This window comes from Faecalibacter rhinopitheci (assembly GCF_015234135.1).
GTDB lineage: Bacteria > Bacteroidota > Bacteroidia > Flavobacteriales > Weeksellaceae > Empedobacter > Empedobacter rhinopitheci.
Map to the genome: position 1 here is coordinate 57,672 of NZ_JADGIK010000002.1, position 57,671 is coordinate 115,342.

Sequence of the window (57,671 nt, forward strand, 5' to 3'; positions counted from 1 at the left end):
TCAAAAATGTGTTGAAAAGCTTCTGGTTGTTCCGAAAGAAAAGTGCAATATAAATTTCGCCAACCTTGTTTTGATAATTTTTCTTTCAATTTTATCTTTACTCGGTTTGCTTTTTCTTCATCCGTAATAACATCATGTGTTTCATCAAACATCGTCGGCATAAAATCACGCTCAGACCAAACTTTAATTGAATTTGGTTTCCTGTTATAAAAATCAAAAACTAGTGTGAATAGACCGTCTAAACTTCCATCAAAAACATAATTCTCCATTATACGAATAATTGAAGTTGATTAGGATTATTTTTTAAATATTTACTTTGCGAATTACTCAATATTTTATTTTTAATCTGAGTAGGCATTAACTCAAAACGTTGGTATTGATCATCTTCACAGCGCATAAAATAACGTGCACGATTATATGCAATTCCTAAACTTTTTAGTTGGTATGTTCTGATTTTACCAAATCGTCTTGCCGCAATTATTTTCTTAGCTGACTTTACTCCTATACCTGGAATACGAAGAATTTGATGATAATCTGCTGTATTAATATCAATAGGAAATTGGTCTAAATTGCGTAAAGCAAAGCTTAGTTTAGGATCAATATCTGTATCTAAATGAGGATTTGATTCATTTAAAATTTCGTGTACATCAAATTGGTAAAATCGCATTAACCAATCGGTTTGATACAGACGATTTTCTCGTAGTAATGGTGGCTGAGTTCCTATGGATGGTAGCAATTGATCATTATGATTGATGGGAATAAAACCAGAATAATATACTCGTTTTAGACTATAATCTTTGTAATATTGATTTGCAGTTGTCATAATCTGGAAATCATTTTCTGGCGTGGCACCAATTACCATTTGAGTGGATTGACCTGCGGGAACAAATTTTGGAACTGATTTAATTAATTTTTTTTCGTCTTTAAATTGAATCATTTTATGATTCACGAAATCCAATGGTTTTTTAACATCTTCATGTGATTTATCTGGAGCAACGAGCTTTAACCCTTCTTCTGTTGGCATTTCAAGGTTAATAGACATACGATCGGCATATAAACCAGCTTCTGTTAAGAGTTCCTCAGATGCCCCTGGAATAGTTTTAAGATGGATATAACCATTAAAATTATGTTCTAAACGTAATTTTTTAGCAATTCGAACCAAACGTTCCATTGTAAAATCCGCATTTTTAAAAATACCTGAGCTTAGAAAAAGACCTTCGATATAATTCCTACGGTAAAAATTTATTGTTAAATCTACAACTTCTTCTACCGTAAATGCAGCACGTTGCACATCATTACTCTTACGAGAAACACAAAATGCACAATCATATATACAATGATTAGTTAATAGAATTTTTAAAAGAGAGACACATCTACCATCTTCTGTATAGGTATGGCAAATCCCTGATGCTTTAGAATCACCTAAACCTTTGTTGGTATTTTTACGATTTCCTCCACTCGAAGAACATGAAACATCATACTTTGCAGCATCTGCTAGAATGTTCAACTTTTCACTTACTCGGTCAAAATTCATCTCTTAAAATTTTTGCATAGCAAAAATAAAAAGTCGATTGGCCAAGATGTGTCGCTTTAAATGTTAAGAAATATGATTATTTATTTAAAATTTTTTGATTGATGTTCTTCTTCCATGGTAAAATAAGACAGTCCAACTTTCATCGACCATTTGTTTATGCCAAATGCGTCTAGACTCTTGACCTGCTTTACCATCTACATCATTCTTGAAAGCCATATCGTATTTAAGATAGCTTAATTGAGGTAAATTATCTGCACCATAAAAAATAATATCTTCTTCATCCGCAATCCAGAAAACAATTTGATGAGGGACATGGCCCCCTACTTTTTCAAACTGAACTCCAGGTATAATTTCACCTTTTGTTTCTCGCAAATAGTTGACTTGTGGATGATATTGTAACCCTTTTACAATATCATTTTTGTAAGAAGCATTTTCTTGTTGAGCCATTGCATATATCATTTCATCTTCATGAATATAGATTTTTGCATTCGGAAAATAAACCTCAACCTTTCCATTAATTATTTTTCCAATTCCACCGATATGATCTTTGTGTAAATGCGAAATTAAAATTTTAGTAATTGCAGTAGCATAGAATCCTATTTCTTCTATTCGTTGAACTAAAGCTGACTTCCCTTCTACATGATAACCAAAGCCTGCATCAATCAATATTAGTTCATCATTTAGGTGAATTAAAAAAGGACGAACAGTTAAAACATACCCATTCGCTTCATCAACTAAATCTAAATCATTAACAACATTAAAATCTTTAGATTTGTTAACTTGGTATTGTATTTCTCTTAATGGATAAATCTTAATCATTCTTACTTTTTTACGACAAAATGCGCGCAAAAATACGTCCGATATTTATAATATCTTAAAATAATTATTGATATATTTTATACAATAATGAAATATTAAGATAATGTGATGTTATTATTTTGGTTTAACCACTATGTTACATTCCGTGAAGTTTATAATTTTTCTTTAAATAGATTACCCATAATGAAATACTAAAGCACATACTAATAAGTGTGACCCATCCTAATCCTTGTACATAATTTGCCCATCCTAATGTACCTATCATCATTCCTAAAGCTCCTAAAGCCGTACCAGAAAAATTGATAATAGATGCTGCACCACCCGAATTCATATTTTTTTGGCCTAATAATATATTAGATGAAAATGCTCTAAGAAAACCATTACTAAATGTAACAGGAGCAAAAGCTATTAAAAACAAATAGGGAGAAATTTTACCAATTGTTAAAATCAATATTCCTGAAATTACAATTAATGAAAAGGAAATTTGAATAATTTGGTTAGGTAATAATTTCTTTCTGACGGCTAAATAAACATTAGGACCTACCAATAATAGTAATGAATTAACAGCAAAAAATAAACTATACTCCGTTTCGGAAAGATTAAACCATTCAATATAAATATATGAACTGATGGCTAAGAATGACATATAAATAATAGATGTTCCTGCCATAGATAGCATAAAAGTCATAAATGGTTTATTAACCACAATTTCTTTTAAAGAAAAAATACTTTGAAAAACATTCCCTTTTAATCTATCTCCTTTACTTAATGTTTCTGTCACAAATAGACTAATTATAAATGAAAAACATGCGACAATTGCCAATACATCAAATGTAACATGCCAAGAATAATGCTTAATAATTTGAGCGCCTATAAGTGGTGCTATAGTTGGCGCAAATGCACCTAGCATTTGTAAAAGTGCAATTATCCCGGGTCTATCTTCGTCCGAGAAACTATCTTTTACCATTGCCATAGATACAGAAATCATTCCTCCTGCTCCTATTGCTTGCGTTATTCTAAAAAATATCAACATATCTATTGATGTAGCAAAAGAACACAAAAGTGAGGAAAGCCCATAAATAAATATACCTGATAGTAAAATTGGTTTTCTTCCTATCTTATCACTTAAAGGCCCTATGAATAACATACCTATCGCAAAACTGATAAAGAATCCGACTAAAGTATAATTTAAAATACTAGACGTAGTATTAAAATCTTTTAATAGTGTAGGAAATGCAGACAAATATAAATCAGTAGACATTGGTCCAGTCATGTTCAACATAAAAATCAAAAAGATTAAACCTTTTCGACCTAATTTATATTGTGGTGTAATTAATTCTTTTGGCATTGTATAAAAGTAATATTTAAATTTTATAGCAATAAAAAAAACCTCAACTTTCGATGAGGTTTTTTTTATTATAATTAAGAGTAAAAAGAATTATGCTTCTTCTTCCTCCTCGTCTTCTTGCATTGTGTGGTAAACGTGGTTAACATCCTCGTCTTCATCAAATTTTTCTAGTAATTTTTCAATGTCAGCTTTTTGCTCTGGTGTTAACTCTTTAGTTGTTTGAGGAATACGCTCAAATTCAGAAGAAATCATTTCATAACCGTTTTCTTCTAAAGATTTAAAAATAGTTCCATAATTTTCAAACGGAGCAATTAAAACAATTCCATCTTCATCTTCGAAAACTTCTTCTACTCCAAAATCAATCATTTCAAACTCTAACTCCTCCATATCAAAAGAAGCTGGTTTTTGAATTTTGAAATTACAAATATGGTCAAACATAAACTCTACAGATCCTTGCGTACCCAATTGTCCATTACATTTACTAAAGTATGAACGTACGTTAGCTACTGTACGGTTATTATTATTTGTTGAAGTTTCTACCAACATTGCAATTCCATGAGGTCCGTAACCTTCAAAAATAATTTCTTTATAGTTTTCCGTATTTTTATCAGAGGCTTTCTTTATTGCACGCTCTACATTATCCTTAGGCATATTTGCCGCTTTCGCATTTTGGATAACTGCACGTAACTGAGAATTTGCATGTGGATCAGGACCGCCAGCTTTTACAGCCATAACAATATCTTTCCCGATTCTAGTAAACGCTTTAGACATTGCAGCCCAACGTTTCATTTTACGTCCTTTTCTAAACTCAAAAGCTCTTCCCATTGATTTATATTTTATTGTTGCAAATTTATTGTTTTAACAAAAAAAATCCAAGAACTAATCCTTGGATTTTAATAGTTTATTTTAAACCATGATATTTTAACATAGGTTCAACAGAAGCTTCCTTTCCACGGAATTTTTTGTACATCTCTGTATAATCTTCTGAATTCCCTCTAGAGAATACTTTATCACGTAGAATTTGTCCGTTTTCTCGCGTTAATCCTCCATTTTCTTGTAACCATTGGAAGGCATCATGATCTAACATTTCTGCCCATAGATATGCATAATATCCTGCTGCATAACCTCCTCCAAATACATGACTAAAAAATGTTGAACGGTAACGTGGAGGTACAGCTTTTAAAGCTGTATTATTTTTAACTAATGCTTCTTGTTCAAATTTTTCTGCATCTGTTAATTTTTGATCTGCCCCAATTGTATGCCATGACATATCTAATGCTGATGCAGATAAAATCTCTGTTAAAGCATATCCTTTATTAAAGTTTTTTGCTTTCTCCATTTTATCAATTAATGCATCGGGCATTACATCTCCGGTTTTATAATGCTTTGCATAATTCTTTAAAACTTCTGGATAAGTTGCAAAATGCTCATGGAATTGTGAAGGAAATTCGACAAAATCACGTGCTACATTTGTTCCAGATAATGAAGGATATTTTTGTGTTGCAAATAATCCGTGTAAGGCGTGTCCAAATTCGTGGAACATTGTAATTGCATCATCAAAAGTAATTAAAGTAGGTTGACCTTCTGGAGCTTTCGTATAGTTACAAACATTGTAAATAACTGGTTTTTGATTTAATAAAGTAGATTGTTCTACAATATTACTCATCCACGCTCCACCTTGTTTAGAATCACGTTTAAAGAAATCCACATAGAATAATCCAATTGGTGTTTTATCTTCGTTAAACAATTCATATACGCGCACTTCTTTGTTCCAAGTTGGGATATCTTTACGCTCTACGTATGTCATACCATATAATTTGTTTGCCATAAAGAAAACACCGTTTTCTAAAATTGACCAAACTTCTAAATATGGTTTAATTTCATTTTCGTCTAAGTCGTATTTTGATTTTCTTATTTTCTCAGCATAATAATTCCAATCTGCTGCTGATAATTCAAAAGGAACCTCTTCTTGGTTAATTAAATTTTGAATTTCTTCTGCTTCTTTTTCAGCCATTTTTGTTGAAACGGAAATCATATCGCCCAAAAATGTATTTACTGCTTCCGGCGTTTTAGCCATTTGAGATTGTAATGACCATTGTGCAAAATTCTCATAACCTAATAATTTTGCTTTCTCAGCGCGCTTATTTGCAATATCTAAAATTGTTTGTCGCGTATCGTTTGTATCTCCCTTAGAAGTACGATTCCAAGCCGCATCATACAATTTCTGACGTGTTTCTTTCTTGTTTAGAGTTTGTAATTCTGGTTGCTGTGTCGTATTTAATAAAGATACTTTATATGTTCCATCTTCTTGTTTTAAAGCATCTAAATCTTGCTGAGATAAACCTTCTAGTTCTTCTTTAGAAAAGACAACACCACCAGATTTAGTCGCATTCATTAATTGGTTTCCAAACTTTGTATTTAAAGATGCAATTTCTTCATTTACTTTTTTCAGTTTTTCTTTTTCAGCATCAGGTAAATCAGCACCTGCTAAAACAAATTTTTGATGATATTCTTCTAATAAACGATTAGATTCTGTATCTAGATTTAGTTGTTCTTTTTGGGTGTATAAAGTTTTTACTCTATTATATAATTGAGTATTCAGATATATAGCATCATTATGTGCTGCAAATTTAGGAGACAACTCTTCTTCTACTGCTTGTAATTCGTCATTAGTTTCTGTTCCTGTTAAAACATTAAAACTAGATGAAACTCTGCCTAATAATTGACCCGATTTTTCTAATTCTACTAATGTATTCTCAAAAGTTGGTGCTTCTGTATTGGTAGCAATTATTTTTATTTCTTCTAACTGCTGACGCATACCTTCTAGTAAGGCTGGTTTAAAGTCGGAAGTTTTAAGTTTACTAAAATCTGTTGTACCATATGGTAGTGAACTTTCTGCATAAAAATAATTTGTTTCATCCCAAGATCCTCCTTCAGATTTTGAACATGAATTCATTAGAAGTGTTGAGCCTACTAACATTCCAAAAAATAATTTCTTTTTTAACATTTATACTTTCTTTGCCCTAAAATTAGCCTTTTATATTGAACTTCGATTTATCTCTAAATAAATATTAATATTAGAGATAAAAACTATTCTCATATTTATAGTTGTTAAACTAGTTAATTCTGCGTAAATTAATGGCAATTAACACACTAATAATTAAATATTTTGAATAATAAATTTATCACGACTTTATTATTTTTTTTCCTTTCAATCTCTTGTTTTTCTTTTTCTAAGTTTGAAACTGAAAAAAGATTCTATAACCAAGAATTTGAAACAATCTATATAGATATCGTTAAAAAAGTTGATCATATTATCCTTTCTGATGAAGTATTGGATGAAATTAATGCTGCCATTCTTGTAACAAAAAACAACGATTATTATCAAAATAAGCTATCTCAAACTTTATTGCGGTATTATTTTTTAAAAAATGATCTTAAGTCTTACTTAGCGCTTTATAGAAATCTTATAAATAAAACTGAAATAGAGAGTCATCTTTCATACATTGAGGTATTGAATTATTTACATTCTTTTTTCAACCAGTTTGCATTATATGAGGAAAGTGAAAAGATAATGTCTAAAATACAAGCGTATAATAAAAAGCTACCTTATAATGAGAAGATATACATAGAGTCTATTATTTCTTTAAATAACAACATTCGAATAAAAGGTAATTCTATTGATGTTCAGCGGAATAAAATCTTAGAAAGCATTAATTATTTAGAGAAAATTCAAGAAGTTTTTTCTCCTACAAAATATAATTTACTATTAGCGGATCGGTACAATTTATTGGCCATAACTTATATAGAAGAAAATAATAATTCAATTAATTTAGACCATTGCATTTCTACCTTTAAGAAAGCCATTAGATATAATAATCATATCAATTATTATATGAGTGCATTAATTTATTCAAACTTAGCATATGTCTATAATTTAAAAAAAGAATATAATACTGCTATTTATTATGGTCTAAAAGCCATGGATTTGACTAAAAACATGCCATCAGAAACGACTCTAAATAGACGAATACATTGTAACTTAGCAGATAGCTACAATTTATTAAATAAGACAAATGAATTTAAGAAATCTTATCAACTTTGCGATTCTTATCTAAAGAATTATGAAAAAAGTAGAGCAGGTATCCTTATTTTACTTCCAAAAGAAAAAAATAAAAGTATCGAAGAAACTCCAACATCATCTAATAATAAATTGATTTATATAATTTCTGGCGTTATAATTTTGCTCTTAAGTTTTATCATTATAAAACGTATAAAAATTCAAAATTTTAAAAAAGAGTAATTTTAAACAACACAAACAAACTTATATAGTTAAAAAAATACTTTTTACACAGTAGTTCAACTAGATTATATATTAACTTTTAAAATGAAATGAGTTAAATTAATTACCTTTGAATCTTTATTTGAATAAAAATTTACTTTTGAATTTAGAAGAACTTAAATATATATTATCCGAATCGGTAGAAGCTTTACCAGGTTGGGATTCTCATGAGAAATTATCACCTCCATACCGTGAGAATTATGATCTAGAAATGATCAAAAGAACTAATCCGCGTGTAGCATCAGTAATGATACTTTTATATGAAAATGAAAACGGTGATATTGAATTTCCTGTAACTATGCGACTTGCATATGAAGGAGCACATTCTAGTCAGTTTTCTTTACCCGGAGGTCAATATGAAGAGTTAGATATAACGCTAGACCAAACGGCTATACGAGAAACTGTTGAAGAATTGGGTGTATTTGAAGATGATATAGAAGTTGTAAAACAATTGTCTGAAATTTATATTCCACCAAGTAACTTTTTAGTCTATCCATTTATTGGCGTTTTTAACGGACAACCACATTTTGTACCTCAAGAAGATGAAGTACAATATATTATTCCTTTAGATTTAGAAGCTTTTTTAGAAGCTGAACCTGAAACATTTGTGAAAGAATTTTCTGGACATAGTATTGATGTTCCTGGATATAATATTGGCGATGAAGAATATCTATGGGGAGCAACTGCTATGATCTTAGAAGAATTTAAAGATGTAATTAAATTACATTTAAATCTGTAATCCTAAAATAAAAAAAATTGACTCAAAAAGCATCTAAAAAAACAATATTTAGAGACGTTTTTGGACATTTATATTTCCTGAAGCGTTCCTTAATTTTCTTACTAGGTTCCTTTACCTATAACAGATACAATGGTTTTAATAAACTAAAAGTTACAGGGACTAAAAATTTGGTAGACTTACCTTCTCAGAACGTGTTATTTGTATCTAATCATCAAACTTATTTTGCAGATGTATTTGCAATGTATCACGTTTTTTGTAGTGTAAAAAATGGTTTTATCGATACCATTAAAAATCCGGTTTACTTATTAAATCCTAAAATTGATTTTTACTATGTAGCGGCAGAAGAAACTATGAAAGACAATGTGCTTACAAAACTTTTTGCTTATACAGGTGCGGTTACTGTAAAAAGAACATGGCGTGCAAAAGGAGAAGATGTTAATAGAAAAGTAGATTTAACTGAAGTTTCTAATATTGATAAAGCCTTAAATAATGGTTGGGTTGTTACTTTTCCACAAGGTACTACCAAAGCATTTGCACCAGGACGCCGTGGTACTGCACATTTAATTCGTAAAAATAAACCTATTGTAATTCCTGTTGTAATTGATGGATTCCGTCGTGCTTTTGATAAAAAAGGTCTAAAAATAAAAAAGCGTGGTATTAATGCAACCATGACTTTTAAAAAACCGTTGGATATTGATTATGAAAATGAATCGTCTAACGATATCATGAAAAAAATAATGGATGCGATAGAACAGTCTCCAGAATTTAATAAAGTTCTTACCATTGAAGATATCTTAGAACAAAATAAAGATAAATCTTTAGATGATTATTTAAATGAAGATGATGACGAAGATGAAATCATTGAAGTTGAAGATCAATCTAACGAAAATTCTATCGAATTAAATAAACATAAAGAATAATTCCACCTCATTAAGTAAATGAAAAAAGTACATTTTATTGCAATTGGTGGTAGCGCAATGCACAATTTAGCCATTGCTTTACACGAAAAAGGATACCAAGTCACAGGATCTGATGATGCCATCTTTGAACCATCTAGAACAAGATTAGCACAACGCGGAATTCTTCCAGAAGAATTAGGATGGTTTCCTGAAAAAATAACTACAGATCTAGATGCTGTAATTCTAGGAATGCATGCACATGCAGACAATCCGGAGATGCTAAAAGCACAAGAACTAGGGATAAAAATTTATTCTTATCCTGAATATTTATATGAGCAATCTAAAGATAAAACGAGAGTTGTAATTGGAGGATCTCACGGAAAAACCACTATAACATCAATGGTTTTACATTGTCTACATTATCATGATATTGATGTAGATTACATGGTAGGTGCACAATTGGATGGTTTTGATGTTATGGTAAAATTGACAGATGAAAACGAATTTATCATCATGGAAGGTGACGAATATTTATCTTCTCCCTTAGATAGACGCTCTAAGTTTTTATTGTATCAACCAAATATTGCGTTAATTTCTGGTATAGCTTGGGATCATATCAACGTTTTCCCAACGTTTGAAAATTATAAAGAACAGTTTTCTAAATTTATCAATAGTATTGTAAATGGTGGGGCTTTAATTTATAATCAAACAGATAACGATGTTGTTGAGGTCGTAGAAAATACGGAACGTGCCTTAAAGAAATTTCCATATACTATTCCTGCATCTACAATTGTTGATGGTATTACATATCTAGAAACAGACAATGGTCCACTACCTTTGGAAGTATTTGGAGCGCACAATTTAATGAATTTAGAAGGTGCACGTGCAATTTGCAAACAATTAGGAATGATGGATGACGATTTTAATGAAGCTATTCAATCATTCAAAGGAGCATCTAAAAGATTAGAACTAATCAATAGAACGCCGGATTTTGTAGCATACAAAGATTTTGCACATGCCCCGAGCAAAGTTACTTCGGTAACGAATGCCGTAAAAGAGCAATACCAAGACAAAACCGTCGTGGGTTGTTTAGAAATCCACACCTATTCTTCTTTGAATCCAGAATTCCTTGTTCAATATAAAGGAGCTTTAGACAAAGCAGATATCAAAATTGTAAATTATGATCCTGAAGCTTTAAAAATAAAGCGTATGGAAATGATTTCTCCAGAAGATATAAAAAAAGCTTTCGGTGACGATTCTATACTAGTATTTACATCTTCTACAGATTTAAGAACATACTTAGATGAAATTGATAAATCAAATAAAGTATTTCTAATGATGAGTTCCGGAAATTTTGGAGGAATGGATTTAAATGAGGTTTTTAAAACTAATTTTTAAAGATTTAAAGTATTGATAACTAGTGTATCTACTTTGTCATTTTGATAATATAAATCATAAATTTTAATTTTTTTTTAAATAAAAGTTAAAATTTATGATAATTAATTAAAATATTTAGCTATTTTAGAAAATATTAAGAATTAAGAATAAATATAGGCTAACTGGTTTTGTTTCACCTCTTAATTAAATTTTGAAAGCGCAAAAAAGCTGTAAGTTCACTTACAGCTTTTTATTTTTATTCTAAAAATAGAATTTATAAGTTATTATTTACCAAACGAATCAGAGAATTTAATCATTCCTTCTATCTCTACTTCAGACCATGTTTTCGTTATTCCATCCGGACCTTTATGAAGTTGTTCGCATGCCATGTTTAAAGCTTCTACGGCTTCATTAGCTTTAAAATCTGCTAAATCTACAACCGTATTTATTGTGAATACATGATTCTCAAATTTAGAAGTAACTTCATACTTTTTAGACACATTATTCAATGTAAATGTTATATAAGTTTTACCATCTTTAAAGTTAATGGTCCCCAGAATATCTGACGTATTTTCCATCGCTCCAAATAAAACCATTCTAAGCTTACTATCTCTATCACTTGCGCCAGAATTTATAGAAGATACCGCCACTCTTACTTTAGCCCCTTCTAATACTTCTTCTGGTGTATTTCCTTCTTTTGTATCCATTACCTGAACGGCATCAAAATTTCCAGAAACACCAACCTTCTCTGTTGTTTTAAATCCTGTCCATTTTACATTAGAACTTTGGATAACTCCTTCAATTATTTCTGAAGCTTCTTCTTGTGATACCACAACCTCAGTTTCTAAAGGCAAATCCTCAACATTTTCTTTTTTATTATCGTTACAGCTATACATTGCTGTTGCAGCTATCGCTAAAAGTATAATTATTTTTTTCATATCGAATATAGTCAGGCTAAGTTACAATTTCGATCGTAATTAATCTATTGATATTTGTCAACTTCTGCCTACAAAAATTATAAATCAGATAGTTTAAATTACCTTTGTAAAATGGTAAAACATATATTAAATACATTATTGATAATAATTTGTCTTCCATTTATACTTCTATATGAAGTGTATTGTACAATTTATAAATACAGAAAATAAAATTATATATTAAATGACTCAACGTATTATCGGTATAATGGGTGCTCTTCCGGAAGAGATAAATGGAGTAGTTAACCTATTACAGCATAAAGAGGAATATAAAATTGGCAAGAGAACTTATTATACAGGCACAATAAACAATCAGAAAGCAGTTGTGGTCTTTTCTCGTATAGGAAAAGTGGCTTCTGCAGCTACTGTTTCGACTTTAATTTTAAAATTCAATATTACGGAATTAATTTTTACAGGCGTTGCAGGCGGAATCTCTCCTCATCTAAAAATTGGAGATATTGTGATTGGTACAGATTTAGTACAACATGATATGGATGCATCTCCCCTTTTTCCTCAATTCGAAATTCCATTAATAGGAAAATCGATATTTAAATCTGATTCAAAATTAATTGAAAATGTGAAAAATGCTGTTCAACATATTTTCGAAAATGAATATTTGCATCAAGTTATATCAGCCGAAGATTTAAAAAAATTTAATATTCATTCGCCTAAACTCTATACAGGTTTAATTGCATCAGGAGATTTATTTTTTAAAGATCAACTTCAAAAAGATCATCTGATTTCTCATTTTCCAGAAACGCAATGTGTTGAAATGGAGGGTGCGGCTGTTGCGCAAGTTTGCTATGAATTTGGAATTCCATTTGTAATTATCCGAACAATCTCAGATGATGCAGATCAAAATTCAGTGGTTGATTTTACAGAATTTACAGTGAAAGTTTCGAATATATATTCGATAGAAATAGTGAAGAACATCATCAAATAAAAAGTCCTTTAAAAAGGGCTTTTTTTATGATGCACACATTAATAAAATACATATAATTTAAAATGAATAATAAATTTATGTAATTTTTGATTTTTAGTAAATTAAAGAGAAAAAAAAAGAAGTATATAAACACTTCTTCATTTTGAGCCGATGGAGGGATTCGAACCCACGACCTGCTGATTACAAATCAGCTGCTCTGGCCAACTGAGCTACATCGGCATTATTGTGGGGAGAGCAGGATTCGAACCTGCGAAGGTGAAACCAACGGATTTACAGTCCGTCCTCGTTGGCCGCTTGAGTATCTCCCCAACCTTGTAAAGTTATCAATAAATATTGCTTGAGCCGATGGAGGGATTCGAACCCACGACCTGCTGATTACAAATCAGCTGCTCTGGCCAACTGAGCTACATCGGCAATATTGTGGGGAGAGCAGGATTCGAACCTGCGAAGGTGAAACCAACGGATTTACAGTCCGTCCTCGTTGGCCGCTTGAGTATCTCCCCAACCTTGTATTTTTTGCTGAGCCGATGGAGGGATTCGAACCCACGACCTGCTGATTACAAATCAGCTGCTCTGGCCAACTGAGCTACATCGGCAAAAAATATTATTGATAATTATTTCAAATTTGAAACCCGATATGTTCATTACTTGTGTAGTGTTGTATCGTTTTCGTGGTGCAATATTAGGGCGAGTTTTTTTATCTCGCAAGTCTTTTTCAAAAAAAAAGTAAAGTTTTTTTGAAAAAATATGGATTGATTTTGATTATCAATTTTTTAGGTTTTAAAAAAAAATAAGTTTTTTTTCGATTAATTGTTTCCATAAAACAAAAACATAATATTTAGTTTACAAAAGAAGGGTTAATTTTGTCCTTCATTAAAACTTAAATGCATTTTTTCATCCATATTTTACAAATATTAGGTTCAATTTCTCTGTTTATTTTTGCCATAAAATTTTTAAGTGAGAATTTACAAGCCTTATCAAGTTCAAATTTTAAAAGGACTTTAAATCAAATTACATATAATAATACCTCCTCTATTATAGCAGGCACATTATTTACCTCTGCTATTCAGTCTTCATCAGCAGCATCTGTTTTTATATTAGGATTTGTAAATACAGGTATAATTAATCTAAAAAAAGCATTTGCACTAATTCTAGGAGCTAATATTGGGACTACACTTACTCTTCTCGTTATTTATTTTGGGATAAAATTTGATTTTTTAATGATTGCCTTACCTATTCTTTTTGTTTCTTTCCCTTTTTATATCTCTAAAAAAAGAAATTACAGAAAATGGGGCGGTATATTTATCGCACTTTCTTTCCTATTTATAGCAATTCACTTTCTAAAACTTTATTTGCCAAATTTTGAAAACTTAGGCATTAATGAATTTATTTTAGGAATTGATGATTTTGGAATTTTTACTAAAATTGGATTTATATTACTTGGAATTTTACTAACCAGTTTTGTACATTTTTCTTCCGCTTCTATAACAATTGCAATTTTATTGGCTGATAAAGGTTTACCTATAGAATTGGGTGCCATGATTGTGTTAGGAGCCAATATAGGAACCACAATTACAGCACATTTGGTCGCTGCAATCGGAAATTATCAAACAAAAATTGTTGCCGCATTTTATACATTATTTAATGTAGGATGCGCATGTATCTTTTTAATTCTTGGATCATATTTAATCCAATTTATTCATTTATTCAGTACTAATAAAATAATTACACTTATTAGTTTTGATATCATTACTAATATAATAGGTGTTATTGTGGTCTTTCCTTTTATAAATATTATAGCAGAATATTGCCAGAAAAAATTTAATTCCTATCAAGAAGAAGATAATAAAAAAATTGAATTCTTCTCTATTCCATTTAGTTCAAATTCTGATTTATATCGAAATGAGGCCAATAAAAAGATGATACGCTTAGCAGGAACTACGCGTCAAATTATTCATACCTTAGGAAGAATGATAACAGAAAGTGATGAAGAAAAGATGGCGATTTTTCGTGAAAGAATATATCAGCTTGAAAAAGATGGTGATGATTTAGAATTAGAAGTAAAAGAATTGTTGAATGATATTGCGAGCTTGGATTTACCAAATGAGAATATTTTTGAGGTACATCAACTTATCACGCTTTGTCATCATCTAGAAAGTGTTGGAGATATTGCAATTAAAATTTCATCGCTGCATAGAAAACGTAGAGTTACGAACAGTTATTTTACGCCTAAAATGAGAGATTTTTTAGTGATATTACAAAATAATCTAGACCAAGCCACTACAATATTAAATCAGAATTTAAATGACAATAATTATGAAATTTCTATTCGTGAGGCTGAAATGGTTGAAAAATACATTAATACAAATTATAAAGACGCCGAAAATAATTTATTGAAAACCATTGAAAAAGAAAAATTGGGAACAATGAGCGCTTTGTATTACAAAGAGATTATTCAACATTACGAACAGCTAGGTGATCATATTTATCGGGCTAACAAAACAATTGTAAAACTAAATCAGCAATAGTTTGATAATTGGTTTTAGTTTGTAATTTTGCATCATGCAAGAAGCAAAAAGTATTTTTTCAATCCAAACTGAAAACGATTTTAGCGTAAAAGCTTTAGAAGTTTTTAGATATCAGGCAGAACACAACCTTATTTATAAGTCATTTATTGAAAATTTAAAAATTAATCCAACTGAAATTTCCAAATTAGAAGAGATTCCATTTTTACCGATTAAATTTTTTAAACAATATGATATATTAACAGGTCTTAATGCTCCAGAAAAAACATTTACAAGTTCGGGGACTACTGGAATGACCACAAGTCGTCATCTGGTGAGTGATCTTGCATTATACCATTATAGTTTAGAAAAATGCTTCGAACAATTTTATGGTCCTTTATCCGATTACACCATTTTCGCATTACTTCCTTCTTACTTAGAACGTACAGGCTCTTCGTTAATTGATATGGTGGAATATTGGATAGAAAAATCTGGAAGACCAGAGAATGGTTTCTATTTATATAATCACCAAGAATTATATGAAAACTTACTCGCCCATGAGAAAACAGGTAAAAAAGCCATTTTAATTGGTGTTTCTTTTGCGTTGTTGGATTTTGTAGAAAAGTATCAAATGGAATTGAAACATACCATTGTAATGGAAACTGGTGGTATGAAAGGACGTAAAAAAGAAATAACACGCGAAGAATTACACCGCATACTAAAAGATGGTTTTGGAACTACTGAAATTCATTCTGAATATGGAATGACAGAATTATTAAGTCAAGGGTATTCTCGTGGAGATCTGACCTTCAAAACTCCGAATTGGATGCGTATTATGATTCGAGAAACGGAAGATCCTTTGAATTATGTAAGTATAGGAAAATCCGGAGGAGTAAATGTAATTGATCTTGCAAATGTAAATTCATGCAGTTTTATAGCTACAGACGATTTAGGAAAAAAAGTAAGTGAAAATCAATTCGAAATCTTAGGAAGATTTGACCATTCGGATGTCCGTGGTTGCAATCTTATGGTGATAAATGAATAAAAAAAACCTCAACTAAAGTTGAGGTTTTTTTTATTCTAATTATTTCTTCTTGAGAAGAATTGATTTTACAGATTCTTTCTGAATAGATTCAAAAAATGTCTTTAAAAAATCATATTCAGAAGCATTATAATTTGCTTGTCCTAGATATAATTCATACAATACTTGTAGATTATTTCCCTTCATTCCATAGGTTTGAGAATATACTAATTCATCCGAAGATTTTTTAATGGCTTTAAATTCTTTCAAATCGATTACTTCATACCCCTCCGGAATTTCGACATCCACTAACACTTTAATATAGTAAGGAAAATCAAATTCTATGTTTTCAAAGCGCTCCTTTTCCTCAAATTGATAAGATTGAATAAGAGCGTTTAATGGGTTTTCTAGTGTTATAAATTCGTTTCTATCAAAAGTCATTTGTGCTTTGTTCCGAATAAAATAATTTTTATTCAGATAAGCAGCCGAACCTTCTTTTTCCTCCTTGATGACATGGAGTGGCGTATCTATAAACTGTGCAAGAATATTTTTCGTCTCTCGTTTATTATTATAAAAATATCCATCAAAAAGATCTTTTCTGTTTTCTACGATTTGATCTTTTGGAAAGGAATATTGAAAAGTTGTTTCTACTCTTGATAAAAATTGATTGACCTGAATAAAACGATCCTCTTTGGATGAAATATCAAATCCGTAATCATTAAAAAGATTTAGCGGAGCAAATTTATACTCATCATCTGGTAATTCTGCTGCATTTACTATGTAATTACTTCCATCCCTTAAATTAATTTGGTTAACGAGGTAATCAAATTGAGCAAGATATGGGAATGAGGTAATTAATTTACCATTTGCACGAGATGATAATAATATGAGGTTGGAAGAGATTCCTTTTTGTTTTAAAATTGAACTTAATAAACAATTTAGCTCTGCAACATTGGCACGTTTAGTTTCTAGAATATTTTTTTGACTCATGTTGGCATAAATACCATGAAATCCATTCCAATTAAAATCTTTTTTGAAATATTGAAGTACATTTTCAAACGTTTCTGAATCTGTTTTACCGTTTGGAATTGTTTCAGCATATTTTTTTACAGCTTGTAGATTATACGAACTCTCATTTTGTTTCACCAATTCATCTTTTAGCTCTTTCCACTTGGAAATTGTACTTACATACCCATTTCCTGAGTCATAACCGGCTAATTGTAGTCGCATTTTCTCTGCAGCATTTTTTACATTATGCACATATTTTATCTCTTTTATACTTGGAATATTATTTAATTCCCACGATTCCAAGTTCTTTTTATTTTTATATTTAGAAGAAATTCTTTTCCCAATTAATAGATTTGTAAAATCTAAACCTGCATTTATTTTAAGATTGAATTTACTTTTTAAAGTCGGTAATTCATTTTGAAAATCCCATGCCTCGATTAAATATAAACTTTTACTATAAATTGTGTATTGATATTCTAGAATAGAACCTATTTTGACGTTAGGGAGAGGAAATCTTGCAGCCTTGTAATATTCGTTGATGTTTACATAAAAAATTTCCTTATCATCCACAGGATAACTTACGTATTTACCATTTTCCAGATTAATTGTTTGCGCTTTAATACCAGAAATATTTTCATGATTATTTTTAGCGTAATATACCAACTCTACATTTGCTTGATTAATTCCTTTTTCAGTTAGAATTTTAATTCTTTTTTTAACGGTTTTAATATATCCTCCGTTAGATATTTCTATAAATCCTTCTTCGTCTAAGATTACCGCGTCTGCATCTTTTTCGAAACTGACTTCATTTAAGGTGAGTTTTTCTTCTGTTAATTTAGGAAATCCATTGATTGATTTTTGGGCCAATAGTGGTGTAGAGATTAATCCTAAAATGAATAGGATAATTTTGTAAAATTTCATGTGTAATAGTATAGTTGCGTAAAATTATAAATTTTGTGTAATTTATAACGATAAACATTAAGATAATGTAAAATACAGAACTGAAAAAAGTACTAATGAGAGAATTATACCACTTCTTGGAAAGCTTGATCTAGAGTTAAGTAGTTAAATTTAAATCCCGTAGCTAATAATTTTTCATTTGATAATCTAGAACCTTCTAAAATTAAACAAGCCTTCTCTCCCATTCCAATTTTAACTAATTGTGATGGAATATTCGGTAAAAACAAAGGTTTACCCATTGCATGTGCTAATTTTTTCATGAAGTTTTGGTGAGTAATATGTTCTGAAACTACGACATTATAGCTTCCTGTAAAATTATTATTCATAGTAGCTTCGCTATATATTTTGCATAAATCATCAATGTGTATCCATGGTGACCATTGTGTACCTTTACCTAAACTTGCGCCCAAGCCAAATTGTGTAGGCAGTTTCATTAACTTTAGAGAATCAGCGTTTTTCCCTAAAACTAATGGTGTTCTAACGCATACAACTCTGCTTCCTAACTTTTTGAATTGCAAGGCTGCATTTTCCCATTTTACGCAAACCTCAGCCAAAAAGTCATTTCCAGCTTTGTCATTTTCGGTGAATATACTCGATGTTGTTTTTTGTCCATAGAAGCTAGAACCTGAAGCAGATATGAAAAACTTTAAAGAAATTTTTAAATTTTCGCAATATCTATACAACAAATGAGCGGTATCTACTCTACTAGAAATGATTTGCTCTTTATAACTTTTCGACCAACTATTCATTAACGAAGCTCCAGCTAAATGAATTATTCCATCTAAATTTTCAAATACTTTTTCGTCTATAGTATCTTTTTTCCAATTGTAGAAAGGTTTTTCTACCTCAACTTCTCTAGTTAATATTCTTACCTCATGCCCCTCCGCAATTAATAATCTAGCTAATTGAGAACCAATTAATCCACTTCCTCCAGTTAACAGAATATTCATATCTATTTTTTTTCTAATTTAGCTCAAAACTAAATCCTAAACAATGTTAAATAAGCTGTTTTCACTTTTAAAAATGAATCAAAATCAAAAGGAGCATTATAAACAGCGAATTTTTGATACTATTTTTGAGGCCAATACGCCAAAAGGAAAATTATTTGATATTTGTTTACTATTTCTAATTTTGATTAGTGTAGGATTAGTGGTCTTAGAGTCGGTCCCAACCATTAATGCTAGATATCATACAATTCTTATCACGTTAGAATGGATTTTAACTATTCTATTTACTATCGAATACATTCTTAGAATCATTTCTGTAAAAAATCCTATAAGATATATTTTTAGCTTTTATGGGATTATAGATTTACTTTCCATTTTACCCTTTTATATTGCTTTAGTTTTTCCTGCGGGAAAATTCTTAGCAAACATCAGGATTTTAAGGCTTCTTAGAGTTTTTAGAATATTTGGATTAACCCGTTTTACACACGGTAAAAATGTTTTGGTCTTAGGTTTAAAAGAAAGTAGAGATAAAATCGTAGTTTTTTTATCTTTTATAATATTAATTGTAGTTGTCATAGGATCAGTAATGTATATGATTGAACGTAATCATCCTGAATCAGGTTTTACAAGTATACCAATTAGTATTTATTGGGCAGTTGTTACTCTAACTACAGTAGGCTATGGCGACGTAGCTCCTGTAACAGGATTTGGCCAATTCTTAGCTTCTGTTGTAATGGTTATAGGATATGGAATTATTGCAGTACCTACCGGAATTGTTTCTATGGAAATTAATAAAGCTTCTAATTCAAAAGAACAAATTCCACATAATACAGAGGTTTGCCCCAACTGTGGAGATGATTACCATTTAGATGGATCTAAATATTGTAAAACGTGTGGAAACGAATTAAACCCAAGATATTATTAAGAGTTGTTTTTATTATTCCCTTCATTCTTTAATTTAATAATATTCAATGTTCTTGAGATTGAGTTAACCTGATCATAATTTTTTGCATAAGCTATAGACATATTTAGTTCATATCCTACTAACATTAGAATAACGTTGATATACACAAAAATCATCATTATCATTACAAGTCCTAGAGAACCATATAATAAATCTATATTGGTAAATTTCTTTAAATATAAATTAAACCCAATAACTGTAAGTGTAAAAAGTAATGATGTAAGTATTGCTCCTGGGATTACTGTGCTTTTAGATTTTTTATGATTTGGTCCAAAAGTATATAGCATACACATAGAAATAAAATAAAACCCAAAAATAGAAAGATAATTAACGAAGTGAGAAAATTCGCCTAGTATACTTAGAAATCTTACATTCGTTAAATACTTCCAAATCATAGAAGTGTAATAACTGATAAAAACTTGTAGAATAATAAAAGCTGTAAAAAATAGCGTTAGTACAATCGATATAATTCGAGATCTAAATTCTTTTCTTTTAACATATACGCTTTGATACGAAACATTAAATGAGTTTATTATACCTTGTATAGCATTAGAGGACATAAATATTGTAACTAAAATAAGATACCAATCTACCTTCTTATTTCCCTGAGAAGTTGTTGTATTATCAATATATCCTATAACTTCTTTACTTAATTGTTCGGGCAATAATTGGGGTAAAAATTGCGTAAATAATAAGTTTTTTATTTCTAAATAGTAAGGTAATTTAGGCAATACACTAAATAAAAATAACAGAAAAGGAAACATACTGAAAAATATAATCCAAGATACTGCTGCTGAGCGTAAAGGAAAGTTTCCTTTCATTACCCTGATCCAAAATACTTTTAAAAAATCGTGAACTGTAATTTTAGCTTGTGGATTAATAAAAGTAGTTCTTGTCCAATTATTTATTGAACGATACCCCGAATAAGTTTTAAAAGTCTGAATAATGCTCATATTTTTGTACTTAGAATTATTTCACGATGAATATAACAACAATCTGCATAGGAAAGACAGACGAAAAGGCAATCGAAATGTTATTACAAAAATATGAGGGACGATTACCTTCTCATATCAATTACCAAAGAATCGAAATTCCAGATTTAAAAAATAGAAAAAATCTTTCTGAACTCCAACAAAAACAAAAAGAAGGTGAACAGATTTTAGCGAAGATACAAAATACTGATTTCGTGATCATACTAGATGAAAAAGGAAAACAACCTACGTCTATCCAATTTGCACAGGATATACAAAATTACATGAATCAATCCGTAAAAAATTTAGTATTTGTAATTGGTGGTCCTTATGGTTTTGATGAACCGGTATATAATAGAGGAAATAAAAAAATGTCATTATCAAACATGACTTTCACGCATCAAATGGTTCGATTATTTTTAACTGAACAAATATATCGCGGATTTAGTATATTGCAGGGTAAACCTTATCACCATGAATAATTTTGACCATTTTGAAGTAAAATCTAACGAAAAGATTTCTTTCGGTGTAGGAAGAGCAGTTTTTTATTGTGTACTTGCTGTATTTACCATGCAAATAGTAGGTGGCATCATAACCATCCCTACCTTGGCATATCCCATTCTTACCCATGTATTACTCCCACTTAGTTTTCTTTTAGGAATATGTGCCGCAATTGGCTTATTATTAGGCATGTTAAAAACTAACTCAATTTCTATCATAAAAGATTTTAAAACTAAAATCTCTTTAACAGAAATAGTGTTATCTTTTTTCATTTGGCTAGGACTTTTACCACTTACCGAATATTTTACAACGCTGATACCAACGGATGGAATCTTTAGTGATTTATATAAAATGTTTTCCACTAATTTTACCATGCTTTTAGATTATAAGATTGCAGGTTTTATTACAGTATGTATTTTTGCGCCAATATTTGAGGAAGTACTTTTTAGAGGAATAATCTTTAAGGGATTACTTCAGCATAAAATTCATCCTGCATTGGCAATAGTTGTAAGTGGATTTCTTTTCGGGATGGCTCATATGAATCCTTGGCAGTTTATAGGAGCTGGTATCTTAGGAATGATATTCGCTTTTACTTATTACAGAACAAAATCATTAGTAATACCCGTCTTATTACATGCTATTAATAATTGTTTATCCTACTATCTTATGTTGCAAGAAGGTAGTATGGAGGAATCTGTTTTTGATACATCTGATTCTATAAGCATGCTTATTTTTGGAATTTTAGGACTCGTTATCGGATTTATTTTATACCGAATAACACAAAAAAAAATAATTATATAATGGAATTAATTTTCGCAACGCATAATCAACATAAATTAGAAGAAGTAAAACAAATGCTTCCTCAATACATTCAATTTAAATCTTTAACTGAAATTAATTTTAATGATGAAATTGAGGAGACAGGAGACACTTTTATAGAAAATGCAAGAATAAAAGCGCAAACTATTTATAAAAAAACTGGAGTAAATGTCTTTGCAGATGATTCTGGTTTAGTAATTGAAGGTCTTGAAGGTGCGCCAGGTGTTTATTCAGCTCGTTATGCAGGAACCGGAAAATCTGAAGATAACATTGCTAAAGTTCTAGAAGAATTAAAAGATATAGAAAATAGAAATGCTTACTTTATTGCTGTTTTCTGTTTAATTTTAGATGGTAAAGAGTACTTTTTTGAAGGTCGTATAAATGGTACAATCTCTAAAAGTATTATGGGAGCAGATGGTTTTGGCTATGATCCCATTTTTATTCCAGAAAATTACACACAATCTTTTGCAGAAATGTCGGCCGAAGAAAAAAATAGTATGAGTCATCGTGGACGCGCTGTAGAACAATTAAACAAATTCTTATCTAAAACAAATTAAAATTGAGTTTAGAATTAACAATATTAGGCTTTAATTCTGCTGTACCAACAGCATTTACCCATCCCACTGCACAATTATTAAATATTGCTGAAAGATATTTTTTAATAGATTGTGGAGAGGGAACACAGGTACAACTACGGAAAGCCAAAGCAAAATTTAACCGTATAAACCACATATTTATCTCTCATTTGCATGGAGATCATGTTTTTGGTTTAATTGGTTTAATTTCTACTTTACAACTTTTGGGTCGAGATACACCTCTATATATTCATGGACCTAAAGGCATTGAAGAATTCATCATGATTCAGTTAAAATTAACGGAATCTAAGTGTACCTATGATATTGTGTTTAATGAATTATCATCTAAAAAATCAGTATTAGTCTTTGAAGATGATAAGGTAGAAGTCTTCTCAATTCCATTAAATCATCGTGTATACACCAATGGATATCTTTTTAAGGAAAAGAAAAAGCTTCGGAAATTAAACATGGATGCTATCCAACAATATGGTGAAATTGACATTTGTGATTATCAGAATCTTAAAAATGGTAAAGATTATGTGATGGAAGATGGTACTATTATAGATAATGAAGATTTAACTGTTGAGGGACCGCGTGCCTTAAGCTACGCATATTGCTCAGATACTAGATATAAGCCAGATATTATCCCATTAATAAAAGGTGTAGATTTATTATATCATGAAAGTACATTTTTACATGAAGCAAAAGAGTTAGCTACATATACAGGCCATTCTACTGCAAAAGAAGCAGGAATTATTGCACGAGAAGCAGGTGTAAAAAAATTAGTTTTAGGACATTTTTCTAATCGATATCACGATTATAGTGTTTTATTAAATGAAGCTAAATTAGAGTTTGAAAATACTGTTTTACCAAGATTAATTGGTACAATAAAAATTAAAGAATAATTTATCTGATTAAATTTAAATAAAAACCCGATCTAATTGATCGGGTTTTATTATTTAATTTATAAGCTATTTTATATATTATGGATTCTGAACTAACACCCCATTTGATAAAATAATTTGTTGTTCTGGAATATATTCTACAATGTGATTATCTGTTGGCGATACAGTATAATAAGGATCTGTACCAGATAAATGTGTACCTGGATATTGACGTTCCATTGTAAAGCCATTTCTAAATACATCAAATTTACGATGACCTTCCCAAGCTAATTCTAGTTGACGTTCTTGCATTACAATATCTAATACAGACATACCATTTAGATTAGTCGTTGACCATAATCCAGCAGTAGGAATACCTGCGCGAGTTCTTAAGACATTAACGTCATTAAGAGCTGCCGTATTGTTGCCTGTTTTCGCATATGCTTCTGCACGTATTAAATACATTTCACTTAAACGAGAAATTATTGGAGACCATAATTGAGCTTGACCTTCTTGACCTGAACATTTTAGGATATAATATTTTAAATATCCATTACGGTTATCTAATTTATTGTCGATTAAAACAGTTCTTTCTTTCCCTTCGATATTAATAAAATATTGAAAATTACCTGCCCCATTTGATCTTTTGATTAAAGATTTAGCCATTCCATTCTCTATATAATTATAGTCATCATCAGATTTTGTAACAATTACACTTTCATATTTGTAAGTGTCAGTTACATAATAAGCGTGTAATTCTGATGCATTTGTTACAACAGGCTTAATCAAAGAATATCTTACGTCCTCCGGATATTTTCTAACCAATTCTAAATATTTTCTTGAGGCATACATTTCTCCCCATCCCGCACCATCAATAGAGGCATACATAGACCCTATGGTATACCATCCATTATCTGGATAATCTGTATCTTTTAAAAACTTTATAGAGAATATATTTTCAGGATTATTTTCAGGAGCGTTGATTGCAAAATCCTTGTATTTATCTCTTGTAATTAAAGAAAACTGACCAGATTCTATAACTTTATTTGAATATTCTATCGCTTTCTGATTCTCTCCCATATAAAGATATACACGAGCTAATAATGCTTGTGTAGCCGCTTTGGAAGCATAAATCTTACTTCTTGAATCATTATTAAATAATGTTTCAGCTTTTAGTAAATCACTTAAAATTTGATCATATACTTCTTTTACTGTATTACGCGGTAAATTTTCATTTGGATCATCATTCAATTTTAATGGAACTGCTAAATTAGTTAATGGGCTTTGGTTATATGGTTTTCCAAAAACATTTGTAAGGTAAAAATATATTAAGCTTCGGATATATAAATTTTCAGCAATTAACTGGTCATTCATTCCTTGATCACCTTCAGATACACGTGCTAATACAGTATTTGCACCAGCAATTATTTTATATGAATATGACCAGTAATTATTTACACGAGAGTTATTTGTAATTCTTTTGTAATTATAATTATACATTAAGTTATCCGTTGTAGTACCACTTAATGCAACATTGTCCCCAGGATATTCTGTTAATCGATGCCAGTTTTCTACCCAATTTTTTAATTGACTATAATTACCTGCTGTAATATTTTCTGCAGATCCAGGGATCAAATCCACTTGTCCTTCTGGCAAACTGCTATATGGTTCATAATCTAAATCACAAGATGTTAAGCTCATTAATGCGATTGAGGCCAATAAATATATTGATTTCTTCATTTCAAAAAAAGTTTAAAAAGTTAGATTTACACCTAATGTAAAACGTTTAGGATTAGGATAATTAGATGTTGTATCACCAGATATTACAGCTTCTATATCTGCACCAGAATAATCTGTTGATGTCCATAGGTTGTCTCCAGAAATATAAATTCCTAAAGATTTAACCCCTAATTTAGAAACTATATTCTCTTTGAAATTGTATCCTAAACGCACATTTCTCATTCTTAAGAAAGACGCATCTTCTAAGTATCTACTCGATTGTTTATTAGACAAAGAAGTGTTATTAAATATTAGTTTGGGATGTGTAGCATTTGTGTTTTCTGGTGTCCATCTAGACCAACCTTCTTGTAATTGCATCTGATTATAGTATGGATACGCACCATCCGAATCAAATAATTCGCGGCCTGCATTATAGGCTAAACCTCCTTTAGAATAAACAAAATCTGCTGATAAAACGAAACCTTTGTAAGAGAAATTAGTATTAAAACCTCCAAAATAATCTGGAGAAGTTTTTCCTACAAATTGTAAAGTTGCATTGTTCCAGTTGGTTACATTCGTTACTTCGCCAGTAGTAGGATCTATCCTTTCCCACAACGGATTTCCCGTTTCAGCATCTACTCCAGCCCATTTTCTCATGTACCAAGAATTAATGTCACGACCAACTTCTCTGCGTTGTAATCCATCATTAATTGCCTGATTATTATATAATTCTTTTACTTCATTCTTATTCGTAGCAATATTAAAACCTACATTCCATTGGAATTCTGAAGTTGGTCTAAAAATACTCGCATTTACAGAGAATTCTATCCCTTTATTATTTACTTTCCCTATGTTATCCATGTACCCTGTCCATCCTGAAGTATCTGGAAAACGGACAAAATGTAACAACTTATCTGTGTTCTTATTGTATACATCTACTGTAAAATTGAAGCGATCATATAATCCAATTTCCAATCCAATGTTTGCATCTTTTGTAGTTTCCCACGTAACGTCAGGATTGGCATATTGCCCTTGTACCAATGCTGGTTGACCATTGTATTGACCATTCAAATTATATAAACCATATTGCATATAATAATTTGTACCCGCATTACCAACAACTCCATAAGAAGCTCTTAATTTTAAATTCGTGATTGATTCAGAATCTTTTAAGAAGGCTTCATTATTAATATTCCAACCTCCCGAGAATGCATAAAAATGTGCATATCTATTGTTTTTTCCAAAACGAGAAGATCCATCCAAACGGTAAGAAGCCTGTGCATAAAAACGGCCATCAAATCCATAATTAAATTGAGCTAAACCAGCCTGGAATGCATAATCATTTCTTGTTCCTCCAACCGCAAATGGATTTGCTCCATTATCTAAAATTTCAGAACCTGGAGTTATTCCTTGTTTTGTTCCATTTAAACTTTTGTAATCGTAGTCTGAATATTCATAAGCTACATAGGCATTAAATGAATGTAAGTCTACTTTCTTATTAAAACGTATCATTTGGTTAAATAACCTTACAATTCTTTTATCTGAAAATTGATAAACTTGTCCATCGTACGAAGATCCAGAAATTGATTTAGGATCTGTATACGACATTGATGTATTATTGTAATACTGTACGTTATTGGTAGATTCAAAAGTAAAAGCATTTGAAATTTTCCATTGAAAATCTAGATTTGCTTGAATATCAAAAATTTCAGACGTTCCATAATTAGTCTGTAAATCATAATAATAGTTAGAATAATCACGTCCGTACCATCTAGATATATTCCCATTTGCTTCATCTTCACGCGGATTTACAGGCCTGCCATTTGATAAGAAAGGATTATCCCAAGGCATATTCATATACATTCCGTACAGCGAATGCTCCCTATTTTCTGTGGTAATATAGGATGCGTTTAGTTTTGGTTTGAATATAAATTTTTCGGTTAATTTATGATCAATATTTAAACGAGTTGTTAATCGCTCATAATCATACCCTTTTACAGTTCCTTCCTCATTAAAATAATTAATAGTTGCATATAAATTTGTCTTATCACTATTAGATGAAATGGAAACATTTGCGTCTTGGACTATTCCTATTTTAGTACCATTTTTTAACCAATCGAAATTTGTATTTTCTAATTCGGTAGGTAAAGTAGGTGCACCTTGCATAATTTGGAAATTATCATACAATTGTTTTCCATTCATAACCTCGAAATTTCCGTTATTGAATTTATTCCAACTAGATGAATAATCCACATTTACTGTTAATCCTTTTCCACGGCCTCTTTTTGTTGTAACGATTACCACACCATTTGCACCACGAGAACCATATTGTGATGTTGCAGCTGCATCTTTCAATATAGATACTGTTTCTACATCACTAGGATTTATAGTTGGTGTACCATGAAAAATAACACCATCAACAACCCATAATGCACCTGTATCTGCGCTAATACTTGTACGCCCTCTTACTCGCATTGTTGCTGTAGAACCAGGACGTCCTGATCCCGAAATAATATTTACTCCGGCTACTTTTCCCTGTAATAAATTTGTTATGTTAGGTGATTTAGAATCTACCAAATCCTTCGCACTAACTGTACCTACAGAAGCCGTAATTTCTTCTTTTCTTTGGGTAGAATATCCAGTAACTACAGCAGTTTCTAAATCTACTGTATCATTATCTGGATTTGTAAAATAAGATGACAAATCACCTAGTAAAGATGAAGATACAGTAATTTCTTTTCCTTTAATGATTAAGATGTCACCAACTTTTGCATCGATTTCAAAATTTCCATCCAAGTCTGTATAGACTACCTTATCTGTACCTTTTAGTTTTACTTCAACATCACTCTCTGGTAAACCATCTGAGTCTTTTAAGATTCCAGTAGTCTGTGCATAAGAAATAGATCCTAGCATAAAAAAAAGACTGAAAATCTTCAAATATTTCCTTTTCATTTGTTAAATAGTGTTAATATTTCACTAAAGTAATAAAAAAAATAACAGTTGAATGCAAAAAAAATCCGTTCGTTAAACGAACGGATTTTTTTATTTTTCTTAAAAAAGAACTTTTTAGTAAGAAGCGTCTTTGATACGAGCTTTTTTACCACGTAATGCTCTGAAGTAGAAGATACGAGCTCTACGAACTTTACCTCTTTTATTAACTTCAATTTTTTGGATAGCTGGCATGTTAGTTGGGAAGATACGCTCTACACCTACATCACCAGACATTTTACGAATTGTAAAAGTCTCAGTTGTTCCTTGACCTCTTCTTTGGATAACTACACCTTTGAAGAACTGAACACGAGTTTTACCACCCTCTGTAATTTCTTGATAAACTGTAATAGTATCACCTGCTGCGAAAGCTGGGTACTCTTTTTTTGCTACGTATTTTTCTTGTACGTATTTTACTAAATCTTGCATTGTAAAAATTCAAATTTATTATAATTGAGCAACATACACGTCTTTCGCCAGAGGTTAGTCAATATGGGTGCAAAATTAATTAATTTTATTAATTAAACAAAATCATTCGATGAATTATCTAAGCTATTTTCATAAACTTTTACTGCTAACTCATAATCTTCTGCTCTAACCTGTAATCTAATACCTTGAGAAAAAGTTGGTCCAATTGTATATGAAAGATTTGAATCTAGAACATCACTTCTAATTCCTTCCGATTCTAACAATAATTGCACAATTTCAGCTTCAATTACTGTATTAAATTTGGCTAATATTTTAAATGTTCCCATTCTTAACATGTTTTATTATAGATTGATTTTCAGCAAGACTATTATTCGAATCAAATCCATTGATATTTGAAAGTATAAGTTTCATAGCTGCTAAGCGAGCTTCTTTTTTATCATCAGTTTTTACTTCAAACCAAGGATTTAACTTAGGTGAAGTTTCTAAAAATAAATGATTTATATACTTGGTATACATATTCCATTTTTCCTGAGCTTGCTGATCTAAAATTCCTAACTTCCATTGCTTCAATGAATCATTTTTCCTTTCGGCTAAACGTTCTGCTTGTTCTTGTTTAGAAATTGATAAATAAATTTTTATGATCTCTATTCCATCTTCTTTCAATAACTTTTCCACATCATTTACTTGATGTAAAAATTTATGATATTCTTCGTCGGTACAAAATCCAAAAACAGGTTCTACGACTGCTCTATTATACCAACTACGATCAAAAAAAACGATTTCACCTTCATTAGGTAAATGTTTTAAATATCTTTGAAAATACCATTGCCCATTTTCACTATCATTGGGTTTTGGTAATGATATAACTTTGTATTTTTTAGGATTTAGATTTTGTACAATTCTAGAAATTGTTCCTCCTTTTCCTGCCGCGTCTCTACCTTCAAAAATAATTAATACCCTCTTCTTTTGATCTATAATATACGATTGTAAACGTACTAGTTCTAATTGTAAATAGGCAATTTCTTTTTCATAAGCGAGTTGCTTTCTAAATTTTTTTTCTTTTATAATATCATGATCTACTAAAAAATCTATAATCTCTTGTTTATTACTTATTTTTTCTAAATCATTTAAATCAAATTCGCTCATACTTCCAAGTAGTTTAAATTTCTTTCTAATTTAAAACTTTCTAACTTAAAATGATTTAACTTTAAAGAAGCTTTTTTATAAATGATTGTTAATTAGATGCACTTAATCATTTTTTAATGAGAAAATAGCTTCTAATTTTGTATAAATATTAAATCGTTATATCCATGAAATCAGTTCAATTATTTACTGTTACAGCATTATCTTTATTTTTTGTTACTTCTTGTACATCAAAGTCAAAAGAAACAGAACAAGAATTTGATGTGGAAGTTAATCATACCACGACTGAAACAAATGCTATGCCCGCAGGTAGAACCTTAGATGTAGAAGTTGTAAATGAATTAGATCCTATTTGTGGAATGACAACTGCCGAACACTTAAAGGACACAGCAAATTACCAAGGTAAAACATATGGTTTTTGTAATACGATGTGTAAGGAAGAATTTTTGAAAAATCCTGAAAAACATATACATGAATAAACAATTGATTGGAGTTATTACGATTGTAGCTCTTGTTATTGGATTTTTTTATTGGAATAAATCTAAATCTGGAAATGATTTAATTAAAGTAATGGCCGTTCCTGAGTTTGAAATGACCAATCAGTACAATGAAAAAATTTCTAATCGTGATATGCTAGGAAAAGTATATTTAGTTGAGTTTTTTTTCACAAGTTGTCCTACAATTTGCCCGGTAATGAAACAAAATCTTCGGTTAATAGAAGATAAAATCAATAACCCAAAATTTGGAATTATTTCTATAACTATTGATCCTAAAAGAGATACTCCTGAAAGATTATTAAGTCATTATAAACAAATACAAGCTAAATCGCCTAATTGGTATATGTTAACTGAAGACAGAGATTACATCCAATCGATTAGTGAAAAGTTTAACATTTATATTGGCGATGCAAAAGATGAAGGAAAAAGCTTAGATCATAGTGGCCAATTTGCATTAGTTGATAAAGAAGGAAGAATACGCTCTCGTGTAAATGGGCATGGAATTCCTAAATTATATTATTCTGGTTTAAATTATACAGATTCCGCAGGAACTAAACCTTCTTTGAATGGTACTTTTCATCCAGATGTAGAAATGGCTATTGAGGATATACAGAAACTTTTAAATGAATAAAAAAAGACACTTAAAATTTTAAGTGTCTTTTTTTATTTTATTTAGTCTTGTTCAGTCCAAATTAATCTATTTAGATCATAACCTGCTTCATTAGCTTTCGCTACAAATTTATCTTTTACATTTTGAGGAATAGTTTTATTACGAGAAAGAATCCATATGTAATCTTTATTTTCTCCAAAGACTAGAACATTTTCATAATCTGGTTCCATTGCAACAACGTTATATCCTCCATAGAAAGGCCCAAAGAATGAAACTTTTAAAGCAGCTTCACTTTCATTTCCATTAAATTTAGCTTTACCTTCAGACTGTTCCCATTCATTTTTCACATAGTTATATCCTTTATTTACTACTTTAATAGAACCATCATCATTTAAAGTATAAGTTGCCGTAACATTTTTTAAATCTTTTTCATGTTTAAAGTCGAAACGAGCGATTTCATACCATTGTCCTGCGTAAGATTTTATATCAAAATTCTTTACAACATTAATGTCATTAGGAACTTTTACACTGCACGAATTCATAATACAAACAGCTCCTACAGCCAAAAGACCAAGAACTAATATTTTAGTTTTTTTCATAATAAATAGGTTTTAGTTTAAAATAAGCAATTATTATTCCTTTAATAAAAAAACCTCTAATTAAGATTAGAGGTTTTAAAAATTATTAATGTGATAATTGATGCGTCAAATGTGCTTTATAAAGCTTTTTGTAATTTTCTACACGTTCTAAAGAGCCATTTTTCTCTAAATCATAAAAGTGCATTCCCTCTAATTTTGTTAAACCTAAGAAATCATTCATACGGTGAAATCCAAATAAAACTCCCTCATCAACTGAAGTTTGATTAAAAAATTCTCCTTCTAATGTAAATGCTTCTTCTGGTGCATTCCATGTAGAAGTAACCAAATATTTTTTTCCATGCATTAACCCCCCAGTTCCATAATTAATAGAAGGATTTACTCGCGATCTCCCGTCACTTGCGTACATTCCATTGTTATGTCCTACAGTAAAAACTTCATCAATGTATAATTTTAAACGATTTGGAACTTGAAACCACCATATTGGCGTATGATAAATAATAATATCCGCCCACTTATAATTTTCAACTTCTTGCGTAGTATCAAATTCGTCGTTTATATCAGTAAATCTTATATTAAAACCTAATTCAGTTATTACTTCTTTTGTCCAATTGGTTAGTGATTCATTAAACTTCCCACCTGAATGGGCAAATTTTTGAGCACCATTTATTATAAATATATTTTTCATTCTTTTATTTAAAAGAACAAATTTAAGGCGTCTACTTTTATAATCTGATTCTATTAATTGAATGTACTATTAGAAAAAACTATTATTTAAGTTTCACTTTTAGAATTTCTCCATCTTGCTTTATTTCTACAAATAATTCTAACAACTCACTATCATTTTTTTGATAAGAATAAGGTGAATAATAATCTATTCTCCCATATCCATCGTATCCACTTCCGGTGTATTGATGACTGTTGTATGTTGTTACATAATCTAACACTCCAAACATGTAATATTTTCCTGGTTTCATATCCGGAAAAGTAAATTCTCCATCACTATTAGTAATAGCTTCAAGCCTATATCTATAAGCATCTCGTTCCATTTCTACAAACATATTTTTTTTGGGATTGTGCTTTGTTTTATCTTTATACAGTTTATAAAATTCTTGAAAATAAGGTGTAACAGGATATAAAGTTATTTTCATTTGATTTGCATTTACTTTATTTCCTGTTTTCATGTTAAAATTTTTACTCTCTCTTGCTCTTGTAAAAGCTACTCCTGTAATTTTACTTTTTCCAATGGCCAACATATTTTTAGCCACAACAGAATCAAATTTACTTTTAGGTAGAGTAATTATTTCTGATTGTTTCTTTTTTTCAGCTTCTTTCACTGATTTCTCAGGCTCAATATATTGTGCATTCATCCAATAACTAAAGCCAAATAAGAAGATAAGTAGTAATATTTTTTTCATAAGTCTAAAAATTAAGGTATTACTAATTTAATGATTTATACTATTTATTTTACTGATTTTAAAATATTTAACATATTATTATATAGGATTTTGTAATATAAATTCATTCTACTTTTTTAATGATTCAAAATTTGAATTACATCATTATCTTTGCAAAATGTCAAGAAAAGAGAAACAAAAAATCATTTTAAATAATATTGAGGTTTTACGTGCTGGTGCAAAAGGTGTATCCGTTGGTAAAACAGAAGAAGGTAAAACAGTTTTAATCAAAGGAGCAATTCCTGGTGATGTTGTAGATGTACACGTATTAAAAAAGAAAAGTAGCTATCTACAAGGACAAGTTGTAGCTTTCCATAAAGAATCTCCATTTCGCGTAGGTCCAAAATGTGAACACTTTGGTGTTTGCGGAGGTTGTAAATGGCAAGATATGAGTTATGATGCTCAATTAAAATTCAAACATGAAGAAGTTGTAAATAACATTGTTCGCATAGGAGGATTTAAAGATTTAGATGCTGAAATTGATTACATCGTAGGTTCTGAAAAACAATATAATTATAGAAATAAATTAGAATTTACATTTTCTAATGCACGTTGGTTAACTTTAGAAGAGATTAATTCTGGTAAAGAATTTAATGATCGTGATGTTGTTGGTTTCCATATTCCAGGTGCATGGTCTAAGGTTTTAGATGTAAAAGAATGTCACTTACAACCAGATCCATCTAATGCTATTCGTAATGAGGCAAAACGTTTTGCTTTAGAACATAATTTAGATTTCTTTGATTTATACAATCAAGAAGGATTATTACGTACATTAATGATTCGTACTTCTCAAAATGGTGAAGTTATGGTTCTTGTACAATTCTTCCGCGAAGAAAAAGAAAATAGAGAAGCCTTTTTACAAAACTTAAAGGATAAATTCCCTCAAATTACTTCATTATTATACGCTATTAATCCAAAACAAAATGATTCTGTTTACGATTTAGATATTGAAGTATTCTCTGGTAATGATCATATTATGGAACAAATGGAAGATTTAAATTTCAAAATTGGTCCAAAATCTTTTTACCAAACTAATCCTGAGCAAGCGTATGAATTATATAAATTAACACGTGATTTTGCTGGATTAACAGGAGAAGAATTAGTATATGATTTATACACAGGTACAGGTACAATTGCTCAATTCGTATCTAAAAAAGCTAAAAAAGTAGTTGGTGTAGAATCTGTTCCAGAAGCTATTGCTGCTGCTAAAGCTGCTGCAGAAAGTAATGGGATTACAAACTGTGATTTTTACTGTGGAGATATGAAAGATGTGTTAAACCAAGAGTTTATTGAACAACATGGTATTCCTGATGTAATTATTACTGATCCTCCACGTGACGGAATGCACAAAAAAGTTGTAGAAAATATTTTATTTATGAATCCTAAACGCATTGTTTATGTATCTTGTAACTCAGCAACACAAGCACGTGATTTAGAATTAATGAAAGAACAGTACAAAATAATCAAAGTACAGCCCGTAGATATGTTCCCACAAACACATCATGTGGAAAATATTGTACTTTTAGAAAGAATTTAATTAGATTTAAAATAATAGATGAATCGTAATTTTATAAAAAATAGCGTAATTATCGCACTATTTTCAGCACTCGCAACTTTAACAAGTTGCGAGCCTGATGATATTTGCCTTGCAGAAGAAGCTCCATTTATCACCGTACAAATGCGTTACTCTGATTCTACTACAGAATTAGAGGATACTATTTTTTATGAAGCTTACATTAATGATACGTTAAAGATTGGAGATGGAAATATTCTAAATAAATCTACCTTCAACTTACCTATTCAAACTACTGACAAGAAAGCAATCAAATATATTTTAAGACAAGGTACTACCTACTCTGAAAGTATTATAACTGATGGTGATACCATAAAAGTAGTAAGAACAGCTCCCGAAGATATATTGTATGTAACATATGATATTGATAATAAATATAATTCGAAAGCTTGTGGTTTTGGATTATATTTTAAGGATACCAAATTTGACATTAAAACTAATAATTGGATCAAAGATTCTGAATCTGTAAATACAACAATAGACAATGCAACATCAACTAATCTTATCATTTATTCTCAGCCTCGTATTTACTAATTTTTCATTTGCTCAGAACGATACTGTCAAAAATGTAAATGATACAATTACTCCTATTAAAAATCCTAGGCATTTGTATATTGGAGTAGATTTAGCATTACCTGCTCAGGCATTGTTTACGGATAAACAAGGTGCACAAGCCTTTATAAGCTATCAAATAAAGCCTAAATGGCATGCTATTGTAGAGGTAGGTTATGAAAAAAACATTTACAATGAAACAAGTTGGAATGTTGATGTAGACGGAATTTTTGCGAAAATTGGAGCTAATTGGTTTATCACTCAAGAAGCTCAAAATCCTGCGAATGGATTTTATGTCGGTGGAAGATTAGTATATTCATCTTACAATCAAAAAATAAATTCATATCCTATTCGAGACATCTATTCTAATGAAATAGTTGGGGAAGGAAGCAAAGAAAAAGCTAGTGTCAACTCTTATTGGGCAGAAGTAGTTGTTGGAGGAAGAGTTGAATTATATAAAAAATTATATGCAGATTTTTCTATACATCCATCCGTCAATTTAGGTGGGAAGAAACAAGAAAATATAACACCTTTAGTAATACCAGGTTACGGAAGAAATAATGGACCTTTTAATTTACCTATTTTCTGGGGAATATCTTATCAATTATTTTAAACCAAAATATACATCATAAAAAAAGAGTTGAAGTAAATACTTCAACTCTTTTTTTGTTATAAAACTTATCATAAGCTTTATAACACCCATTTACGAAGTGTATAAAAAAGGAAAACCCTTACTTACGTAAGAGTTTTACCTTAACCAACCTAAACCTATGAAAAAGCCATTAGCCTTTTATGTGGACAAATGTAATATTGTTTTTATAAAAAACAAACTATATTTATTTTTATTTAAAAAATATTTTTAAATGGTTAATTATCAGAATAGTTCTTCTTAACATTTAAATTCTATGGTTAATTTAAATAATATAATAATTTTATGTATATTTGCACCTCGTAAAAATAAGTATTAATCATAATAAAGTAGTTTAAATGACACATTACGAAACTGTTTTCATTTTAACTCCCGTTCTATCTGACTCACAGGTAGAGGAAGCAGTTAAAAAATTCAACGATGTATTAACTTCAAACGGAGCGGAAATCGTTGCAACTGAGAATTGGGGCTTAAAAAAATTAGCTTACCCAATCCAAAATAAGAGAAATGGATTTTACCACTTAGTAGAATTCAAAACTGAAAATACTGAATTAGTATCTCAGTTAGAGGTTGCTTACAAGCGTGATGAGCGTGTTATCCGTTTCTTAACTGTGAAATTAGAAAAACACGGTATTGAATGGGCTGAAACTCGTAGAACAAAATTAAAGTCTAACTCTAACAAGTAATCCAAGCTATGGCAATCGACGATTTAGCAAAAAAAGCAGCAGGAGGTAGCGAATCAGAAATCCGCTATTTATCTCCATTAGATATTGAAACTCAATCTAACAAAAGATTTTGTCGTTTCAAAAAATTCGGAATCAAATACGTTGACTATAAAGACGCTGATTTCTTATTACAATTCGTAAACGAGCAAGGTAAAATTTTACCTCGTCGTTACACAGGAACTTCTTTAAAATACCAAAGAAAAGTTTCTAAAGCTATTAAAAGAGCACGTCACTTAGCATTAATGCCTTTTATTGGTGACCAATTAAAATAATATAAACCTAAAATAAAATTTATCATGAACGTAATTTTAAGACAAGATGTAGATGGTTTAGGTTTTGAATTTGAAATTGTTTCAGTAAAACCTGGATACGCTCGTAACTTTTTAATTCCTCGTGGTTTAGTATCTGTTGCTACTCCAAAAAACGTTGCTGAATTAAATGAAATATTAGAAACTCGTAAAGCTGAAGAGGCTTCATTAATCGCTGACGCTACAACTAAATCTGCTAAGTTAGAAAACTTAGTTGTTAAGTTAGAAGCTAAAGTTGGTAACGGAGACAAATTATTTGGTTCTGTTAACAATGCCGACTTAGCTGAAGCTTTAGTTAAAGCTGGTGTTGAGATCGAGAAGAAAAATATCAAAATCCCAGGAAACACTATCAAACGTTTAGGAAAATATACTGCTAAAGTACGTTTCCACAGAACTGTTGAAGTTGATTTCGATTTTGAAGTTGTGCCTAATGCAGAATCTATTAAAGCAGCTGAAGAAGCAGCTAAAACTAGAGCTGAAATGGCTAAATTAGATGCTCAAAAAGCAGCTAGAGCTAATACTGAAGAGGGTTCTTTCTTCAACTATGATAATCCTATCTATGCAAACGATAAGAAAAAAGAAGTTAAAGAAGAAGAAGTTTCTACAGAAACAGCTACTGAAGAATAATTATATTTTTCTATATAACTTAAAGCCTCGTTCAATGAACGAGGCTTTTTTTATGAATTAGATGTTTATAATTAACTAGATAAAAAAAACTGATTAATTACTTAATCAGTTTAATGTATTATATTATATAATTTTAAAATAGCTTTATTTTAAAGTCTTTTTATAATTATTTTCAACTTCTTTCCAATCTAATACTTCAAAGAAAGCATCGATATAATCAGCTCTTAAATTCTTATATTTTAAATAGTATGCATGTTCCCAAACATCAATACCCAAAATAGGTGTTCCTTGCACTTCTGCGATCGACATTAAAGGATTGTCCTGATTTGCTGTAGATGTAACCGCTAAAGTACCGTCAGATTTTACAATTAACCAAGCCCAACCAGATCCAAATCTTTTAGTAGCTGCCTCTTTTAATTGTGCCTTAAGCTCATCTATAGAACCAAAAGTTTCATTAATTTTTCCTAGTAATGCACTTTTATCATCTAACTGAACGGGATTTGGAGACATTATATCAAAATAAAGCATATGATTGTAATATCCACCTGCGTTATTACGAATTGCATTATTAGCCATAGCTTCTGGATTTTTCAATAATTTATCAATTGAATTTTCAGAATTATTAGCTTCTTTTAATGCGATGTTTAAATTATTAATGTATCCTAAATAATGTTTAGAATAGTGAGTTTCCATCGTTTTCGCATCAACATATTGTGAAAGTTCATCATATCCATACTTCAATGTTTTGATTTGATAAATTCCTGGATCCGCTTTAACATCTGTTGGACTTCCTAATTTTTCTTCTACAGCAATCGTGTCTATAGCTATACTATCAGTTACAGTATTTGTATCTGTGGTAGTGTTTTGCTTCGGATCACATGAATAAAATGCGAATGAACCAGCTAAAATTGCGGCTAAATATATGTGCTTTTTCATTGGATGATTATTGTACTATTTATTATAGCTAAAATATAGTAATTAAGTTTGATTTAAAGAAATATAAACATCAATTTTTTGTTAAATATGTAGCTAATAGCTACATATTTAGATTATCCTTTTTTATAATTTACAACTGCTTCTATAAACGCTTGTGCATTTTCTACTGGTACATTAGGTAATATTCCATGACCTAAATTTGCAATATACTTCGTTGTTCCGAAACCGTCGATCATCTCTTTAACCATTGATTGAATTTTTTCTGGTGGAGATAATAAACGAGATGGATCAAAGTTTCCTTGCAACGTTTTCTTATTTCCTGTAAATTGACGCGCTAATTGTGGTGTAATTGTCCAATCAACTCCTAAACCAGAAGCTTTAGAGTCTGCCATTTTTTCTAAGGCAAACCAACATCCTTTTGCAAAAACAGTAACTGGTACTACTTTAGCTAACTCATCAACAATTCTTTCTATATATTTCCAAGAGAATTCGTCATAATCTGCTGGTGATAACATACCACCCCAAGAATCAAAAATCTGAATTACATTAGCTCCGTGTTCAACTTTCTTTAATAAATAATCTATTGTAGTTTGTGTAATCTTTTCTAACAACATATGAGCTGCGATCGGATTTTGAAAACAAAAAGATTTTGCTTTATCAAAAGATTTAGATCCTTGTCCCTCTACAGCATAACATAAAATTGTCCAAGGTGAACCTGCAAAACCGATTAAGGGAATACTATCATTTAATTCCTTTTTTGTTAAATCCATTGCTGCATATACGTATCCTAATTCTTCTTCTACGTCTACTACAGGAATTTTCTCAACATCCTGAAGAGTACGGATAGGATTTTCTAACCATGGACCAACACCTGGTCTCATTTCGAAATTCATTCCCATTGCTTGAGGAACAACTAAAATATCAGAAAATAAAATAGCTGCATCTAATGGAAAACGACGAATTGGCTGTACAGTAATTTCTGCTGCTAATTCTGGAGTTTGGCAACGTGTAAAGAAATCATATTTATCTCTTAATTGGATAAATTCTGGTAAATATCTACCTGCTTGGCGCATCATCCATACTGGTGGACGCTCTAACTCTTCTCCTCGTAATGCTTTTAAAAGCAAATCATTTTTTATCATTAATGCAATGTTTTATATTGTTAACTACAACATCCAATAAAGGTACTGTTGCAGTGATTATCTTGTGAGATGGATATGTTGTTTTTACTTCTGAGGTTGTGGTATTACCCACTGTAAAAATAGTTGAATTTTTTGGTATCGAATTCATTTTCATAAAAGTTTGAAATGATAATGGACTAAAAAAAACATAAGCATCATATTCATTTTCAACTTTATATTCTATAGGAAAGGATTGGTATGTAATTATTTCATTTACGTTATTATTATACTTCGTAAGTTCATCAACCAATAAATTCCTCCTTGTATTCCCGCAGAAAAAATTCCAATTATAATCAAAATTACCATGCAATATTTGATAGGCCAATTCTTCTGCATAATCCGTTTCAATCTCTACCTTAAAATTTAATTCTCTTATTTTTTGAGCAGTTTTTTTTCCTACTACAAAAAAATGACCATCCAAAGATAAACTTTGAATGGCTTTTACTGAGTTTTGACTCGTAATAATATATTGTTTACAATCTGCATTTACTTGCTGAATAATATTTTCTCTAGGAGAATATTCGAATTTTAAAGTAGGTCTAGTATCAATTAAGATTTCGTTACCTAATTGACCTCTTAACCATTCTTTATCAATTTCTTTTGTAAATAATACGGATTGGATCATTAACGTTGTCCTATTTCTTGTTTTATTTTTGTTATCATTTCAGCAGCTCCTTTTGCAATTAATTCATTTGCAAAATCCTTACCTTTATTTAAATATTCACTTTTAAAGAATTCTGATTCTACTGTAAGCATTTCTTGACCATCAATAGATAAAACTGCACCTTTAAAAGTATATAAATCTTTATCTTTCTTCTCTACTAAAGCTCCAATAGGCGCAGTACATCCTCCTTCTAATGTATTTAAGAATTGACGCTCAACTGTAGCAAAAAGTTCACATTCTTCATCATTTAAATTAGGCAATTCAAAACCCTCTTTAGCAACGATTCCTAAAATTCCTTGTGAAGGGGCTGCAACCATCCAGTCAATAACTTTATAATGAAGACCTTTTTCTTGAAGTTCTTGTAAAATTTCAGCACGATCTAAACCTGCAAATGCAAATACTGCTCCATCCCAATTATTGTCTAATAATTTTTGTAAACGTAACTGTACATTTCCTCGTAAATCTACAACAGTATCATCAGGAAATTTATGATTCCAAAATGCTTTACGGCGCAAAGATCCCGTTGCAATAGTACGATGTGATTTCTCAAAAATATCTTCAGATTTATAAACCAATATGTCGTTAGAATTAGCTCGCTCAGGAAAAGCGATTAACTCTAATCCTTCTGGTAAAATAGTAGGTACATCTTTTAAGGAATGAACTGCAATATCAACCTTATCATTTAATAATGCTATATCTAGAGATCTAGTAAAAACTCCTGTTAATCCTAATGAATAAATAGGTTGTTTTAAATTATCATCACCTTCAGAAGTTACAGGAACAATTTCAGTAGCACATCCTTTTGCTTCTAATAACGAAGCTACTTTATTGGCTTGCCAAAGTGCTAAAGGACTTTGACGAGTTCCAATTTTTATCGTTTTCATCTTGTGTTAAGCTTGTTTTAAATGAAACATTTTCTCGATTAAATCGATTGTTTCTTCAGATTGATCATGATTTTCAATTAAGAAAGAAGCAAATTGATTGGTAATTTTTTGTACCAATTTATTTGTTAGCATAATTTCTTTTTCAGAAACTTCTAAATTATCTTTTCTTAATTTATTCATCTCATGTTGTTGTAAGAATTCTAATCTACTTTTAAAAGATTGAATAGCAGGTACAAACTCTCGGTTTTCTAACCAATCATAAAAATCTTGTGAATATTCATTAATTATGGCAACTGCTTGCGGAACAGCATTACGACGCTGAGCAATTGTATCATCCACCATTTTTGATAATCCATCAACGTTTACTAATTGTATCAACTCTCGCGATGCTAATGTGTGTACAACATTTTCTGGTACCGACATATCAATTATAGTCATTGATTTATCGTAAGGAATCATTTCCTCTGTTATGGTATGTGTTGACGATCCTGTTGCAACAATTAATATATCTGTATTTTTTAATTCTTCTTGAAGTTCTGAATGATCTTTTACTTTAACATCATCGTGCTTTAAAGCTACAGCTTCTGCTTTTTCTTTTGTACGATTTATTAGAGTAATATTGGTATTAGGATAATGCTTTACCAAATTGGCACAAGTATTACGCCCAATTTTACCTAATCCGTATAACAATATATTTTTATTCTCTAAATCTGGCTGTGTTTGTTGAATAAAATTTACTGCTGAATAGGCAACTGAAGCAGAACCATTACTTAAAAAAGTTTCATTCTTTACACGTTTAGAAATTTGAATAGCAGTATTTACTAAACGTTCAAGGAACGCATTAGAAGCTCCCATACTTTTAAAACGCGCAAACCAAATTTTGATTTGACCAATAATATCAAAATCCCCAAGAATTTGACTTTCTAAACCTGATGAAACTCTGAACAAATGATGTATAGCATCTTGCCCTTCTTTTACCATCATAAATTGACGAAATTCATCTGCATTTCCTTCTGTATACTTACAGTATTGTTCTATCATTTGGTCTGCATTATCCGCAAAACCATAAAACTCTGTACGATTACAAGTGGATACTACAAAGAAATTCTCAAGACCTTGTGCTTGTGAATCCTTTGTAAATGCCTCTACATCTTCTGGAAAAAACGTAAATTTACCACGTATAATAGCATCAGCTTTTTCATAGCTAATTCCTATAACGTAAAATTTTTGCTCCTCTTTATTTCCTCTAATTGTCATAGCCTCTAAAAACTGATACAAAAATACTCTTTTATTAAGCGCATAAAATACCTTAAAACAATAAAAGTATCGCTAAAAGTTAAATTAAGCTTTTTTAGAATTATTATAAATTAATATGTAAATTTGCTATAAATCCATCATTAAGAGTGAATTTGAATAATTAAATTCATTTTTCATGACTAATCTCATTAAATGATATTTAGATGAAAAATACCCCTAAAAGTATAATCAAAGAATATAAGGTATCAGAAGACGTATATATAGCCGTATTAGATAATACAACTCCCTCTACTGAGACAATTTTAAAAGGAATTGATAAACGATATATACAATTTTATTTTTGTACAAAAGGTTCACTTACATTTAATTTTAATAATGGTATTTATAAAATAAATTTAGTTGAAAATCGTAGTTTTTTATTTTATTATCCTTCATTAGATTTACCCTTAAGCCTAAATATTCATGCAGATAGCAAAGTTTTTATAGTTGTATTGTCGTTAGAGAAATTATTTCATTTGTTTACAGAATATGGCATACAAGATGATTTTATTTCAAATATTAATTTAAATAAATTTTATCAAGAAAAAATTTTCACACCACAAATCGCCTTACTTTTAAGTCAAATAGAAGAAAATAAACTGGCTCCTCAATTTGAGAAGTTATATTTAATCGCTAAAATGTACGAGCTTTTTACACTTTATTTTTCTAATCCTACCTTAGAGGAAACAGAACAAAATCCATTTATTTCTAATACCATACAAGCCAAAAAACTGAAACAGATAAAAAATATGTTGATGGAAAATTTAACAAATCCTCCAACTATTAAAGAAATATGTAATGATTATTCAATCTCAGAATATTTATTAAAAGATGGCTTTAAAAAAATCTATAATAATACAGTCTACGGATTTATCTTAGAGAAAAAATTAGAGATTGCAAAAAATAAATTAGAAGAAGGATCATTAAAAGTAAAAGATATTGCTTTTGAAATTGGGTATGAAAATCCATCACATTTCATATCTGCATTTAAAAAGAAATATGGAATTACCCCAAAACAATTCACGAAGACTTTAGAATAAAAATTAAGATATTTTCATTTATGGATAAATAACATAAATTTAAGTACTTAAATACCATCTTAATAACAATATAAATACTTAGTTTTGGCGCATTATTAAATGTACTATGAAAAAACTTTTATTTTTATTATTACCCTTTACAGGTTTTGCTCAAATTCCGGCATATTATGATGGTATAGATTTTAAAGTCAGTAAAGATGACTTACGAGCTGATTTGAGCGATTTAGTTACTGCAACTCACACCAAACAGTTAGTATATACACCTGGTGTTTGGGAAACTTTATTACAAGCGGATCTAGACCCTACAGATGATTCTAAGGTATTATTAATCTATGGTTATGATGATAATTTAGAAGATAAATTTCACCGTACACGTGATAAAAATAAAAGAAATACAGGTTGTTCTGCAGGGAATTGTACAGGACTGTGGGAAAGAGAACATGTATTTCCTAAATCTCTTGCAATACCTGTCTTAGACACTGACAAACCTGGTACAGGAACAGATGCACATAATCTTAGAGCCGTTGACAGACAAATGAATAGCTCTCGTAGTAACAAACCATTTACAGAGGGTAATGGTAACGCGAAAACAGTTAATTCAAATTTTTATCCAGGAGATGAATGGATTGGTGATGTAGCTCGTATTTTAATGTATATGTATATCAGATATGAAACACAATGTAATGCAAATGCTGTAGTGAAAGGTTCTACTAATATTGCTGATGTTAATATGCCTGATTTATTATTAAAATGGAATGCGATAGATCCACCAAGTGAATATGAAATAGTAAGAAACGAAGTCATTTCTCTTCAACAAGGTAATCGCAATCCTTTTATTGATAATCCTTACTTAGCGACATTAACTTGGGGTGGTACAGAAGCACAAAATAACTGGATAGAGCTATCAAATATAAATTACACGCAAGAAGATATTAATATAGAGGTATTTCCTAATCCTACTTCTGATATTGTTAATATTGAAGCTAAATCTTTTAAATCTGCAAAACTCTATACTATTGAAGGGATAATATTACAATCTGATTTAAAAAATAAATTCAGCATTTCCCAATATCCTGCAGGCATCTATATTTTAACTATACAATTAGAAAATGGAAAAATTGTAACTAAAAAAATAGTGAAAAAATAATTATATAAGTGAACAATATTAATTTACTCGCTATATCAAAATACGAATCAAAAAAAGGTAAACCTAGGTTTACCTTTTTTTGATTCGTATTTAATCTAATAAATTAATTTTTAATCAATGATAAAGATTCCGTAGTTCCATCTACGTTAAAGACACGAATGATATATTTACCTTTTTTTAAGGTCTGTATATTTAATTTAAAATTTGTAGATTGATCAACCTTCTTATTAATTACTTCGTTACCAATAATAGAATACACGGCAATATAGGCAACTTTATTTGGTTGCTGAAACTTAACACTGACTTGACTTGAAGCCGGATTTGGGTATACAGAAGTATTTGATTGTTCCATGTTGTAACCTACACTCTGTTGTGCTTGTACATTAGAAAATGCAAATATTGTTAATGATAAAAATAGTAAAATGTGTTTCATATGCTTGTAATCCTAACAAATATAGAGCTTTATATTTATTAAACAAATACAAAGCTTATACCAAATAAAAAAAGTGATGCTAAATTAGCATCACTTTATGAAAATTTATAATAAATTATAAATTCTGTTTATTATAAGCTGTAACGGATATATCCTGTAACAGTTAAGTCAGCATCAATTGCTTTTACAACATCTTTTACAGAAGTTTTACCATCTTTGATAGAAGCTTGGTGAACTAAAGTATTTTCTTTAAAGAATTTTTGTAATTTTCCTTGAGCGATGTTTTCGATCATGTTTTCTGGTTTACCTTCTGCAACTAAAGTTTCTCTAGCGATAGATAATTCAGTATCAATAACAGATTGTTCAACAGAAGTTTCATCTAATGCTACTGGATTCATAGCAGCTACTTGCATAGCGATATCTCTTGCTACAGCAGATGCACCATCTACATTAGCAGATAATGAAACAACCGCACCAATTTTGTTACCAGCGTGGATGTAAGCGTTAACTAAAGCAGCTTCAATAACTTGGAAAGTTCCGATTTCAATTTTCTCTCCAATAACTCCTGTTTGCTCGATTAATTTCTCACCTACAGTAATTCCTGAGTATGGTAAAGCTAATAATTCTTCTTTAGTAGAAACAGTTAAAGCTAAATCAGCAATTTCATTAGCCATTGCTACGAAAGCATCATTTTTAGCTACGAAATCAGTCTCACAGTTTAATGCGATAATGATTCCTTTTGTTTGGTCAGCATTAACTTTAGCGATAACTGCACCTTCAGTAGAATCACGATCAGCTCTTTTAGCTGCAACTTTTTGACCTTGTTTACGTAATACCTCTACTGCTTTATCAAAATCTCCTGCAGCTTCTTCTAAAGCTTTTTTAGAGTCCATCATTCCCGCACCAGTTGCGTTTCTTAATTTACTTACCTCAGCGGCTGTTGCTTTGTAGCTCATAGTAATATATTTTATTATTTTTTACTTAAAAATTGAAACAAAAGTAGCTCATACAAAAAAGATTGTAGGAGCTACGATTTATATTATATCGATGAATTGATCATCAAGTTAATGTTAAGCTTCTTGAGTTTCAGCTCCTTCTTCTTTAACTTCTTTTGCTTTTTCTTTCTCAGCTTTACGAGTTGATAAACCAGCTTTGATTGAATCTGCTACAGTAGTTAAGATGATATCAATAGATTTAGAAGCATCATCATTTGCAGGGATTGGGAAATCTACTTGACGTGGGTCAGTATTTGTATCAACCATTGCAAAGATTGGAATACCTAATTTTTGAGCTTCAGCTACAGCGATGTGCTCACGTACGATATCAACAATAAATACTGCAGATGGTAAACGTGTCATATCAGCGATAGAACCTAAGTTTTTCTCTAAAGATAACCTTTGACGATCAACTTGTAATCTTTCTTTTTTAGATAGTGTCTCAAAAGTACCGTCTTTTTTCATACGATCAATTGAGTTCATTTTTTTAACTGCTTTACGGATAGTAACAAAGTTAGTTAACATTCCACCAGGCCAACGTTCTGTGATGTAAGGCATGTTAATTTCTTCAGCATGCTTTGCAACAACATCTTTTGCTTGTTTTTTAGTCGCTACGAAAAGAACTTTACGTCCTGAAGCAGCAATTTTACCTAAAGCATCAGATGCCTCATCTAATTTCACAGCAGTTTTGTGAAGGTCGATGATGTGGATTCCGTTTTTCTCCATAAAAATATAAGGAGCCATAGCCGGATTCCATTTTCTTGTTAAGTGACCAAAATGCACACCTGCATTTAATAAGTCCTTTACATTTACTTTTGCCATTTTCTTTTTTTTAGTTTACGTTCCGTTATCTCAACAAGCAACAGAGAAGTGGTCGAATAAATCTTGCCTTATCTGTTTAGATGCTAAACCAACGGAAAATGGATTTTTTAATAAATTGAAATAATTAACGTTTAGAGAATTGGAATTTCTTACGTGCTTTCTTCTGACCGAATTTCTTACGTTCAACCATTCTTGGATCACGAGTTAATAACCCTTCTGGTTTTAACGTTAAACGGAAATCTGCATCAATTTCGCATAAAGCTCTAGAAATAGCTAAACGGATTGCTTCAGCTTGACCTGTAATTCCACCTCCAAATACTTTAACATCTACATTGTATTTGTCTTTTGTACCTGTTAAGATAAAAGCTTGCTCAACTTTGTATTGTAATACTGCAGTTGGGAAGTAGTTTGCTAACTCGCGTCCGTTGATGAAGATCTCTCCATTCCCTTCTTGTAAGTAAATTCGTGCTACAGAAGTTTTTCTACGTCCGATTTTATGAACTATTGCCATAGAATTAATTATAAATATTCGTTAATATCGATTTGTTTTGGTTGTTGAGCCTCGTGATTGTGCTCTGTACCTACAAATACGTGTAAATTAGTTAATAACTTGTTACCTAATTTGTTTTTTGGTAACATCCCTTTAACTGACTTCTCAATTAAACGTGCAGGATCTTTAGCAAAAACTTCTTTTGCAGTTAAAGATCTTTGACCTCCTGGGTAACCTGTGTGACGGATGTATAATTTCTCATCCCACTTGTTTCCTGTTAATTGAATTTTTTCAGCATTAATAACGATTACATACTCTCCACAATCTGCGTGAGGAGTAAAGTTCGTTTTATGCTTTCCTCTAATAAGCTTCGCAACACCTGACGCTAAACGTCCTAATGATAGGTTAGAAGCGTCCACTACTACCCATTCTTTCTGAGCAGTCTCTTTGTTGGCTGATGTAGTTTTGTAACTTAACGTGTCCACTATCTTGATTTTTAATATTTTATAAATTACCGACTATCCGATCGGGGGTGCAAATGTAAGAAATACATTTGAATTGCCAAAAGATCTATTCAAATAAATGGTAGAATCAAGGCATATTTCCCTAATTAAGATATAATCGAGGCAAAATTAATCTTTTTATTTTAATTATTCAGATTAATCTTTACTAAATGGTAAAATCTCTTGTGTTGTAGATCCTAATCCATCTATTCCATATTCAATTACATCCCCTGGTTGTAACCATCTTTGAGGTGTTTTTCCCATACCTGAACCTGCTGGTGATCCTGTTGAAATAATATCTCCAGGTAGGAATGACATAAATTGTGATAAATAAGAAATTAATTTTGGTATGCGGTAAATAAAATCACTTGTATTACCATCTTGCATTAATTCTCCATTTAATTTTAGCCATACACGTAAATTATTTACGTCTTCAATTTCATCTTGTGTTGCAATAAAGGGTCCGATTGGTGCAAATGTATCACAACCTTTTCCTTTATCCCATGTACCTCCACGTTCAGTTTGAAAAGCGCGTTCAGAAATATCATTGATTAAAGCATATCCATATACATGGTTCATGGCTTCCTCCTCTGTTACATTATTAGCTTTTTTACCAATTACAATACATAATTCTGTTTCCCAGTCCATCTTTGTAGAACCATTTGGTTGCATAATTCCATCTTGTGGTCCATTAAAAGATTGATTTGCTTTGATAAACATAATTGGTTCTGCTTGTTGCTGTAAACCTGTTTCTTTTACGTGATCATCAAAATTTAATCCCACACAAACAATTTTACCAGGACGTACTAATGGAGGACCAATACGTACCTCATCTGCAACTTCTTGTAATTGATCTAAATTTGTTTGGATATAATTTTCTAATGTTTTTTGCTTTTCGTCGTCACCAAAAAAGAATTCATCATACACAATTCCAGAAGCCGATACATCATACTTCTTATCGTTGATGATTACACCTGATTTCTCTTGACCTTTTGGCCCAAATCTAAAAATTTTCATGATTTTGATTTATTTTTTCCGGGTGCAAATATAGCAAATGAAAAAGGGATTCCGAATTGGAACCCCTTATTTTATGATAAATTTCAGTTTATTACCCTTTAGCAATACCTCTAGAAATTACAATTTTCTGAATTTCTGACGTACCTTCATAGATTTGTGTAATCTTTGCATCACGCATCATACGCTCTACATGATACTCACGCACATATCCATTTCCACCATGTATTTGTACTGCTTCAATAGTAACGTCCATCGCGGTTTTAGAAGCAAATAATTTTGCCATAGCTCCTGAAATAGAGATATCTTTCCCTGCATCTTTTTCTGCAGCAGCTTTATAACACAACATACGAGCTGCAGAAATACTTGTAGCCATATCCGCTAGCTTGAAGGAAACTCCTTGATGATTAATAATTTCAGTTTTGAAAGCTTTACGAATCTTTGCATATTCTAATGCCAACTCATAAGCACCTTGTGCAATACCTAAAGCTTGAGATGCAATTCCAATACGACCTCCGTTTAATACATTCATAGCAAATGTAAATCCGAATCCGTCCTCTCCAATTCTGTTTTCTTTAGGAACTTTTACATCGTTAAAGAATAATGAATGTGTATCAGATCCTCTAATACCCATTTTGTTTTCTTTCGGTCCAACTTCAAAACCTTCCCATCCTTTTTCTACAATAAAAGCGTTAATCCCTTTATGTCCTTTTTCTGGATGAGTATGTGCAATTACTAAATATGTAGAAGCATTACCCCCATTTGTTATCCAGTTTTTAGTTCCGTTTAACAAATAATAATCTCCCATATCAACGGCAGTTGTTTTTTGAGAAGTTGCGTCAGATCCTGCATCTGGTTCTGATAAACAGAAAGCTCCAATTACTTGACCAGAAGCTAAAGGTACTAGATATTTTTCTTTTTGTTCTTCTGAGCAGTATTTCTCCATACCAGCACATACTAATGAATTATTAACTGACATTACTACGGCTGCTGAAGCATCAACTTTAGCAATTTCCTCCATTGCAATAACATAAGAAACGCTATCTAATCCTGAACCTCCATATTTTGGATCTACCATCATTCCTAAGAATCCTAACTCTCCCATTTTTTTAACAGCATCATAAGGAAATGTTGAAGTTTCATCGCGTTCAATAACTCCAGGTAACAATTCTGCTTTTGCAAAGTCACGTGCAGCTTGTTGGATCATTAACTGCTCTTCATTAAGTTCAAAATTCATGGCTATATAATTATTTTTATGGTTTTTATTTTATTATGGTTTTATTCAAATTTTAGAGAAAAAACTACTGCTCTAGTTTGTAATGAGTTTAATGTATTTGCATACCCAACAGTTCCTGGCTCATCAGGAACAATTTCATTATTGATAAAGAACATTCCTTTGACAGAAGGCGTTAATTTGAATCGTTTAAAATATATTTCGATTCCCATCTCAGCTTGCCAATTAAAGTTATGAGTATTTGTTCTAAACACGCCTACATTATTATCATCTTCTTTATCTTCGTTAGATTGTAAATTATTTACATATCCAAAACCACCTTGTATATAAGGTTTTGTATTGAACCATCTATTCCCCGATAAATTTAATAAAAATGGAATTTCAATATAAGTAGATTTTACTTCTCTTTGATACAAATCTAGCTCAGCTGCATTCTTCACCTGAAATGTTAGTGTTCTCTGGGCGAAGTGAATTCCGGGCTCTACTTTTAATGCTACATTATCATTAATTTTCAATTTCCCGGTTAATCCAACAGAAAAACCTGGTTTAGACTCTTGTTGTAAATAAACTAAACCGTATCTGTTGACTCCATCATCATCTGGTGTTGAATCTGGAATATTATTATTTTGAGCTTTAGGAGAAACTTTATAGGACATTATATTAGTACCTAAAAAATATCCAAAAGAAAATCTCTTTTCATCATGTTCTATTCGGTTCCATTCTTTATCAGAATTAGGTCTAAATTGTGCACTTGCTAAAGATGCTATTCCTAATGTTACTATTAGTAGTAATTTTTTTCTCATAAGTATTCAACGTATTACAAGCAATTTTATTTTAAACTCTTATAAATGCTTGCAATTCCAAATGTAAGTTTTTTATCAATTGGTTGAATAAAATTTACATTTTTAAGAATATTCTTCATTTCTTCTCCATGCGGAAATGCTGCTACAGAATCAGGAAGGTAAGTATATGCACTTTGATCTTTCGAAATTAATTTTCCTATTGCAGGTAAAATATATTTTGAATAAAAAGTATATAATTGCTTCATTGGAAAAGCTGTTGGATAAGAAAATTCTAAAATCACAAACGTTCCTCCTGGTTTCAAAATACGGCGAATTTCAGCTAAACCTTTTTCTAAATTTTCAAAATTTCGCACTCCAAAAGATACTGTAATACAATCGAATGTGTTGTCTGCAAAAGGTAAATTTTCAGAATCACCTTGTATCATTTCTACACGATTCGTTAATCCTTCTGCTTGTACTTTTTTACGTCCAACTTCTAACATACCAGCAGACAAATCTAATCCTGTAATTTGCGCATCTGTGCTTTTAGCCATCATAATTGCTAAGTCACCTGTCCCTGTTGCAATATCCAAAATTGTTTTCGGCTTTGCCGCTTTTACAATTTTAATAACATCTTTTCTCCACTGAATGTCAATACCTCCAGATAAGATACGATTTAGTAAATCATATTTTGGAGAAATATTATCAAACATTTGTTCTACTTGCTTCTTTTTACTTAGTTCAGAAGCTTCATATGGTGTTATATTATCGTGTTTTGCCATTCTTGGTTTTCTAAATATTGTTTAGTTATTCGTAGTTTTCGAAATAGAATTGTTTAAAATCTTCTTTGCGGAAAATCTTAGACAAGTCTGTTTTCTTCTCAGAATTTTTTATAAAAACTTTCGGATATTTTTGATCTAGGTTATAATAAAAATCCTCTTCATACATTTTATCTGCTTTAAATATATTACCTAAATAGGCCTTATTATCAATCGCAATATTCCTAGATTTAAAAATTGAATCTTTATTTTCTCTTACACCATAAGGACGTGTAAAAACATAATAATCCGATAGAGTTGGATTAATCAATCCTGCTGATCTTCTGATTTCTATTACTGTATCAACCTTTTTACCATTGTATTGAAATTTCAACGTATGCTCACCCTTAGGTAAATCAATCCTAACAAATTGCTGAGGCGCAATGGTAAAATCTCTTTCATCTATTCTCATATTAATAGTATTATCACTAGGATTATCTATCACATAACCATCTGGTTTACTTAAAACGAAATTATAAATAAGTACAATCACTCCTAAGATTGCAAGTATTAATAAAAACCCAATTAATGAAGAATTCTTTTTCATGTTGCTAAATTACGATGAGTTTATCAAACTCTAAATGAGTTAGCGCATATTTTTATTTTCTATTTTAATGAAATGATTACCTTTGTTTGATATTTAAGACTTGAAATCATTAAAATGATAAATTCAGTAATTACTGGTTCAGGGCATTATTTACCAAATAGAATCATTAAAAACGATTATTTCCATGATTATGTTTTTTTTGATGAAAATGGAGAAAAAATCCTAAAACCTGGTGATGAAATCACTCAAAAATTCGAAGAAATAACAGAAATAAGAGAGCGTCGTTATGTAGAAGATGACCTTTTAAATTCTGATATAGCAACTTTTGCAGCTAAAAAAGCAATCGAAGAATCTGGTGTTAATCTGGAAGAAATTGATTATATTATTGTAGGTCATAATTTTGGAGATATCGACCCTATTGGTAAACAGATCGATATTATGCCTTCTATATCTGCTAAAGTTAAACACAACTTAGGAATCACTAACCTTAAATGTAAACCTTATGACATGACATTTGGTTGCCCAGGTTGGATTGAAGGTTTAATCCTTGCACACCAATTTATTCAAGCTTCTATTGCTAAAAAAATTCTTGTAATAGGCTCTGATACTTTATCTCGTGCAGTAGATCCACATGATCGTTCAGCCATGATTTTTGCGGACGGTGCTGGTGCTGTAATTTTAGAAGCAAAGGAAGATGACTATAAATATGGTATTTTAAACTACGATTCTTTAAGTTATACAGGTCCAGAGCTAGACTATCTAAAAAATGGTAAATCTTTAAATCCGGATTACAAAGGTTCAATAAAAAATATTCGTATGAAAGGTAGAAAAGTATACGAATTTGTTTTAAAAAATGTGCCTCCTGCCTTGACAGATTTATTGACAGCATCTAACCTTGACCTTGATGATATTGATAAAATATTATTGCATCAAGCCAATGCGAAAATGGATCACGCTATGATCGAACGTTTATACAAAAGCTATGGGAAAAAAGCACCGGAAAACATTGACCCAATGACTGTACAATTCTTAGGGAATACTTCCGTTGCCACTGTACCTACTATGTTTGATTTAATTGCTAAAGGTCAATTACAACCTCATCAATTTAATGCTAACGATACAATCATTATGGCTTCTGTAGGAGCTACTATGAATGTGAATGCAGTAATTTATAAATTCAAAAAATAAACACATCATTTGAATTCTTTCGGGAGATTATTTAAAATCTCAACATTTGGAGAAAGCCACGGTGTGGCAATTGGCGGAGTAATTGATGGTGTTCCAAGTGGAATCAAATTGGATTTTGATTGGATACAACAACAATTAGATCGTCGAAAACCTGGGCAATCTGCTATCGTTACTCAACGTAAAGAACCTGATACGGTTCAATTTTTATCGGGAATTATTGATGGGATAACAACTGGTGCATCTATAGGTTTTATTATTCCTAATGACAACCAAAAATCGCACGATTACGATCATATCAAAGGTGTTTATCGACCATCTCATGCGGATTATACTTACGATAAAAAGTATGGTATTCGCGATCATCGTGGAGGAGGACGAACTTCTGCACGTGAAACTGCTAATTGGGTAGTTGGAGGTGCTGTAGCTAAGCATATTATTCCTGAAATCAAAATCACGGCATATGTAAGTAGTGTTGGAGAAATTAAATTGGATAATGTTTATTCAAACTATGATTTTTCTAACATTGAAGAGACAGCTGTTCGTTGTCCTGATTTAATTGTAGCAGAACAAATGATTGAGCGCATTAAACAAATTCGTAAAGAAGGAGATACCATTGGTGGTGAAGTGACGTGTATTATTCAGAACGTGCCTGTTGGATTAGGTGAACCTATTTTTGATAAGCTACACGCACGTTTAGGTCAAGCGATGTTATCGATTAACGCGGTAAAAGGTTTTGAATACGGCGAAGGTTTTGCATCAACTTCAATGAAAGGTTCTGAAATGAATGACCAATTCAATCCAGATGGAACAACTAAAACTAATTATTCTGGAGGAATCCAAGGTGGTGTTTCAAATGGAATGGATATTTATTTTAAAGTTGCTTTCAAACCTGTTGCGACATTAATGCAAGAACAAACGACATTAAATGCAAATGGCGATATGGTCGAAATGCACGGAAAAGGTCGTCACGATCCTTGTGTGGTTCCTAGAGCTGTTCCTATCGTGGAAGCTTTAGCGGCAATGACACTTGCTGATATGGTTTTAATCCAAAGAACAAGAAATATTTAAATACAAAAGCACTTCGATTGGAGTGCTTTTTTTATAGGTTTAAATTTTTAAAGGCTTTACGATATGTTTCTCCAATCGGAATCAGTTTATCTTGTATGTAAACAGAATTTCCATCAATTGCTGTTAAATGTTTTGTATTAATTAAATACGAACGATGAATTCTTTTAAAATTTGATGGCAAACGTTCTTCGAAGCTTTTCATCGTTTCTAAAACTAAATATTTTGAAGTTTTAGATATGATTTTTAAATAATCTTTCAAACCTTCAACATACAAAATATCATCAAAAACTATTTTCACTTGACGACCTTCCGATTTCACAAATAGATAATCTTTATTGTTTTGAATTTTATCTTCAAATAAGCATTTAAATTTTATAATCGATTGATCAAATTTTTCTTTTGAAATGGGTTTCAATAAATAATCAATCACATTATAATTAAAACTTTCCAACGCATAATCTGGATAAGCTGTAGTTAAAATAAATTTCTGCGATTGATCCAACACTTTCATTAATTGAATTCCGGTTAAATCAGGCATCTGAATATCCGTAAAAATCAAATCTACTTTGTTCAATTTTAAGAAATCAATTGCATCAAAAACTTCAGTTGATGCAAATACTAATTCTAAATCAGCGTTATTTTCAGCATAATGTTTTAATAAAGCAACTGCCAAAGGTTCATCATCAATAATGATACATTTAATTTTGCTCATTTACTGGAAATTTTAATTCAACATTAAACATATTTTCATCTGATTTTAATTCTAAAACATAATTATTTACAAAATAAAAATCCAATCTTTTTCTCAAATTATCTAAGCCAATTCCTGTTGTCGAATCTTTTTGGTTAACATTTATTTTGTTCTTTACTTCTACTCTACAAAATTCAGAATCTAAATCAATATTAATCTTTATTGGTTGATTAGAATCTTTTACAACTCCGTGCTTCAATGCATTTTCAATTAATGGAGAAATTATATACGGATAAATATGTTGATGTTTATTTTTAATATTTGTTTCATATTCCACAAAAAATTGTTCACCAAATCTTAATTTTTCTAAAGCTAAATATTGTTGAATATAATCAATTTCTTTCTCAATTTCAATTTGATCTTTATTCGTTTCATAAGTTGTAAAACGCATAATAGAGCTTAAATCTTCTATACCTTTCAAAGCTAATTCAGGTTTAAATTGAACTAAACTATAAATATTATTCAGTGTATTAAATAAAAAATGTGGGTTAAGTTGGGCTTTTAAAAATTGGATTTCAGCTTTACTTTTTTCTCGTTCTATTTGCTGATTGAGTTCGTGGGTTTGTATCAAATCAATTACAATCCATAAAAAAAACGAACAAAAAACGACAAAACTAGCGTAATGAAAATTATCAAAAATATAGAATAATACACCCGTTTTTGGGTGGTAGTTCACTATATCAAAAAGATAATTAGTCAAAAATTGTTCAATCACAAATCTAATTAAAATGAAAAACGTAAATGAAAGAAATAGTGATATAAATATATTTTTCCAATTGATGGATTTCAAAAATTTTGGTGCAATGATAAAATAGTTGAACAAAATAGTTAAAAGTAGAACGATATAAATAGTATATGTAAATATGGATTTTGCATGAAAAAATGTTCTATTGACTTCTAAATTACTCAATCCATTCACAATGATATCAAATAAGAAATAAATCATCCAGAAGATGAATATAATTTTTAAACCATTCTTTTTTGAAATTGAAATATGTTTCATTGTAATGTTTTTGTAAAAGTAATTGCTTATAAAATTAGAATTTCAACGATTCGTCGATTAATCTTATTGGTTCGTCGATAATTGTAAATCAACAATATTTACTTGATAGATATTTGATAAAAATATAAAGATGAAAAATATATTAATTACACTATTTACGATTTTATGTTCAGTTCAATTATTCGCACAATCAAACTATAAAAAAGAACCAATCGAAGTATTAATAATAGGAACATTTCATTTCTCTGCAAATTCTGGAGTTACAAAAACAAACAAACTAGATATAAATGATGCTAAAACTCAAGAAGAATTAGAAGTGATTAGCAATCAAATCGCAGCTTTTAAACCCAACCAGTTTTTTGTGGAATGGGAAGCTGAAAATCAAAATAATTTAGATGAACATTATAAAGCTTATTTAAAAGATGAATATGTTTCTTATTTAGAAAAAAACGATCCAAAATATACAAAGTTTTATTTAGAGAACGAGTTTGCACAAATTGGATTTAAAACTGGAAAAAAAGCGAATATTTCGAAAATGGAAGGTATCGATTTTCAGACAGGTTTTACTTATGATTCGGTTATCAAAACAGCTGAATTAAACAAGCAACAAGATTTGCTTTTACAGATTGATCAAATGTCTTTAGAATATAAAAATCTATCAAATGAATTGATGAAAAGTAAAAGTATGATTCAAGTTTTAAAAAGCCTAAATACTGAAAAGATTTATAATCTTGATATGAAAACGTATATAGAAGGTATTAATCAAATTGGGAATGAGAATAATTTTGCAGGAGCATATTTAGTTTCAGAACTGTATAGAAGAAATTTATATATGATTTCATTAATTCAAAAAAAGATCAAACCTGAGAC

General features: G+C 30.5%; 60 protein-coding genes and 5 tRNA genes (2 of these 65 cut by a window edge). 25 read left to right on the plus strand and 40 right to left on the minus strand.

Translation table 11 applies throughout. The annotated features are described in order from the left end of the window. From IM532_RS02960 to IM532_RS02985, 6 genes are all read right to left on the minus strand, one after another. On the minus strand, positions 1-269 hold the start of the coding sequence (locus tag IM532_RS02960; RefSeq protein WP_194181965.1) for a TIGR03915 family putative DNA repair protein. It extends 496 nt beyond the left edge of the window; the window shows 269 of its 765 coding nt (coding positions 1-269); the start codon lies at positions 267-269; its stop codon lies off the left edge, out of view. Beyond that, complete coding sequence (locus tag IM532_RS02965; protein ID WP_194181966.1) at positions 269-1,534, minus strand: putative DNA modification/repair radical SAM protein; 1,266 nt, start codon at positions 1,532-1,534, stop codon at positions 269-271. The genes IM532_RS02960 and IM532_RS02965 overlap by 1 nt, the downstream gene beginning before the upstream one ends. Before the next feature lie 84 nt (positions 1,535-1,618). Next, positions 1,619-2,353: an MBL fold metallo-hydrolase gene (locus IM532_RS02970; protein WP_194181967.1), complete on the minus strand. Its 735-nt coding sequence runs from the start codon at positions 2,351-2,353 to the stop codon at positions 1,619-1,621. Between the two features lie 136 nt (positions 2,354-2,489). Continuing rightward, positions 2,490-3,701, minus strand: coding sequence for a Bcr/CflA family efflux MFS transporter (locus tag IM532_RS02975; RefSeq protein WP_194181968.1), 1,212 nt, complete (start codon positions 3,699-3,701; stop codon positions 2,490-2,492). Between the two features lie 90 nt (positions 3,702-3,791). Beyond that, entirely contained in the window at positions 3,792-4,526 is a 735-nt protein-coding gene (locus tag IM532_RS02980; RefSeq protein ID WP_194181969.1) for a YebC/PmpR family DNA-binding transcriptional regulator, read from the minus strand. A 76-nt stretch (positions 4,527-4,602) separates the two neighbouring features. Beyond that, positions 4,603-6,708, minus strand: coding sequence for a M3 family metallopeptidase (locus tag IM532_RS02985; protein ID WP_194181970.1), 2,106 nt, complete (start codon positions 6,706-6,708; stop codon positions 4,603-4,605). A gap of 162 nt (positions 6,709-6,870) precedes the next feature. On the opposite strand from IM532_RS02985, the gene IM532_RS02990 reads away from it, so the two are divergent. From IM532_RS02990 to IM532_RS03005, 4 genes are all read left to right on the plus strand, one after another. Next, positions 6,871-8,004, plus strand: coding sequence for a tetratricopeptide repeat protein (locus IM532_RS02990; protein WP_194181971.1), 1,134 nt, complete (start codon positions 6,871-6,873; stop codon positions 8,002-8,004). A 139-nt stretch (positions 8,005-8,143) separates the two neighbouring features. Further along, on the plus strand, positions 8,144-8,782 hold the full coding sequence (locus IM532_RS02995; protein ID WP_194181972.1) for an NUDIX hydrolase: 639 nt from the start codon (positions 8,144-8,146) through the stop codon (positions 8,780-8,782). 17 nt (positions 8,783-8,799) lie between these two features. After that, entirely contained in the window at positions 8,800-9,702 is a 903-nt protein-coding gene (locus tag IM532_RS03000; RefSeq protein WP_194181973.1) for a lysophospholipid acyltransferase family protein, read from the plus strand. Positions 9,703-9,720: 18 nt separating this feature from the next. Further along, the gene (locus IM532_RS03005) at positions 9,721-11,079 is read left to right on the plus strand and encodes a UDP-N-acetylmuramate--L-alanine ligase (RefSeq protein WP_194181974.1); all 1,359 of its coding nucleotides are present in this window, start codon (positions 9,721-9,723) and stop codon (positions 11,077-11,079) included. A gap of 263 nt (positions 11,080-11,342) precedes the next feature. On the opposite strand, the gene IM532_RS03010 is transcribed toward IM532_RS03005, so the two are convergent. Further along, positions 11,343-11,996 carry a YceI family protein gene (locus IM532_RS03010; protein WP_194181975.1) on the minus strand — a complete coding sequence of 218 codons (654 nt, stop codon included), beginning with the start codon at positions 11,994-11,996 and terminating at the stop codon, positions 11,343-11,345. Positions 11,997-12,219: 223 nt separating this feature from the next. Here IM532_RS03010 and IM532_RS03015 point away from each other — a divergent pair, with 223 nt between their 5' ends. After that, positions 12,220-12,978 carry a 5'-methylthioadenosine/adenosylhomocysteine nucleosidase gene (locus tag IM532_RS03015; protein ID WP_194181976.1) on the plus strand — a complete coding sequence of 253 codons (759 nt, stop codon included), beginning with the start codon at positions 12,220-12,222 and terminating at the stop codon, positions 12,976-12,978. A 145-nt stretch (positions 12,979-13,123) separates the two neighbouring features. On the opposite strand, the gene IM532_RS03020 is transcribed toward IM532_RS03015, so the two are convergent. From IM532_RS03020 to IM532_RS03040, 5 genes are all read right to left on the minus strand, one after another. Beyond that, positions 13,124-13,197, minus strand: a tRNA-Thr gene (locus IM532_RS03020). Between the two features lie 7 nt (positions 13,198-13,204). Beyond that, positions 13,205-13,286 (minus strand) — tRNA-Tyr (locus IM532_RS03025). 32 nt (positions 13,287-13,318) lie between these two features. Continuing rightward, positions 13,319-13,392: transfer RNA gene (locus IM532_RS03030), tRNA-Thr, on the minus strand. A gap of 7 nt (positions 13,393-13,399) precedes the next feature. Then, a tRNA-Tyr gene (locus tag IM532_RS03035) sits at positions 13,400-13,481 on the minus strand. Between the two features lie 19 nt (positions 13,482-13,500). After that, positions 13,501-13,574: transfer RNA gene (locus IM532_RS03040), tRNA-Thr, on the minus strand. A gap of 288 nt (positions 13,575-13,862) precedes the next feature. Between IM532_RS03040 and IM532_RS03045 the strand changes: the two genes are divergently transcribed. Both IM532_RS03045 and IM532_RS03050 read left to right on the plus strand, forming a co-directional pair. After that, positions 13,863-15,506, plus strand: coding sequence for a Na/Pi cotransporter family protein (locus IM532_RS03045; RefSeq protein ID WP_194181977.1), 1,644 nt, complete (start codon positions 13,863-13,865; stop codon positions 15,504-15,506). Between the two features lie 34 nt (positions 15,507-15,540). After that, a complete protein-coding gene (locus IM532_RS03050; RefSeq protein WP_194181978.1) occupies positions 15,541-16,527 on the plus strand; it encodes a LuxE/PaaK family acyltransferase in 987 nt (328 codons plus the stop codon). A gap of 39 nt (positions 16,528-16,566) precedes the next feature. Here IM532_RS03050 and IM532_RS03055 read toward each other — a convergent pair whose 3' ends face one another. After that, positions 16,567-18,432 (minus strand): DUF3857 domain-containing protein, encoded by a 1,866-nt coding sequence (locus tag IM532_RS03055; protein WP_194181979.1) that lies wholly within the window; start codon positions 18,430-18,432, stop codon positions 16,567-16,569. Between the two features lie 104 nt (positions 18,433-18,536). Continuing rightward, positions 18,537-19,421 (minus strand): TIGR01777 family oxidoreductase, encoded by an 885-nt coding sequence (locus tag IM532_RS03060; RefSeq protein ID WP_194181980.1) that lies wholly within the window; start codon positions 19,419-19,421, stop codon positions 18,537-18,539. A gap of 73 nt (positions 19,422-19,494) precedes the next feature. Here IM532_RS03060 and IM532_RS03065 point away from each other — a divergent pair, with 73 nt between their 5' ends. Beyond that, positions 19,495-20,343 carry an ion transporter gene (locus tag IM532_RS03065; RefSeq protein WP_228063640.1) on the plus strand — a complete coding sequence of 283 codons (849 nt, stop codon included), beginning with the start codon at positions 19,495-19,497 and terminating at the stop codon, positions 20,341-20,343. Here IM532_RS03065 and IM532_RS03070 read toward each other — a convergent pair. Further along, entirely contained in the window at positions 20,340-21,335 is a 996-nt protein-coding gene (locus tag IM532_RS03070) for a YihY/virulence factor BrkB family protein (RefSeq protein ID WP_194181982.1), read from the minus strand. The two genes, IM532_RS03065 and IM532_RS03070, sit on opposite strands and share 4 nt — an antisense overlap. A 26-nt stretch (positions 21,336-21,361) precedes the next feature. Between IM532_RS03070 and rlmH the strand changes: the two genes are divergently transcribed. The 4 genes from rlmH to IM532_RS03090 are packed head-to-tail and all read left to right on the plus strand — an operon-like array spanning position 21,362 to position 24,153. Then, entirely contained in the window at positions 21,362-21,835 is a 474-nt protein-coding gene (gene rlmH / locus IM532_RS03075) for a 23S rRNA (pseudouridine(1915)-N(3))-methyltransferase RlmH (protein WP_194181983.1), read from the plus strand. Further along, a complete protein-coding gene (locus IM532_RS03080; RefSeq protein WP_194181984.1) occupies positions 21,828-22,655 on the plus strand; it encodes a CPBP family intramembrane glutamic endopeptidase in 828 nt (275 codons plus the stop codon). Before rlmH ends, IM532_RS03080 begins: the two co-directional genes overlap by 8 nt. Then, on the plus strand, positions 22,655-23,230 hold the full coding sequence (rdgB, locus tag IM532_RS03085; protein ID WP_194181985.1) for an RdgB/HAM1 family non-canonical purine NTP pyrophosphatase: 576 nt from the start codon (positions 22,655-22,657) through the stop codon (positions 23,228-23,230). Before IM532_RS03080 ends, rdgB begins: the two co-directional genes overlap by 1 nt. Positions 23,231-23,232: 2 nt before the next feature. Further along, positions 23,233-24,153, plus strand: a complete 921-nt coding sequence (locus IM532_RS03090) for a ribonuclease Z (protein WP_194181986.1) — start codon at positions 23,233-23,235, stop codon at positions 24,151-24,153. Positions 24,154-24,231: 78 nt separating this feature from the next. Here the strand turns inward: IM532_RS03090 and IM532_RS03095 are convergent, their stop codons facing one another. The 5 genes from IM532_RS03095 to ppk2 all read right to left on the minus strand — a co-directional run bounded on the left by IM532_RS03095 (position 24,232) and on the right by ppk2 (position 30,414). Then, entirely contained in the window at positions 24,232-25,872 is a 1,641-nt protein-coding gene (locus IM532_RS03095) for a RagB/SusD family nutrient uptake outer membrane protein (RefSeq protein ID WP_194181987.1), read from the minus strand. A gap of 12 nt (positions 25,873-25,884) precedes the next feature. Continuing rightward, a complete protein-coding gene (locus tag IM532_RS03100) occupies positions 25,885-28,764 on the minus strand; it encodes a SusC/RagA family TonB-linked outer membrane protein (protein ID WP_194181988.1) in 2,880 nt (959 codons plus the stop codon). A 153-nt stretch (positions 28,765-28,917) separates the two neighbouring features. Then, positions 28,918-29,268: a 50S ribosomal protein L19 gene (rplS, locus tag IM532_RS03105; protein ID WP_194181989.1), complete on the minus strand. Its 351-nt coding sequence runs from the start codon at positions 29,266-29,268 to the stop codon at positions 28,918-28,920. 92 nt (positions 29,269-29,360) lie between these two features. After that, on the minus strand, positions 29,361-29,594 hold the full coding sequence (locus tag IM532_RS03110; RefSeq protein WP_194181990.1) for a putative signal transducing protein: 234 nt from the start codon (positions 29,592-29,594) through the stop codon (positions 29,361-29,363). Continuing rightward, the gene (ppk2, locus tag IM532_RS03115; protein ID WP_194181991.1) at positions 29,581-30,414 is read right to left on the minus strand and encodes a polyphosphate kinase 2; all 834 of its coding nucleotides are present in this window, start codon (positions 30,412-30,414) and stop codon (positions 29,581-29,583) included. The genes IM532_RS03110 and ppk2 overlap by 14 nt, the downstream gene beginning before the upstream one ends. 164 nt (positions 30,415-30,578) lie before the next feature. Here ppk2 and IM532_RS03120 point away from each other — a divergent pair, with 164 nt between their 5' ends. Then, a complete protein-coding gene (locus tag IM532_RS03120; RefSeq protein WP_194181992.1) occupies positions 30,579-30,890 on the plus strand; it encodes a YHS domain-containing protein in 312 nt (103 codons plus the stop codon). Continuing rightward, complete coding sequence (locus IM532_RS03125) at positions 30,883-31,539, plus strand: SCO family protein (protein WP_194181993.1); 657 nt, start codon at positions 30,883-30,885, stop codon at positions 31,537-31,539. The genes IM532_RS03120 and IM532_RS03125 overlap by 8 nt, the downstream gene beginning before the upstream one ends. A 41-nt stretch (positions 31,540-31,580) precedes the next feature. On the opposite strand, the gene IM532_RS03130 is transcribed toward IM532_RS03125, so the two are convergent. The 3 genes from IM532_RS03130 to IM532_RS03140 all read right to left on the minus strand — a co-directional run bounded on the left by IM532_RS03130 (position 31,581) and on the right by IM532_RS03140 (position 33,532). Further along, positions 31,581-32,117 (minus strand): lipocalin family protein, encoded by a 537-nt coding sequence (locus IM532_RS03130; protein ID WP_194181994.1) that lies wholly within the window; start codon positions 32,115-32,117, stop codon positions 31,581-31,583. Positions 32,118-32,202: 85 nt separating this feature from the next. Further along, positions 32,203-32,802, minus strand: a complete 600-nt coding sequence (locus IM532_RS03135) for an NAD(P)H-dependent oxidoreductase (RefSeq protein ID WP_194181995.1) — start codon at positions 32,800-32,802, stop codon at positions 32,203-32,205. Between the two features lie 82 nt (positions 32,803-32,884). Further along, positions 32,885-33,532 carry a peptidase associated/transthyretin-like domain-containing protein gene (locus tag IM532_RS03140; protein WP_194181996.1) on the minus strand — a complete coding sequence of 216 codons (648 nt, stop codon included), beginning with the start codon at positions 33,530-33,532 and terminating at the stop codon, positions 32,885-32,887. A 157-nt stretch (positions 33,533-33,689) separates the two neighbouring features. Here IM532_RS03140 and rlmD point away from each other — a divergent pair, with 157 nt between their 5' ends. The 6 genes from rlmD (at position 33,690) to rplI (ending at position 38,005) form a co-directional block, all read left to right on the plus strand. Beyond that, positions 33,690-35,108: a 23S rRNA (uracil(1939)-C(5))-methyltransferase RlmD gene (rlmD, locus tag IM532_RS03145; RefSeq protein WP_194181997.1), complete on the plus strand. Its 1,419-nt coding sequence runs from the start codon at positions 33,690-33,692 to the stop codon at positions 35,106-35,108. 18 nt (positions 35,109-35,126) lie between these two features. Further along, on the plus strand, positions 35,127-35,678 hold the full coding sequence (locus IM532_RS03150) for a DUF6452 family protein (RefSeq protein ID WP_194181998.1): 552 nt from the start codon (positions 35,127-35,129) through the stop codon (positions 35,676-35,678). Beyond that, entirely contained in the window at positions 35,629-36,309 is a 681-nt protein-coding gene (locus IM532_RS03155) for a DUF6048 family protein (protein WP_194181999.1), read from the plus strand. The genes IM532_RS03150 and IM532_RS03155 overlap by 50 nt, the downstream gene beginning before the upstream one ends. A 374-nt stretch (positions 36,310-36,683) precedes the next feature. Continuing rightward, entirely contained in the window at positions 36,684-37,031 is a 348-nt protein-coding gene (gene rpsF, locus IM532_RS03160; RefSeq protein WP_194182000.1) for a 30S ribosomal protein S6, read from the plus strand. Positions 37,032-37,039: 8 nt separating this feature from the next. Then, entirely contained in the window at positions 37,040-37,342 is a 303-nt protein-coding gene (rpsR, locus tag IM532_RS03165; protein WP_194182001.1) for a 30S ribosomal protein S18, read from the plus strand. Between the two features lie 24 nt (positions 37,343-37,366). Continuing rightward, on the plus strand, positions 37,367-38,005 hold the full coding sequence (rplI, locus tag IM532_RS03170) for a 50S ribosomal protein L9 (RefSeq protein WP_194182002.1): 639 nt from the start codon (positions 37,367-37,369) through the stop codon (positions 38,003-38,005). Positions 38,006-38,149: 144 nt separating this feature from the next. On the opposite strand, the gene IM532_RS03175 is transcribed toward rplI, so the two are convergent. The 5 genes from IM532_RS03175 to hemA form a co-directional block, all read right to left on the minus strand. Beyond that, positions 38,150-38,941 carry a superoxide dismutase gene (locus IM532_RS03175; RefSeq protein WP_194182003.1) on the minus strand — a complete coding sequence of 264 codons (792 nt, stop codon included), beginning with the start codon at positions 38,939-38,941 and terminating at the stop codon, positions 38,150-38,152. Positions 38,942-39,054: 113 nt separating this feature from the next. Beyond that, complete coding sequence (gene hemE / locus IM532_RS03180; RefSeq protein WP_194182004.1) at positions 39,055-40,083, minus strand: uroporphyrinogen decarboxylase; 1,029 nt, start codon at positions 40,081-40,083, stop codon at positions 39,055-39,057. After that, positions 40,070-40,747, minus strand: coding sequence for a uroporphyrinogen-III synthase (locus tag IM532_RS03185; protein WP_194182005.1), 678 nt, complete (start codon positions 40,745-40,747; stop codon positions 40,070-40,072). Before IM532_RS03185 ends, hemE begins: the two co-directional genes overlap by 14 nt. Further along, positions 40,747-41,670 (minus strand): hydroxymethylbilane synthase, encoded by a 924-nt coding sequence (gene hemC / locus IM532_RS03190; RefSeq protein ID WP_194182006.1) that lies wholly within the window; start codon positions 41,668-41,670, stop codon positions 40,747-40,749. Before hemC ends, IM532_RS03185 begins: the two co-directional genes overlap by 1 nt. Positions 41,671-41,676: 6 nt before the next feature. Beyond that, positions 41,677-42,948, minus strand: a complete 1,272-nt coding sequence (gene hemA / locus IM532_RS03195) for a glutamyl-tRNA reductase (protein WP_228063641.1) — start codon at positions 42,946-42,948, stop codon at positions 41,677-41,679. A gap of 182 nt (positions 42,949-43,130) precedes the next feature. On the opposite strand from hemA, the gene IM532_RS03200 reads away from it, so the two are divergent. Both IM532_RS03200 and IM532_RS03205 read left to right on the plus strand, forming a co-directional pair. Further along, on the plus strand, positions 43,131-44,006 hold the full coding sequence (locus IM532_RS03200; protein WP_194182007.1) for a helix-turn-helix transcriptional regulator: 876 nt from the start codon (positions 43,131-43,133) through the stop codon (positions 44,004-44,006). A gap of 106 nt (positions 44,007-44,112) precedes the next feature. Then, positions 44,113-45,153: an endonuclease gene (locus IM532_RS03205; protein WP_194182008.1), complete on the plus strand. Its 1,041-nt coding sequence runs from the start codon at positions 44,113-44,115 to the stop codon at positions 45,151-45,153. A gap of 103 nt (positions 45,154-45,256) precedes the next feature. On the opposite strand, the gene IM532_RS03210 is transcribed toward IM532_RS03205, so the two are convergent. The 10 genes from IM532_RS03210 to IM532_RS03255 all read right to left on the minus strand — a co-directional run bounded on the left by IM532_RS03210 (position 45,257) and on the right by IM532_RS03255 (position 52,791). Then, complete coding sequence (locus tag IM532_RS03210) at positions 45,257-45,586, minus strand: T9SS type A sorting domain-containing protein (protein ID WP_194182009.1); 330 nt, start codon at positions 45,584-45,586, stop codon at positions 45,257-45,259. Positions 45,587-45,717: 131 nt separating this feature from the next. After that, positions 45,718-46,542, minus strand: a complete 825-nt coding sequence (tsf, locus tag IM532_RS03215) for a translation elongation factor Ts (RefSeq protein WP_194182010.1) — start codon at positions 46,540-46,542, stop codon at positions 45,718-45,720. Between the two features lie 114 nt (positions 46,543-46,656). Then, on the minus strand, positions 46,657-47,403 hold the full coding sequence (gene rpsB / locus IM532_RS03220) for a 30S ribosomal protein S2 (RefSeq protein WP_194182011.1): 747 nt from the start codon (positions 47,401-47,403) through the stop codon (positions 46,657-46,659). 124 nt (positions 47,404-47,527) lie between these two features. Further along, entirely contained in the window at positions 47,528-47,914 is a 387-nt protein-coding gene (gene rpsI, locus IM532_RS03225; RefSeq protein WP_194182012.1) for a 30S ribosomal protein S9, read from the minus strand. Between the two features lie 8 nt (positions 47,915-47,922). Next, on the minus strand, positions 47,923-48,378 hold the full coding sequence (rplM, locus tag IM532_RS03230) for a 50S ribosomal protein L13 (protein WP_194182013.1): 456 nt from the start codon (positions 48,376-48,378) through the stop codon (positions 47,923-47,925). 174 nt (positions 48,379-48,552) lie between these two features. Further along, positions 48,553-49,413, minus strand: a complete 861-nt coding sequence (locus IM532_RS03235) for a fumarylacetoacetate hydrolase family protein (RefSeq protein ID WP_194182014.1) — start codon at positions 49,411-49,413, stop codon at positions 48,553-48,555. Between the two features lie 91 nt (positions 49,414-49,504). Beyond that, positions 49,505-50,647, minus strand: a complete 1,143-nt coding sequence (locus IM532_RS03240) for an acyl-CoA dehydrogenase (protein WP_194182015.1) — start codon at positions 50,645-50,647, stop codon at positions 49,505-49,507. A gap of 41 nt (positions 50,648-50,688) precedes the next feature. After that, entirely contained in the window at positions 50,689-51,447 is a 759-nt protein-coding gene (gene porT, locus IM532_RS03245; RefSeq protein WP_194182016.1) for a type IX secretion/gliding motility protein PorT/SprT, read from the minus strand. A gap of 26 nt (positions 51,448-51,473) precedes the next feature. Beyond that, entirely contained in the window at positions 51,474-52,208 is a 735-nt protein-coding gene (gene ubiE / locus IM532_RS03250; protein WP_194182017.1) for a bifunctional demethylmenaquinone methyltransferase/2-methoxy-6-polyprenyl-1,4-benzoquinol methylase UbiE, read from the minus strand. A 25-nt stretch (positions 52,209-52,233) separates the two neighbouring features. Next, positions 52,234-52,791, minus strand: coding sequence for a hypothetical protein (locus IM532_RS03255; protein WP_194182018.1), 558 nt, complete (start codon positions 52,789-52,791; stop codon positions 52,234-52,236). Between the two features lie 114 nt (positions 52,792-52,905). On the opposite strand from IM532_RS03255, the gene IM532_RS03260 reads away from it, so the two are divergent. Further along, positions 52,906-53,979 carry a 3-oxoacyl-ACP synthase III family protein gene (locus IM532_RS03260; RefSeq protein ID WP_194182019.1) on the plus strand — a complete coding sequence of 358 codons (1,074 nt, stop codon included), beginning with the start codon at positions 52,906-52,908 and terminating at the stop codon, positions 53,977-53,979. Positions 53,980-53,988: 9 nt separating this feature from the next. After that, complete coding sequence (gene aroC / locus IM532_RS03265) at positions 53,989-55,047, plus strand: chorismate synthase (protein WP_194182020.1); 1,059 nt, start codon at positions 53,989-53,991, stop codon at positions 55,045-55,047. A gap of 31 nt (positions 55,048-55,078) precedes the next feature. Here the strand turns inward: aroC and IM532_RS03270 are convergent, their stop codons facing one another. Both IM532_RS03270 and IM532_RS03275 read right to left on the minus strand, forming a co-directional pair. After that, entirely contained in the window at positions 55,079-55,759 is a 681-nt protein-coding gene (locus IM532_RS03270; RefSeq protein ID WP_194182021.1) for a LytR/AlgR family response regulator transcription factor, read from the minus strand. Then, positions 55,746-56,801, minus strand: coding sequence for a sensor histidine kinase (locus tag IM532_RS03275; RefSeq protein WP_194182022.1), 1,056 nt, complete (start codon positions 56,799-56,801; stop codon positions 55,746-55,748). Before IM532_RS03275 ends, IM532_RS03270 begins: the two co-directional genes overlap by 14 nt. A 130-nt stretch (positions 56,802-56,931) precedes the next feature. On the opposite strand from IM532_RS03275, the gene IM532_RS03280 reads away from it, so the two are divergent. Continuing rightward, positions 56,932-57,671, plus strand: partial view of a DUF5694 domain-containing protein gene (locus IM532_RS03280; RefSeq protein ID WP_194182023.1) — the 5' portion only. The gene runs 109 nt beyond the window's last position; the window shows 740 of its 849 coding nt (coding positions 1-740); the start codon lies at positions 56,932-56,934; the stop codon falls past the right edge of the window.

Bases quoted from the DNA above. Each gene is read 5' to 3' on its own strand.
- IM532_RS02965 (WP_194181966.1), bottom strand. From the start codon at position 1,534: ATGAATTTTGACCGAGTAAGTGAAAAGTTGAACATTCTAGCAGATGCT.
- IM532_RS02970 (WP_194181967.1), bottom strand. From the start codon at position 2,353: ATGATTAAGATTTATCCATTAAGAGAAATACAATACCAAGTTAACAAA.
- IM532_RS02975 (WP_194181968.1), bottom strand. From the start codon at position 3,701: ATGCCAAAAGAATTAATTACACCACAATATAAATTAGGTCGAAAAGGT.
- IM532_RS02980 (WP_194181969.1), bottom strand. From the start codon at position 4,526: ATGGGAAGAGCTTTTGAGTTTAGAAAAGGACGTAAAATGAAACGTTGG.
- IM532_RS02985 (WP_194181970.1), bottom strand. From the start codon at position 6,708: ATGTTAAAAAAGAAATTATTTTTTGGAATGTTAGTAGGCTCAACACTT.
- IM532_RS03005 (WP_194181974.1), top strand. From the start codon at position 9,721: ATGAAAAAAGTACATTTTATTGCAATTGGTGGTAGCGCAATGCACAAT.
- IM532_RS03010 (WP_194181975.1), bottom strand. From the start codon at position 11,996: ATGAAAAAAATAATTATACTTTTAGCGATAGCTGCAACAGCAATGTAT.
- IM532_RS03015 (WP_194181976.1), top strand. From the start codon at position 12,220: ATGACTCAACGTATTATCGGTATAATGGGTGCTCTTCCGGAAGAGATA.
- IM532_RS03045 (WP_194181977.1), top strand. From the start codon at position 13,863: ATGCATTTTTTCATCCATATTTTACAAATATTAGGTTCAATTTCTCTG.
- IM532_RS03050 (WP_194181978.1), top strand. From the start codon at position 15,541: ATGCAAGAAGCAAAAAGTATTTTTTCAATCCAAACTGAAAACGATTTT.
- IM532_RS03055 (WP_194181979.1), bottom strand. From the start codon at position 18,432: ATGAAATTTTACAAAATTATCCTATTCATTTTAGGATTAATCTCTACA.
- IM532_RS03060 (WP_194181980.1), bottom strand. From the start codon at position 19,421: ATGAATATTCTGTTAACTGGAGGAAGTGGATTAATTGGTTCTCAATTA.
- IM532_RS03065 (WP_228063640.1), top strand. From the start codon at position 19,495: ATGAATCAAAATCAAAAGGAGCATTATAAACAGCGAATTTTTGATACT.
- IM532_RS03070 (WP_194181982.1), bottom strand. From the start codon at position 21,335: ATGAGCATTATTCAGACTTTTAAAACTTATTCGGGGTATCGTTCAATA.
- rlmH (WP_194181983.1), top strand. From the start codon at position 21,362: ATGAATATAACAACAATCTGCATAGGAAAGACAGACGAAAAGGCAATC.
- IM532_RS03080 (WP_194181984.1), top strand. From the start codon at position 21,828: ATGAATAATTTTGACCATTTTGAAGTAAAATCTAACGAAAAGATTTCT.
- rdgB (WP_194181985.1), top strand. From the start codon at position 22,655: ATGGAATTAATTTTCGCAACGCATAATCAACATAAATTAGAAGAAGTA.
- IM532_RS03095 (WP_194181987.1), bottom strand. From the start codon at position 25,872: ATGAAGAAATCAATATATTTATTGGCCTCAATCGCATTAATGAGCTTA.
- IM532_RS03100 (WP_194181988.1), bottom strand. From the start codon at position 28,764: ATGCTAGGATCTATTTCTTATGCACAGACTACTGGAATCTTAAAAGAC.
- rplS (WP_194181989.1), bottom strand. From the start codon at position 29,268: ATGCAAGATTTAGTAAAATACGTACAAGAAAAATACGTAGCAAAAAAA.
- IM532_RS03110 (WP_194181990.1), bottom strand. From the start codon at position 29,594: ATGGGAACATTTAAAATATTAGCCAAATTTAATACAGTAATTGAAGCT.
- ppk2 (WP_194181991.1), bottom strand. From the start codon at position 30,414: ATGAGCGAATTTGATTTAAATGATTTAGAAAAAATAAGTAATAAACAA.
- IM532_RS03120 (WP_194181992.1), top strand. From the start codon at position 30,579: ATGAAATCAGTTCAATTATTTACTGTTACAGCATTATCTTTATTTTTT.
- IM532_RS03125 (WP_194181993.1), top strand. From the start codon at position 30,883: ATGAATAAACAATTGATTGGAGTTATTACGATTGTAGCTCTTGTTATT.
- IM532_RS03130 (WP_194181994.1), bottom strand. From the start codon at position 32,117: ATGAAAAAAACTAAAATATTAGTTCTTGGTCTTTTGGCTGTAGGAGCT.
- IM532_RS03135 (WP_194181995.1), bottom strand. From the start codon at position 32,802: ATGAAAAATATATTTATAATAAATGGTGCTCAAAAATTTGCCCATTCA.
- IM532_RS03140 (WP_194181996.1), bottom strand. From the start codon at position 33,532: ATGAAAAAAATATTACTACTTATCTTCTTATTTGGCTTTAGTTATTGG.
- rlmD (WP_194181997.1), top strand. From the start codon at position 33,690: ATGTCAAGAAAAGAGAAACAAAAAATCATTTTAAATAATATTGAGGTT.
- IM532_RS03150 (WP_194181998.1), top strand. From the start codon at position 35,127: ATGAATCGTAATTTTATAAAAAATAGCGTAATTATCGCACTATTTTCA.
- IM532_RS03155 (WP_194181999.1), top strand. From the start codon at position 35,629: ATGCAACATCAACTAATCTTATCATTTATTCTCAGCCTCGTATTTACT.
- rpsF (WP_194182000.1), top strand. From the start codon at position 36,684: ATGACACATTACGAAACTGTTTTCATTTTAACTCCCGTTCTATCTGAC.
- rpsR (WP_194182001.1), top strand. From the start codon at position 37,040: ATGGCAATCGACGATTTAGCAAAAAAAGCAGCAGGAGGTAGCGAATCA.
- rplI (WP_194182002.1), top strand. From the start codon at position 37,367: ATGAACGTAATTTTAAGACAAGATGTAGATGGTTTAGGTTTTGAATTT.
- IM532_RS03175 (WP_194182003.1), bottom strand. From the start codon at position 38,941: ATGAAAAAGCACATATATTTAGCCGCAATTTTAGCTGGTTCATTCGCA.
- hemE (WP_194182004.1), bottom strand. From the start codon at position 40,083: ATGATAAAAAATGATTTGCTTTTAAAAGCATTACGAGGAGAAGAGTTA.
- IM532_RS03185 (WP_194182005.1), bottom strand. From the start codon at position 40,747: ATGATCCAATCCGTATTATTTACAAAAGAAATTGATAAAGAATGGTTA.
- hemC (WP_194182006.1), bottom strand. From the start codon at position 41,670: ATGAAAACGATAAAAATTGGAACTCGTCAAAGTCCTTTAGCACTTTGG.
- IM532_RS03200 (WP_194182007.1), top strand. From the start codon at position 43,131: ATGAAAAATACCCCTAAAAGTATAATCAAAGAATATAAGGTATCAGAA.
- IM532_RS03205 (WP_194182008.1), top strand. From the start codon at position 44,113: ATGAAAAAACTTTTATTTTTATTATTACCCTTTACAGGTTTTGCTCAA.
- IM532_RS03210 (WP_194182009.1), bottom strand. From the start codon at position 45,586: ATGAAACACATTTTACTATTTTTATCATTAACAATATTTGCATTTTCT.
- tsf (WP_194182010.1), bottom strand. From the start codon at position 46,542: ATGAGCTACAAAGCAACAGCCGCTGAGGTAAGTAAATTAAGAAACGCA.
- rpsB (WP_194182011.1), bottom strand. From the start codon at position 47,403: ATGGCAAAAGTAAATGTAAAGGACTTATTAAATGCAGGTGTGCATTTT.
- rpsI (WP_194182012.1), bottom strand. From the start codon at position 47,914: ATGGCAATAGTTCATAAAATCGGACGTAGAAAAACTTCTGTAGCACGA.
- IM532_RS03235 (WP_194182014.1), bottom strand. From the start codon at position 49,413: ATGAAAATTTTTAGATTTGGGCCAAAAGGTCAAGAGAAATCAGGTGTA.
- IM532_RS03240 (WP_194182015.1), bottom strand. From the start codon at position 50,647: ATGAATTTTGAACTTAATGAAGAGCAGTTAATGATCCAACAAGCTGCA.
- porT (WP_194182016.1), bottom strand. From the start codon at position 51,447: ATGAGAAAAAAATTACTACTAATAGTAACATTAGGAATAGCATCTTTA.
- ubiE (WP_194182017.1), bottom strand. From the start codon at position 52,208: ATGGCAAAACACGATAATATAACACCATATGAAGCTTCTGAACTAAGT.
- IM532_RS03255 (WP_194182018.1), bottom strand. From the start codon at position 52,791: ATGAAAAAGAATTCTTCATTAATTGGGTTTTTATTAATACTTGCAATC.
- IM532_RS03260 (WP_194182019.1), top strand. From the start codon at position 52,906: ATGATAAATTCAGTAATTACTGGTTCAGGGCATTATTTACCAAATAGA.
- IM532_RS03270 (WP_194182021.1), bottom strand. From the start codon at position 55,759: ATGAGCAAAATTAAATGTATCATTATTGATGATGAACCTTTGGCAGTT.
- IM532_RS03275 (WP_194182022.1), bottom strand. From the start codon at position 56,801: ATGAAACATATTTCAATTTCAAAAAAGAATGGTTTAAAAATTATATTC.